This is a genomic window from Amycolatopsis sp. NPDC049868, assembly GCF_044461365.1.
In the GTDB taxonomy this organism is placed as follows: Bacteria; Actinomycetota; Actinomycetes; order Mycobacteriales; family Pseudonocardiaceae; genus Amycolatopsis.
Genome location: NZ_JBITKV010000018.1, coordinates 57,672 through 115,342 on the forward strand (window position 1 = coordinate 57,672; position 57,671 = coordinate 115,342).

The 57,671-nt window shown below is 65.9% G+C and carries 32 protein-coding genes and 1 pseudogene (1 of these 33 only partly in view); 6 read left to right on the plus strand and 27 right to left on the minus strand.

Annotated elements, in window-relative coordinates; all coding sequences use genetic code 11:
• Together ACIBTM_RS41680 and ACIBTM_RS41685 are read left to right on the plus strand one after the other, a co-directional pair.
• A protein-coding gene (locus tag ACIBTM_RS41680; protein WP_395882653.1) for a condensation domain-containing protein crosses the window boundary here: on the plus strand, positions 1 to 1,727 show its 3' portion. Its footprint begins 214 nt before the window's first position; 1,727 of the gene's 1,941 nt are visible here — the last part of the coding sequence; the start codon falls outside the window, past its left edge; it ends in the stop codon at positions 1,725 to 1,727.
• Complete coding sequence (locus ACIBTM_RS41685; protein WP_395882654.1) at positions 1,724 to 2,662, plus strand: ketoacyl-ACP synthase III family protein; 939 nt, start codon at positions 1,724 to 1,726, stop codon at positions 2,660 to 2,662. The genes ACIBTM_RS41680 and ACIBTM_RS41685 overlap by 4 nt, the downstream gene beginning before the upstream one ends.
• Here ACIBTM_RS41685 and ACIBTM_RS41690 read toward each other — a convergent pair.
• From ACIBTM_RS41690 to ACIBTM_RS41710, 5 genes are read right to left on the minus strand one after another with little or no spacing between them, the layout of a single operon-like run.
• Positions 2,646 to 3,791: a class I SAM-dependent methyltransferase gene (locus ACIBTM_RS41690; RefSeq protein ID WP_395882655.1), complete on the minus strand. Its 1,146-nt coding sequence runs from the start codon at positions 3,789 to 3,791 to the stop codon at positions 2,646 to 2,648. The two genes, ACIBTM_RS41685 and ACIBTM_RS41690, sit on opposite strands and share 17 nt — an antisense overlap.
• Entirely contained in the window at positions 3,788 to 5,071 is a 1,284-nt protein-coding gene (locus ACIBTM_RS41695; RefSeq protein WP_395882656.1) for a class I SAM-dependent methyltransferase, read from the minus strand. Before ACIBTM_RS41695 ends, ACIBTM_RS41690 begins: the two co-directional genes overlap by 4 nt.
• Positions 5,064 to 8,258 (minus strand): SDR family NAD(P)-dependent oxidoreductase, encoded by a 3,195-nt coding sequence (locus tag ACIBTM_RS41700; protein WP_395882725.1) that lies wholly within the window; start codon positions 8,256 to 8,258, stop codon positions 5,064 to 5,066. Before ACIBTM_RS41700 ends, ACIBTM_RS41695 begins: the two co-directional genes overlap by 8 nt.
• The gene (locus ACIBTM_RS41705; RefSeq protein WP_395882657.1) at positions 8,185 to 11,460 is read right to left on the minus strand and encodes a type I polyketide synthase; all 3,276 of its coding nucleotides are present in this window, start codon (positions 11,458 to 11,460) and stop codon (positions 8,185 to 8,187) included. The genes ACIBTM_RS41700 and ACIBTM_RS41705 overlap by 74 nt, the downstream gene beginning before the upstream one ends.
• On the minus strand, positions 11,457 to 15,257 hold the full coding sequence (locus ACIBTM_RS41710; protein ID WP_395882658.1) for an amino acid adenylation domain-containing protein: 3,801 nt from the start codon (positions 15,255 to 15,257) through the stop codon (positions 11,457 to 11,459). Before ACIBTM_RS41710 ends, ACIBTM_RS41705 begins: the two co-directional genes overlap by 4 nt.
• 122 nt (positions 15,258 to 15,379) lie before the next feature.
• Here ACIBTM_RS41710 and ACIBTM_RS41715 point away from each other — a divergent pair, with 122 nt between their 5' ends.
• Entirely contained in the window at positions 15,380 to 16,105 is a 726-nt protein-coding gene (locus ACIBTM_RS41715) for a class I SAM-dependent methyltransferase (RefSeq protein WP_395882659.1), read from the plus strand.
• Positions 16,106 to 16,285: 180 nt separating this feature from the next.
• On the opposite strand, the gene ACIBTM_RS41720 is transcribed toward ACIBTM_RS41715, so the two are convergent.
• The 6 genes from ACIBTM_RS41720 to ACIBTM_RS41745 all read right to left on the minus strand — a co-directional run bounded on the left by ACIBTM_RS41720 (position 16,286) and on the right by ACIBTM_RS41745 (position 23,938).
• Positions 16,286 to 16,594, minus strand: a complete 309-nt coding sequence (locus ACIBTM_RS41720; protein ID WP_395882660.1) for a hypothetical protein — start codon at positions 16,592 to 16,594, stop codon at positions 16,286 to 16,288.
• Positions 16,558 to 17,568 carry a Gfo/Idh/MocA family protein gene (locus tag ACIBTM_RS41725; protein WP_395882661.1) on the minus strand — a complete coding sequence of 337 codons (1,011 nt, stop codon included), beginning with the start codon at positions 17,566 to 17,568 and terminating at the stop codon, positions 16,558 to 16,560. Before ACIBTM_RS41725 ends, ACIBTM_RS41720 begins: the two co-directional genes overlap by 37 nt.
• Positions 17,559 to 18,755: an aspartate aminotransferase family protein gene (locus tag ACIBTM_RS41730; protein ID WP_395882662.1), complete on the minus strand. Its 1,197-nt coding sequence runs from the start codon at positions 18,753 to 18,755 to the stop codon at positions 17,559 to 17,561. Before ACIBTM_RS41730 ends, ACIBTM_RS41725 begins: the two co-directional genes overlap by 10 nt.
• An 83-nt stretch (positions 18,756 to 18,838) precedes the next feature.
• Positions 18,839 to 20,164, minus strand: coding sequence for a formylglycine-generating enzyme family protein (locus ACIBTM_RS41735; RefSeq protein ID WP_395882663.1), 1,326 nt, complete (start codon positions 20,162 to 20,164; stop codon positions 18,839 to 18,841).
• A gap of 441 nt (positions 20,165 to 20,605) precedes the next feature.
• Positions 20,606 to 22,711, minus strand: coding sequence for a hypothetical protein (locus ACIBTM_RS41740; RefSeq protein WP_395882664.1), 2,106 nt, complete (start codon positions 22,709 to 22,711; stop codon positions 20,606 to 20,608).
• Positions 22,712 to 23,458: 747 nt separating this feature from the next.
• On the minus strand, positions 23,459 to 23,938 hold the full coding sequence (locus ACIBTM_RS41745; RefSeq protein WP_395882726.1) for a transposase: 480 nt from the start codon (positions 23,936 to 23,938) through the stop codon (positions 23,459 to 23,461).
• 494 nt (positions 23,939 to 24,432) lie between these two features.
• Here ACIBTM_RS41745 and ACIBTM_RS41750 point away from each other — a divergent pair, with 494 nt between their 5' ends.
• On the plus strand, positions 24,433 to 25,179 hold the full coding sequence (locus ACIBTM_RS41750) for a BTAD domain-containing putative transcriptional regulator (RefSeq protein ID WP_395882665.1): 747 nt from the start codon (positions 24,433 to 24,435) through the stop codon (positions 25,177 to 25,179).
• A 343-nt stretch (positions 25,180 to 25,522) separates the two neighbouring features.
• Here ACIBTM_RS41750 and ACIBTM_RS41755 read toward each other — a convergent pair whose 3' ends face one another.
• From ACIBTM_RS41755 to ACIBTM_RS41785, 7 genes and pseudogenes are all read right to left on the minus strand, one after another.
• Positions 25,523 to 27,766, minus strand: a complete 2,244-nt coding sequence (locus ACIBTM_RS41755; protein WP_395882666.1) for an FAD-dependent oxidoreductase — start codon at positions 27,764 to 27,766, stop codon at positions 25,523 to 25,525.
• Positions 27,767 to 27,936: 170 nt separating this feature from the next.
• Complete coding sequence (ispG, locus tag ACIBTM_RS41760; RefSeq protein WP_395882667.1) at positions 27,937 to 29,070, minus strand: flavodoxin-dependent (E)-4-hydroxy-3-methylbut-2-enyl-diphosphate synthase; 1,134 nt, start codon at positions 29,068 to 29,070, stop codon at positions 27,937 to 27,939.
• A complete protein-coding gene (locus ACIBTM_RS41765; RefSeq protein WP_395882668.1) occupies positions 29,067 to 30,878 on the minus strand; it encodes a 1-deoxy-D-xylulose-5-phosphate synthase in 1,812 nt (603 codons plus the stop codon). The genes ispG and ACIBTM_RS41765 overlap by 4 nt, the downstream gene beginning before the upstream one ends.
• A gap of 4 nt (positions 30,879 to 30,882) precedes the next feature.
• A complete protein-coding gene (locus ACIBTM_RS41770) occupies positions 30,883 to 31,824 on the minus strand; it encodes a 4-hydroxy-3-methylbut-2-enyl diphosphate reductase (RefSeq protein ID WP_395882669.1) in 942 nt (313 codons plus the stop codon).
• A 74-nt stretch (positions 31,825 to 31,898) separates the two neighbouring features.
• Positions 31,899 to 32,381: a hypothetical protein gene (locus ACIBTM_RS41775; protein ID WP_395882670.1), complete on the minus strand. Its 483-nt coding sequence runs from the start codon at positions 32,379 to 32,381 to the stop codon at positions 31,899 to 31,901.
• Between the two features lie 705 nt (positions 32,382 to 33,086).
• A pseudogene (locus ACIBTM_RS41780) lies at positions 33,087 to 33,296 on the minus strand (DDE-type integrase/transposase/recombinase); the annotation flags it as partial.
• Positions 33,209 to 33,466, minus strand: a complete 258-nt coding sequence (locus ACIBTM_RS41785) for an IS3 family transposase (RefSeq protein WP_395882727.1) — start codon at positions 33,464 to 33,466, stop codon at positions 33,209 to 33,211. The gene ACIBTM_RS41785 and the pseudogene ACIBTM_RS41780, both read right to left, overlap by 88 nt.
• A 333-nt stretch (positions 33,467 to 33,799) precedes the next feature.
• On the opposite strand from ACIBTM_RS41785, the gene ACIBTM_RS41790 reads away from it, so the two are divergent.
• Together ACIBTM_RS41790 and ACIBTM_RS41795 are read left to right on the plus strand one after the other, a co-directional pair.
• Positions 33,800 to 34,672 carry a hypothetical protein gene (locus tag ACIBTM_RS41790; RefSeq protein WP_395882671.1) on the plus strand — a complete coding sequence of 291 codons (873 nt, stop codon included), beginning with the start codon at positions 33,800 to 33,802 and terminating at the stop codon, positions 34,670 to 34,672.
• A complete protein-coding gene (locus ACIBTM_RS41795; protein WP_395882672.1) occupies positions 34,672 to 35,370 on the plus strand; it encodes an SDR family oxidoreductase in 699 nt (232 codons plus the stop codon). Before ACIBTM_RS41790 ends, ACIBTM_RS41795 begins: the two co-directional genes overlap by 1 nt.
• Before the next feature lie 477 nt (positions 35,371 to 35,847).
• On the opposite strand, the gene ACIBTM_RS41800 is transcribed toward ACIBTM_RS41795, so the two are convergent.
• The 9 genes from ACIBTM_RS41800 to ACIBTM_RS41840 form a co-directional block, all read right to left on the minus strand.
• The gene (locus ACIBTM_RS41800; protein WP_395882673.1) at positions 35,848 to 36,426 is read right to left on the minus strand and encodes a carboxymuconolactone decarboxylase family protein; all 579 of its coding nucleotides are present in this window, start codon (positions 36,424 to 36,426) and stop codon (positions 35,848 to 35,850) included.
• Positions 36,423 to 41,237 (minus strand): alpha/beta fold hydrolase, encoded by a 4,815-nt coding sequence (locus tag ACIBTM_RS41805; protein ID WP_395882674.1) that lies wholly within the window; start codon positions 41,235 to 41,237, stop codon positions 36,423 to 36,425. Before ACIBTM_RS41805 ends, ACIBTM_RS41800 begins: the two co-directional genes overlap by 4 nt.
• On the minus strand, positions 41,234 to 48,838 hold the full coding sequence (locus ACIBTM_RS41810) for an SDR family NAD(P)-dependent oxidoreductase (RefSeq protein ID WP_395882675.1): 7,605 nt from the start codon (positions 48,836 to 48,838) through the stop codon (positions 41,234 to 41,236). Before ACIBTM_RS41810 ends, ACIBTM_RS41805 begins: the two co-directional genes overlap by 4 nt.
• The gene (locus tag ACIBTM_RS41815; RefSeq protein ID WP_395882676.1) at positions 48,825 to 49,892 is read right to left on the minus strand and encodes a prenyltransferase/squalene oxidase repeat-containing protein; all 1,068 of its coding nucleotides are present in this window, start codon (positions 49,890 to 49,892) and stop codon (positions 48,825 to 48,827) included. Before ACIBTM_RS41815 ends, ACIBTM_RS41810 begins: the two co-directional genes overlap by 14 nt.
• Positions 49,889 to 51,172: a cytochrome P450 gene (locus ACIBTM_RS41820; RefSeq protein ID WP_395882677.1), complete on the minus strand. Its 1,284-nt coding sequence runs from the start codon at positions 51,170 to 51,172 to the stop codon at positions 49,889 to 49,891. The genes ACIBTM_RS41815 and ACIBTM_RS41820 overlap by 4 nt, the downstream gene beginning before the upstream one ends.
• 957 nt (positions 51,173 to 52,129) lie before the next feature.
• Positions 52,130 to 52,867, minus strand: coding sequence for a hypothetical protein (locus tag ACIBTM_RS41825; protein ID WP_395882678.1), 738 nt, complete (start codon positions 52,865 to 52,867; stop codon positions 52,130 to 52,132).
• A 612-nt stretch (positions 52,868 to 53,479) separates the two neighbouring features.
• Positions 53,480 to 54,415, minus strand: coding sequence for a hypothetical protein (locus tag ACIBTM_RS41830; RefSeq protein WP_395882679.1), 936 nt, complete (start codon positions 54,413 to 54,415; stop codon positions 53,480 to 53,482).
• Between the two features lie 446 nt (positions 54,416 to 54,861).
• Entirely contained in the window at positions 54,862 to 56,304 is a 1,443-nt protein-coding gene (locus tag ACIBTM_RS41835) for a cytochrome P450 (protein ID WP_395882680.1), read from the minus strand.
• Positions 56,305 to 56,467: 163 nt separating this feature from the next.
• Positions 56,468 to 57,037, minus strand: coding sequence for a hypothetical protein (locus ACIBTM_RS41840; RefSeq protein WP_395882681.1), 570 nt, complete (start codon positions 57,035 to 57,037; stop codon positions 56,468 to 56,470).
• Between the last annotated feature and the right edge of the window lie 634 nt (positions 57,038 to 57,671).

A 57,671-nucleotide genomic window follows, 5' to 3' on the forward strand; every position in this document is an offset into this window, starting at 1 on the left:
TCCGCCGCAGCGGGGCGACCGGATCGGTGAGGCAGTCGCCGCAGATCCGCTTGAGCCGCCGCCAGGACCCTGCCGCGCCCTTCGAGCTGCTTCCGTTGCAGCAGGCCTATTTCGTCGGGCAGCAGGGCGCGTGGGAGCTTTCCCACGACTCGGCGCACTACTACATCGACTTCGCGTTGTCCGAGGTAGACGATGAGTTCGCGGCTGAAGCACTCGAAGACGGCCTCCGGCAGTTGATGGTCCATCAGCCCATGCTGCGGGCGCGCATCTCCGCCGACGGGCGGCAGTACGTCCTGTCCATCGACGACCCGTCAGTGGACAGCCCGCCACTTCAGGTACACGACCTGCGCACGGCGAGCGCGGTGGAGGCCGACGCGGCGGTCGAGAGCATCCGGGACGAGATGAGTAGCGTCGGTCCGGATCCCCGGCATGGCCCCGGTTTTGCCGTGCGGCTTTCGCTGCTGCCTGGCGCTCGAGCGCGGGTGCACATCGCGTTGAACCTTGCGCTCGCGGACGGCTGGTCCGCCCGGATCTTCATGCGTGACCTGCTCACCCTGTCCGCCGATGCGAACGCGATGCTGCCGCCGATGCTGACCGACTTCCGCGACTACGTCGATGCGATGCACCGCCTGCGAGCGACACCGGAGTGGCAACAGGACTTCGACTGGTGGCGGCAGCGGCTCGACACCATGCCGGTCGCTCCGGCGCTGCCGCTGGTCGCCGATCCCGGCGAGGTCATGGCGAAGGGGATGGGCTTGCGGGAACGCAGGTTCGAGCCAGCCCAGTGGACTGCGCTGAAAGAGACGTGCGCTCGACAGGGGGTCACCCCGTCCGCGGCGTTCACCGCCGTCTACGCCATAACGCTGGCGAAGCTGACGGGCAGTCGGCGACTGCTCATCAACACACTTCAGGCCAACCGCCACCCGCTTCATCCGGATGTCGACCGCATGATCGGCGCGTTCTCCTCCACCGCGCTTATCCCGATCGAGCTGCCGGAGCGCGCCGAGGTCGCTCAGACAGCGAAGGCGGTGGCCGAGCAGATGACCGAGGCGCTGTCCCACAACCTGGTCAGCGGGGTCGAGGTGGCCCGCGAGCTGGCGCGGCGTCGGGGCACCCGGCGACCGATCGGCCCCGTCGTCATGCAGAGCGCGGTGGGCGGCATGATGGCTGTCCTCGACGAGGGCATGCAGGCCGACTACGGTCCGTTGGGGGTACTGGACGAGCAGGACCATCACAATCGTATTCGTACTCCCCAGGTGATGCTGGAACTGCGCGCGTACGAGGCCTCGGGAGGTCTTGTGCTGTCGCTGGCGAGTATCGACGAGCTGTTCGACGAGGAAGTCCTCGACGAGCTGTTCGGCGAGCTGTCCGGTGGCGTCACCGGCCTCGTACAGGAGGTGGCCTGGTCCCGGCTCGTCGTGCTTCCCCATGACGACGACCTTGCCGAATCGCCGCGGGAAGCCGTGGCAGATGTGCGGCCCGGCTCTCCGCAGGGTGGCGTGGAGCAAGAGGTCGCCGCTGTCTGGGCCGAGATCTTCACACTGTCCTCTGTGGACCGTGCTGCGGACTTCTTCCAGCTGGGCGGGGATTCATTGATGGCGATCAGGATGTTGCGACGGCTGGGCCGGGATCGGGACGTCGCGATTTCGCCGTCGGCGTTCCTGCGTTCCCCTGTGCTCGCCGACCTTGCCGCGCTACTCGACGCGGCGGGTGCGGCCCGGCCATGAGGTTCGCTGATCTGTGGGTCCAGGGAACGGGAAGCACACTGGGGGAGTTGACCCCGGTCGCCGACGGCCGCTGCCCATCACATCGCGCGGAGAAGACCGGGATCGTGTCGGTCTCGGAATCGTCACGCACCCCGCCGGAGATGTCGGTGGACGCCGCGCGGACGGCCCTGGCGCAGGCCGGGAATCCCATTCCTGGCTTGCATCTGCACGCGGGTGCCTACATTCAGGGCCCCGACCTGTCGTCGGCGGCGTGCAAGATCGCCGGTGAGGTGATCGGGCCTGAGCTGGCGGGGTTGACGATGGAGATATCGGCGCTGTCCAACGGATCGGTCGCCGGTCTGGAGCTGGCGGCGAGCGTGCTGTCCGGCCGTCCGGACGTGAGTTGCGCACTGGTGACCGTGGCCGACCAGTTCCCGGCGAGCAGCATCGATCGATGGAATGTCGACGCCGGGATCGTCGTCGGCGACGGTGCCGCGGCGGCCGTGCTCGGTCGCGGGCAGGGGCATCTGCAGCTGCTGTCCGCCGTCTCGTTCTCCGCCCCCAGGCTGGAGGCCGACCGCTCGGCGGGTCATGACCGCGGTTCCGTGCTGGACAAAACGGCCGGCGGCACTCGGCGGGTGCTGGAGCACGCCTTGGCCGACGCGGAGTGCGAGCTGGCAGACGCCCGATGGATCCTGCCGCCGTTCTTCGGCCGCGACCTGGCCACCAAGTCCTACCTGGCTCCCCTCGGCCTCGATCCCCGGCGCACTCTTCTGGAATACGGGCTGCGCACCGGTCATGTCGGGGCGGTGGACCAATTGCTGGGACTCGATCACGTCGTCCGCGCCGGCCGTCTCCGGACCGGCGACGTGATCGTGCTGCTCGGTGTCGGGAACGGATTCACGTTCTCCTGCGCCGTGCTGAGGGTAGGAGAACGGCTCAAGAACGCGCGGTGAAGACGTGCTGTGCCAGTGAAGCCAGCGCTCCGCCGGTCCCCGGCAACACCGGGCCGCACCGGAAACCGCGGGATCGTAGGCGGTCCAGCCACTCCGGCTCGGTGAGGAAGATCCGGTCGGTTCCGGCGCGGAAGTCGGCGAAGTCCCACTCGGGCTCCCCAACTCGTCCGGACATGAGGAACTGCATCGACGTCATCACCTGGTAGTGCTCCCGGCAGGACTCGATGATCACCAGATGACCGCCGGGGGCCAGCAGGCGCCGCAAGCGTGCGAGCACGGCATCGATGTCGTGGGCGTTGTGCAGTACGTTCGCCGCGACGATGATGTCCACCGAGTGCGTCGGCCGGTCCGGCTCGTCGTTGATGTCCAGCAGCCCGAACCGGACCCATGGCCGGTCGGCGAAGCGTTCGGCGGCCGAGGAGAGGAAGAACCGGCTCAGGTCGGTGAACTCGTAGCCGATTCCGGATATGCCGGCGGCGTCGAGTTCGCCGACGATACCCGCCGTGGTGCCGCCGACCCCCGCACCGACCTCGAGTATCCGCGAGCCACGGGGATACGACTCGGCGATCCGCCGCACCAGCACGGCCACCGCCCTGTTGGTGAAGATACTGATGATGTTGTCCGCGTACGTGCCCATCGCGGTGCTGAAGTCCCCGTCGGGGAACATGAGGCTCTGCACCGATACCTCGTCGCGGACAAGCTGGGGCAGCCACGAAATGGCGTCGAGGAAGAACCGGGTCAGTTCCTGCGGACAGCCCAGCGCTTGCCGCGAACCGTCGAGCGCGGCGGCCGAAGCGGCGAACTCGTCGTCTCCGGCCACCACCAGGTCGCGGTAACGACCGCGGCCCGACTCGGTGAGACCACCTTCGTCGGACAGCACCTTCAGCCAACGGCGGACGATCCAGCGGTGTCGTGGCACCACGCCGAGCGTGTCCATCACCTCGTCGGCCGACCGGATCGTGCCCGAGGTGAGCGCCTGGTCGTTGCGCAGCACACGGGCCATCCCCAGGAGGGCGGTTTCGTCCAGCCGCCGCATATGCCCGGCGAGACCTGTCAAATCGTATCCGCGCAACGCCGCCATGCCCGCTTCGGCCGCTTCGGCGAACCACGAGTCAGGGAGGGCCGTCATCGTGCGTTCCGTCCATAGGCGACGGTCAAAGCAGGTGGAGTCACACCGGGCAGCATCCGGTGGAGGTGATCACGGACGACCTCGGGGAGGCGATGGGCGACGAACCGGGTGAGCGGCTCCTGGGTCGTGGCGTCAGAAGGCGGCAGGATCTCCCCTGCGGGGGTTCCTGTGGGAGGGCAGACCTGCAGCCGGGTGGGGTGGTCGAGGTCGAGTCCGACGATCGCGCCGGTGCCCGCGAGGCACGCACGAAGTACGTGCGGCCGGACACCTTCCGGGTCGTCCTCCAGCAGCGCGTGCGGAATCCCCGACACCACCACCGGGCCTGCTTCGACCAAGGCGCGTGCGGCGGTCAGCCGGTCACCGGTGAGCGTGTGCCATGCGACGACAGCGGGCCGCGGCGCCGGTTCGGCCGACACGTGCAGCACGACGTCGCAGCGATAGCGGGTGAGTTCCGTGTCGGCGGCCATGGTCTTGGCCCGCACCGAAACGGACACGGGACGAGTGGCGCGGGCCGCGATGCGGGCGAGGAGCCTCGGGTCGAACACGAACTCCTCATCGGCGGCCGCGCGCAGGGCGGCCGCTTCGTCGTCGGGTTCCAGCCACCGGTAGTAGCGGTCGGCGAGCCCGGCGTGCCGGAAGTCTCCGACGATCACCCGGCCTCCGTCGGAGACGAGCTCCAGCGCGGCACCGACTACCGCGTCGAGGTAGTCCCCGCCGGGGAAACATTGCGTCACCGAATTGAGCAGCACACAGTCGGGGCGTCGCCCCGACAGCGCCTCCACGACTTGCGGCGAGCCGAGCTCGTGAGCTGCCGCGATGACCGGCCGGACGCCAGAGAGTGCCGCCGCGCGCAGCCGTTCCACGACCACTTCGGACACGTCCGTTCCGACGTAGCGCTCGACGTCAGCGTGGAGGTGGCGAAGCAGCAAGCCGCTGCCACACCCCAGTTCGAGGACACAGCGGGGTTTCGCTTCACGGACCAGCTCCACGGTCCGGTCGATCCAGTCGACCATGTGTTCCCTGGGCAGCGGCTCACCGGTGTCGGACGCCCGCCAGCCGGAGAGGTCCAGGTCTGCGGGTTGGGCGGTGTCGGATGTCCGGTAGATCCATTCGTAGACCTCTGACCAGTGCTCGAGATGTTCCCGCACGAGCGGGCCGAGTACCGGGTGCACCGCGAGCGCCTCGGCACGAGGCTGGATGACGACCTCGTCGGCACCGGTGTGCCAGGCTCGCTCGACCCAGGGATGGGACGAAATCGCGTCGATGTGTGGTTCAGGCATCATGCTCCCGGAGTTCGGCGCGGATGCGGGCGGCGATGACGCCGAGCGCGGGTTCACGCAGGACGGAGTAGTGGTGGGCGTCGACATCGACGACATCTAGGTGCCCGCCGACGTAAGGTGCCCAGCCGAGATCGGTCGCTCCTGTCACGTCGTCGACGCCCATGCCGATGCCGGAATTGCGGGGCGAAGAGTCAAGTGCCCGGAAGAGCAGGACCGTCGCGGGGCTCGCCAGACGGTGCGCGTCATGCTGAGCCAGCATATCCAGATGACGTCCGAACACCGAGAGCCGAAGGTCCACAGTGGACCTGCCTCCCCGGTCGCCGACCAAGCCGTGCGCCCGCATTCGCCGGATGACCTCCGCTCTCCTGGCGGCAGGGCCGAGCGCGGCGAGATCGGCGTTCGCGCCGAGGTCGATCTCGAGTGCCGCCTCCAAGGAACGCAGTAACCGCAGGCATACCTCTGCGTCTCTGCCCTCCGGCTCGATGGCGGTGATGTACTGCGGCAGGTTCGAGTCGATCATGACTACTAGGTCGACCTCGTGGCCGGCCCCGGCCAGTTCGATGGCCACCTGGTGCGCCACCGTCCCGCCCATCGACCAGCCTCCAAGCCGGTAGGGGCCGCTAGGCTGGCACGCGCGGATCGCGTTCGCGTAGTGCCGTACGAGCGACGGCATGTCCTCGGGCGCGGCGAGGCCGGCCAACTCCGGATCGGTCAGCGCGATCACCGTCTGGTCCGGGCCTAGCAGGCGGGTCAGTTCCGCATAGCAGAGCACATCGCCGCCCGACGGATGCAGAAGGAACAACGGAGGTGTCGTGCCCTGTTGGAAAACGACGGCACTGTCCGGCACCGAGACGATTGCGGACGTCACCGCCAGTTCCCTGAGCCGTCGCACGTAGCGGCCGAAGACCCGTTCGGCCTCGACTGGCTCCACTTCGGATCCGAGAACATCCCACTGCACGAGCAGCGCGCCCCGTTGCACGTACACCTGATGATCCAGCACCACTTGCGGCGTCTGGCTGACCGCGTGCACCTGCTCGCCCACCCAGTCCAGGTCGTGCGGCCGTCCCAGCATGTCCTCTACTCCGACAGCTCCGGTGAACACCACGGGAACCAGATAGGGGCGCCCGTCCATAACGGACTTTTCGGCGAGCACGTCGAGCCCGGAAAACGCACTGTGGTCCAGGTCCGCGAACAGGCGCTGCTGCGTGGCGCGGGCCCGACCGGCGAAATCACCGGTGGTGGCGTGGTCGACCTCGTGGATCTGCAGTGTCGTGAAGTCACCGACCACACGGTTGACGTCCGGGTGCACCTGCTGCCGCTCGTAACGGGTCAGGGTCAGGGTGAATCGCTCTGTTCCGGACCATTCACCGAGGACTTCGGCATACGCGGTCAGCAAGACTGCCGTCGAGGTGACGCCGAGGTCGCCCGCGCGCCGTTTCAGCGCCTCCCACTGCTCGGGTTCCAGGCGTGCCGCGAGGCGATGGAACTTCGCCGCGCCGGAACGCCCCTGGGGCAGAGCGGGTGCCTTCGGCAGGTCTGCCAGGCGTGTGCGCCAGTAACGCCTCGCTCGCTCCACATCGGCCGAGGCGCGGTCTGCTTGGGCGACGTAGTCGGCGAAGGTGAGTTCCGGTTCGGGAAGCCGCTGCTCGGGGTTCGTGTAGAACTGTTGTACCTCGCGGTCGACGATCAGGTAGCTCGCCACGTCGCAGACGAGGACGTCGACCCCGATGAACAAGCGGATGACATCGCCCGGCAGCAGAGCGGCCTGGATCTCGATCAAGGGCCAGCGATCGTGGCGCGGCACCTTGTGCGCGGTCCGTTCACGTAGGAGTGTGAGCTTGCGTTGTCGTTCCGGCGCATCGAGATTCCGCAAGTCGTGATGCCGGATCCGGTACGGCGGCACACGATCGAAGGTGAGGTTGTGGCCATCGGGCGTGACGACGGTACGCAGCATCGGGTGCCGGTCGATCACCGCGCGCCACGCGGCCTGGTAACGGCCGAGATCGAGATCCTGGCAGGCGTACTCCAGAGCGAAGTGACACGCCACGCCGCCCAGTCGTGCGTTGGTCCGGCCCGCCCAATACGCCCGCTGCACGGGAGTGAGCGGGAAGGTGCCTTCTTGCCGCTGTGACGTTCTCGGCGTCACCAGGGCCTGGCGTGCGGATACCGGCCGCAAGGCGATCAGCGGCGCCAGTGCGGCGACCGTGGAGTGCGCGAGCAGATCACTCAGCCTCAGGTCGGCACCGTAATCGTCACGCAGGCGAGCCAGCATCGCGGTCGCCACCAATGAGTGCCCACCCAGGGCGAAGAAGTCGGCGTCCCGGTCCCGGACCTCGAATCCCAGAATCTCCGACCACAGAGTGAGCAACTCGCGCTCGGCGTCGTCCGGCGTGTCCATGGCGGCGGGCTGCGGCTCGGCGACCATGGCCGGGGTGGACATCCGCTCGCTCAGGTAACTGGGCGAAACCCCGACGACACCCGGCACGCCCTGCCGGAACGCCGCGGCCATTAACCGGTCCAGCGAACGCATTCCGTCCTGTGCGCCGAGCGAATGCCAGATCGCGACCGTGCGTTCACCGCCGTCCGGACCGACCCGCCAGCCGTCCCAGGCGACGCTGAGCCACGTCGTGCCAGGTTCCCTTCGCTGTTCTCCCAGCGCGTCGAGGAAACGGTTCGCCGTCGCGTACGGCCCCAGGCCGAGACCACCGACGAGCGTTGTCGCCGACGACATCAGCAACACCACTCCGGGCCTTGCGGAAACGGGCACCGTGGCCAAGGCGTCCTCCAGCACCAAGGCACTGCGGACCTTTGCCCGGATATGGGCCTCGGCCACGTCCGTGGTGAGCGATCTCAGCGGGCCGACATCGGTCGATGCGGCCACACCTGCGGCGTGGACGACGAGATCAACGCGCCCGTGCCGCTCCACGAGTTCGCTCAGCATCCGCTCGGTCGCCCGAGGGTCGGAAGCGTCCACCTTGCGCAGGGAGACCGACAGACCTCGTGCTGCCAGTTCCTCGACCCGCCGGGCCCGCTCGCCCGACGCGGTACGCGAGGTCAATACGACGGTCGCGCCATGAACCGACGCGAGATGTTCGGCCATCACCAGCCCGACGTCACCACCACCGCCGATGACGAGCGCGACTTCGAGCCCGGTCACGAGTTCGGGGGCCGGCTGCCACGGCATCATCCCGCGCTGCCACCGGGCACCTCCGCGCAAGGCGATTTCCCCGGCGTGCCGACTGTTTCGCAGCATGTCGGCGACCTCGTCGGCGACCGGTTCCGCATGGCCCTCGCCGAAGTGGTCGAGATCGATTGCTTGCCAGAGCAACCCTGGCATCTCCTGGGCGAGCACCCTCGGCAGTGCCAGTACGGCGGCGACCGCTGGGTCCGGGTTGTCGGTGCTCTCGACCTGCTGAGCGCCTGCTGTCACCTGCACCCAAATATCGGGGCGGCCGCGGCAGTCCGGCCACCACCTCGGCCACCCGCCCGGTCTCGAGAAGTGTCTCCTTGACGTGCTCGGCCGCGTCACCTTCCCGCCTCGCGCCGATCAGCGACACCACGCCGTCACAAGGACGATCGCCGACGTCGGACAGGCCCAAGGTGCCGGCGCCCCGCGCAGCCAAAGCCGCACGCGCCGTGTCGGCGCCGTCGCCGACGACCAGCCAGCACCCCTCCAACGGCAGCTTGGGGTTCAGCGGTTCGACACGACGCCACGTCGGAACCTGGAGCGGCTCCTCGACGGTCGGGCCGTCCGCGTCCACGCCGGTGGCTGCGCGTTCCGGCGGATCGATCCAGCACCGGCGCCGGTCGAACGGGTAGTCGGGGAGCGCGACTCGCGTTCGTTTCCGGTTGTCGACCGCGGCGAGATCCACCGAGCCTCCGTGTGCCCACAACTTGGCCACTGCGTCCAGCAGCGCTTTACGCTCGGTGCCCGGTTCTCCCTGGATGGGAAAACCGGCCACCGTAGCGACCAGGCCCGGCAACGCGTGCCTCCTGGCGAGGGTGGCGAGGCCGGTCCCGGGCCCCACCTGGACCAGCACGGCAGGCCCGTCGGCCACCGCCGCGCGCAACGCACCGGGAAAGTCCACCGTGGACCTCAGGTGGGCGACCCAGTGGTCGGGATCGGTGAGTTCCGTGCCGGCGAGCCGTCCGGTGAGGGTGCTGGCGACAGGCATCGCGGGCGGCTTCGGGCGCGTCCCCGCCAGTGCCGTGCGCAGCAGCGGGATGACAGGCTCGACCAGCCGGGAGTGTGCGGCCACGTCGAGCGCCAGCGGTTCGGTACTGATTCTCCGGTCGGCCAGGTCCGACGCGAGCGCACCGACGTCCTCCCGCGTGCCGGCCACGACACAGGCGTCATCGGTGTTGACCACAGCCAGATCGACTGAAGGGTGCGCGGACAGCACAGCACGCATCTGTGAAACGTCCGCGGTGACGGCGAGCATCGCGCCGTCACTGGCGGCCCTGGCCATCCCGAGGGAGCGAGCGGCTACGATTTCGGCGGCTTCGGCCGGGCTGAACACGCCCGCCACCGCGGCGGCCGTGTACTCCCCGAGGCTGTGCCCGAGCAGGACGCCCGGCGTGATTCCCCACGAGCGCAGCAGCGTGGCCTCGGCCAAGCACACCACGAACAGCGCAGGCAATCCGACCGCAGGATTCCTGGCCAGTTCGACCGCGGCCGGATCGGCCGCCGAACCGAGCACGACCCGGCGGATGTCCACACCGAGCAAGGGGGCCAACAGTTCCGCCTGCTCATCGACCACCGCGGCGAACACCTGTTCCGCCCGGTAGGTCTGGGCTCCCATGCCCGGATACTGGCTGCCGCCACCGGGAAACGCGAAGATCACCCGCGGTGTGGAGTCCGTGGCCACGCTGCCCGGCACGGCGGTGAGGCGGCTGAGACCCTCGGCGCCGTCGATCACGGTCGCCAGCCGATGCCGCTGCGCTTTGCGGCCGACCCGCAGAGTGTACGAGACGTCACCTGGGGCCACAGAGTCCACATCGGACAGTGCGGCGGCCGCAGCGGCCAGAGCCCGCTCGCTGTGAGCCGCCACCGCGATCAGCTGAGGCCCGTCGTCCGGTACTGCCTCCAGCCGAGCCGGCGGAGCCGAGCCGAGTACCACGTGTGCGTTCGTCCCGCCGATGCCGAAGGAGCTCACCCCGGCTCGCCGAATCCCCGACCATGGGCGTGCCTCGGTGATCAGCTCGAAGGGAGAACCGTCAAGGCCCAGGTCAGGATTCTCCGGTTTCGCGTGCAGCGTCGGCGGGATCAGCTCGTGCTGGAGCGCGAGCACGGCCTTGATGAAGCCGGCGATCCCGGCTGCCGAGTTGGCGTGTCCGATGTTGCTCTTGACCGAACCCAATCCACACCACGCGGGCCCACGGCCGAACACCTTCCGCAATGCCGCGACCTCGATCGGGTCGCCGAGCCGTGTTCCCGTGCCGTGCGCCTCGACGTAGCCGACGTCGTGCGGATCCACGGCGGCGACGCCGAGGGCCTCGGCGATCACCCTCACCTGTCCGGTCACCGAAGGGGCGGTGAACCCGACCTTCGAGGCGCCGTCGTTGTTGACCGCGCTGCCGAGCAACACGGCCAGCACAGGGTCACCGTCCGCGAGAGCGTCGTCCAGCCTGCGCAGCACCGCCACGCCGACTCCCTGGCTGAACACGATGCCGGTGCCATCCGCGGAAAACGCCCGGACCTTGCCGTCAGAGGAGAACATGGCGTCGGGCACGTACAGATAGCCGTGCCCCTGGGGAACAGTCAGGGACACCCCGCCGGCCAACGCGGTGTCGCACTCGCCGTTCAGCAGGGACTGCGCCGCGAGGTGTACCGCGACCAGCGAGGTCGAACAGGTCGAGTTGACCGCCACCGCCGGCCCGCGCAGGTCGAGCCGGTGCGCGACCTGCAGCGGGAGGTAATCGGTGATCGTGGCCATCGCCGTCTGGAGACTGCCGACCGGGTCCGCGCCACCGCCGACGGCGCTGTAGCGATGGGCGAGATTGCTCATGAGATACGAGCTGTGTGCGGCGCCGGCGAAGACTCCCACTGCGCCAGCACCGATGCCATGCCCGTGCCCCGCGGACTCAAGCGCGTGCCAGCAACACTCCAGGAAGAGCCGCTGCTGCGGATCGAGTAGTCCTGCCTCGTGCGCGGTCAAGCCGAAGGCCTCGGGGTCGAACAGGTCTTGTCCGTCGATGAGCCCGCCGACCGGAACGTACGCGGGATGATCGCGCAGTGAAGCCGTGACACCGGCTCGATCCAGGTCGGCATCGGTGAATCGAGTGAGGCCCTCACGCCCCTCGGCGAGCAACCGCCAAAACCCGGACGTGTCCTTCGCCCCGGGGAACCGGCAACTCACCCCGGTGACCGCGAGCACCGGCTGGTTCATCGGACCAGCTCCGTGGCCATCGCCCTGACCTGTCGCCGGTCGGTCGTTCGTGAGGGGCCCGGCGATCTTGCCGCGGATTTCCGGCCCTGCTGACCGGTGATATGAGCCGCGAGAGCACGAACCGTGTTGTGCGCGAACAAATCGACGACCACCAGTTCGGTATGCAGCGCACGCAGCTTCCGGTGTGCCACGACGAGGTTCAACGAAGTCGCTCCCAGCTCGAAGAACGCGGTATCGGGATCGATCTTCCGGTCGAGCAGCTCCGCGAACACCGTGCGGACCGACTCGAGCACATCGGGGTCGGTCGCGATCGGACCCGGCTCGTCCAGGGTGACAGCGGGGTGGGCCTCGGCAGGAACCAAGCGGGGAGTGAGCACCGAAACCCCAGCCGTGGCGGGTGCCGGTGTCAGTTCGATCAGTCCCTCTGCCGGCAGGCGTTCATCGACTGTCACGCCCAGATGCGACGCGATGCCGGACATCGACCGTGCCCATTCACCCGCCTCCGCGAGTGCCCGCGCCGGGGGCAAGCCGCCGGCCCGTGCGATCACGGAGAGGACCAGCCCACGCTTCGCTGCCTCGTCCCGCATCGCCGTCCACAAATCCGTCGGCTCGGCCTTCGGGGCGGAGCATTGCACCTGCTCGACAGGGATTTCGCCACTCGAATAGGGATTGGGCAGAGCCGCGTAGTCGACTTTGCCGTTCGCGGTGACGGGAAGTTCCTCGAGCACGACGAACCGCGCGGGGATCATGTAGTCAGGCAGGCGTTCTGCCAAACCTGCGATCGCCCGGCGCTCGTTCCACTCGTCTTCCGAGACGACATGAGCAACCAGCCGAGGGCGATGGTCGGGGCCGGGTAACGCCGACACGACGCACCGGCGCACGCCTTCGACGCGGGCGAGCACGGCTTCGATCTCGCCGAGCTCGATCCGGTGGCCGCGCACCTTGACCTGCCGGTCCACCCGGCCGAGGAACTCGATCGTGTCGTCGGGCCGCCAGCGTCCGAGGTCGCCGGTGCGGTAGAGCCGCTGTCCGAGCAGTTCGTGCGTGATGAACCGCTCGGCGGTCTGCGATGCGTCACCGATGTACCCGCGGGCCACCCCGTCGCCCCCGATGTTCAGCTCGCCCGGGGTGCCGACCGGCGCCGGGCGGCCGTCTTCGGTGAGGATGTGGAAACACTGGCCCCGCAAGGCTTTGCCGTAGGGGATGCTCGGCCATGCCGGATCCACCACGTCCACTGGGTGACAGATGGACCAGATGGACGCTTCGGTCGCGCCGCCGAGACTCATGAACCGGATGTCCGGAACGAGTGCGCGCAGCCGATCGGGCAGGGACACCGGGATCCAGTCGCCGGACAGCATGACCAGACGCAGCGAACCCAGGTCCCGCACCGCCGTCTCCGGATCGGCTTCCGCGTAGTCCACCAGCATTTCCAGCAGGGCGGGTGCGGTGTTCCACACGGTGACGCGATGCGCCGCGATCAGTTCCTGCCAGTGCTGGGGGTCACGCTGCCGTTCGGGATCCGGCAGTACGAGTGCGCCACCCGCGCCGAGCACGCCGTGCACGTCGAACACGGACAGATCGAAGCTCAACGCGGACAACGCCAGCACACGGTCATCGGCACTGACGTCGAACCGGTCGACGATGTCGTCGATGGTGCACCGCGCCATCCGATGCTCGATCGCGACACCCTTCGGCAATCCGGTCGAGCCCGACGTGAAGATCACATACGCCAACTCGTCCGGGAGAGGCTCAACCGGCGATTCGCCGACTCGCGTCGGCTCGCCGATGCGGTGCACCCCGATTCCCGTCGGGGCCTCGACGTCCACGTTGGTGATGAGATGGCGCACACCGGCCCGCGTGCAGATCGCCTCAAGCCTGGCTGCCGGCCACGACGGTTCCACGGGAACGTAACCCGCACCGGACAGTCCGACGCCCAGTACAGCGGCGATCTGATCGACTGACTTGGCGCATACCACGGCGACGAGGTCGCCAGGTCCCACGCCGTGCGACACCAAGTGGTCCGCGATGCTCCTCGCGGTCTCGGCCAGTTCCCCGTGTGAGACGGTCACGCCGCCCTGTACCACTGCAGTCGACGCCGGTGCCCGTCGGGCCGCGACCGACCACGGGTCGTGCAACAGTTCGCCCACGCCCGCGAAGGGCGCACAGTTCAACGGTTCCAACGGCAGGAAGCGGGGATCCCAACCGAGAGCGGGATCGTTCCATGCACCGGGATCGGCTGTGAGACAGGCGAGGAGCCGACGGTATGCCGCCGTCATGCCGTCCACATATCCGGGCGGGAGTGCCTCGTCGACGGCGTCCCACGCGACGCGGAGGGCCCCGGCTTCCTCCCAGACGATGTGGTCCAGAAGCACCTGCGGGGTCTGTGAGAGGCTGAACACCTCTTCGCCCAGCCACCCGGCCGGAGCGGTCTTGCCTGTGTCGAGCCCGATCCCGCTGGTGAAAACCACCGGATAGGGTGGAGTTCCGTCCATCGCCCGACGGTCGCCGTGCTCCCGCGCGACCTCGACACCGGAAACCGACCGATGCTCGAGGTCAGTCCAGAATCGGTGATTGACCCTTCGCGCGTATTCCGCGAAACCTTGCCAGCCAGAGAGAACCAGTTCGGGCAGCGCGATCAGGGCAGTGGTGGTGAAGTCGCCGACGAGCTGTTCGAGACCGGGTTCGTCGGGCCGGTCGAACAGGGTCGCGTTGAGGCAGAAAGGCTGCTGCGCTCCCCACCTGTTCAACACCAGAGCGAAGGCGCCGAGCAGCATCGCCGTGGGACTGATCCCCTCCTGTGCCGCTCGGTTGCGCAGGCGCGCCCATTCGTCGCGGCCTACCCGGACCTCATGCCGGGAGAACCGCGGAACACCGATTTCTCGTGGGGACTTCACCCATGGCAGCTCGGGGCCCTCTGGCAACTCGGCGGTCCTCGACCGCCAGTACTCCAAATCCCGATCGAGCAGCGCCTTGCGTTCCGGATCCGCGTCCCGGCGGCACGCCAGTTCCTGGAAGGTCGTCGGTGCGTCGGCCAGGAGCGCGTCGGGATCGGCGGTCACCGTCTCCCACTGCCGCATGAGAATCACCCAGCTGGCCAAGTCCAGGGCGAGCACGTCGACACCGAAGCAGATGCGGGTTCGTCCGTTCGGCAGGAACACCGCGTGCACGTCGAAGAGCGGTCCGGAGTCGGCAGGCAGCAGTTGATGCGACTTCCGCGCCCTGAGCTCCGCGAGTACCCGCTCCTCCTCTCGCTCATCGGCGGCGCGCAGATCAGTGACACCGAATCGGTAGCGCTCACCGGCCGGCAGGATGCGCTGTCGCCCGTCGTCTCCGATCACCATGCGCAGCATCGGGTGCTGTTCGACCAGCCTGTTCCAGGAGACCTCCAGTCCCGCCAGGTCGTCTTCCTGTCCGTCCGGGCCCGGATCTCGATCGTATTCGTGGTAGTAGAACGTGGCCACGCCGCCCAAAGGAAAAGCTGGATCGCGACCCACCCAGTACGCCGCCTGCACCGGGGTCAGCGCGAACGGCTCGTCGTCGGACTTCCGCCCCATGGCCGACGACACCAATGATCGCAACGATGCCTGGCCGAGGAAGGCGGTGAGCGGGAAGTCGAGCCCGAGCCGCTCCCGCAGTCGCCGCCGCAGCCGGACGGCCAGAAAGGACTCCAGGCCGAGGCTGGTCAACGACGCGCAAGGGTCGAGCTCGGCTTGATCGACGCCGAGTACTTCGGCGACGCAGTCGCGGATACCACTCGCGCCTGATGCGGCCGCACCGATCCGACGGGGGGAAGACATGCAACCTCCGGCAACGAGATACCTCGACACTCACCCGTTGGGTCAGGTGACGGACGCTCCAGGTATACGGTAATGATTGTCATTTTCGATACGTAATCAGGATCACCTGGCAGGAGCACTTGATGATCGACCTCTACACCTCGGCAGCCGAACACTTCGACCTGATCACCAAGCCGGTCTGGCTGGGTATCGGCCCCGCGCTGAGCACAGCACTCGAGCAAGCCGGTGAAGGCCCTGTACTGGACATCGGCGCAGGCACCGGACTCGGCCTCAAAGCCATCGCGTGCGCCTTGCCCGAACACGAGATCATCGCGATCGAGCCGTCACCGTCACTGCGGATCGGCCTGTACACGCGCCTGGCGGACAACCCGGCGCTCGCCGAGCGGGTCACCGTTCTCACCGCAACCGTGGAAGAAGCCGTTCTGCCGTCACGCTTTGGCGCTGCGGTAGGGATCAACATGCTCGGTCACCTGAACCCGGCTGCGCGCATCGCGCTGTGGTCCTGCCTGGCCGAGCGGCTGAGCCCCGGCGCCCCGGCCGTATTCACACTCCAGCCGCCGAGCCGTCCTGAGCACATCCCGGAGACCTCGTTCGGTGAGACCACCGTCGGCCGCCTGCGCTACAGCGCCTCCGGCGCTGCTAACCCGGTGGGGGAGGACCAGGTCGCCTGGAGAGTCACCTATCGCGTCCACGACGGAGAGACCTTGCTCTCGGAGCAGACGATGGTTCACCAGTGGTGGACGCTGACCGAAAGCCAACTCGACGGCGAACTGCGTCAAGCCGAGCTCCACGCACAATTCCGCGAAGGTCTCGTCGTGATCCACAAATCACGTCGCCTGCCGCGCTGAACGCGCAGGCGACACGGTCCGCTGGGACTGAGTCGGCGTAAATGGCCTGGCAGGTCCAGTGTTCAGGTGACTGCCCGGTTGAGGCGCTCGATGAGGCTGGGTGGCGCGCATGTGTTCGGCGAATGCTCGGAGATCGGCGCAGCGTGACGGCGTCGTACTCGGCCGGTTTCCGGGTGGCGATCATCGCCTCGATTGCGACCACGCCGCATCTTCCTTACCAGCCAGCCGGTTCGCCGAGTCTTCGTGCGCTGGCCAAGGCGCGAGCTCGCCTCGCCGCGTCGTCGAGCAGGTCGGCCACGGCCCGCTGTGGAAACGACGCATCACCTCCATCTGCACCCGCGCGGCCTTGCCCCGCACAACCTGCGCCAGGATCCGTTCCTTCTCGGCGGTCGGCAGGCGAGTCACCCAGGTGACGAGTTGCCGGTCTTTGGCGCTTGACTTGTGATCTTGCTCTATGTGGTCCGGTGTGCGTGGCTGAGTGAGATCCATCGCCGACCCGTTGCGGCGGAGGCTCGAGCCGCAGCAAGGATCTCCGCGACATGTACCGCGTCCTTCCAGTGCTCGTTGCGAGGGTGAGTCCCGGTCGTGTGTTCGAGAAATGTCTGATGAACCCCTGCGATCCACCTGTCGTGGGTGTGACCGCCGATCGAGTGGTCTTCCGTTCTCGCTCTGTAGGTGCCCGTCGGAGTCGTCAGCTCAAGTTGCCCATTGCGGAGTCGTACGGTGCCGTGCTCGCCGGACAGTTGGTAGGAGTTTTCACGGGTGGAACCGTGCCAGCTCAGCTTGATCGCGACACTGGAGCCGTTCGCGAGTCGCACGTCCAGATGAGCGGAGTGGTCGGCGCCGTGCTCACCGGCTGTCGTCGCGCAGCGGACCGAGATCGCCGACTGGTCGGTCAAGTGACAAGCCAGATAGCAGGCGTGGGGACCGTGATCGTAGAGAATGCCGCCGCCGACCGCTGGGTCCGTTCGCCAGCCGGGTTGCCAGGCCGCATGGCCGGTCGCAGGTTCGGTTCGGTTGATCGTGATCGTCACCCGGTTGACCCGGCCGATTGATCGGGCGGCGACCTGCTGTAGTTCGGTGATGGCGGGGGATTGGAGGTAGTTGTGCACCGGCTGCAGCACCAGGCCGGCCTCAGCGGCGGCCCGGGTCAGTTGGCGTCCAACGCGGGCGTCCAGCACGGCCGGCTTTTCGCACAGTACGTGCGCGCGGTATCGGGTCAGCGCGATTCGCGTGTCTGCTTCGTGATGCGCGGGCGGTGTGCAGGCGACCACGGCATCTGCTCGTACGTTCAGCTCGTCGAGTCGGGCCGCGGTCGCGGCAAGGGGGAAACGGGCCGCCGCGGCGGCGCGGCGGGCGGTGGTCTGGTCGGTGACACCGACGATTCTGAGTCCATGCCTGGCAGCCAGGAGCCTCGCGTGCATTTCGCCCGCGCGACCGTAGCCGGCGATCACTACGTCCATGTGTTCAGCACCGATGCGATGACTTGTGCGGCTTTGGTCAGGTCGGCATTGTCGATGGTCAGCGGCGGGTACAGCCGCAACGACCCGCCGCCGATCATGACCAACACGCCCTCTCCCAGCAACCGGGCGAATACCGCACGCAGCTCCTTCTTGCCCAGCGGAGTGCGGGTCCGGGTATCAGCGACCAGTTCGATGCCCACGGCCAGCCCGAGACCGCGAATCTGACCGACGATTCCCTGCTCGGGGATCAGTTCTCGCAGCAAGGCCAGGAATTCGGCCCCGGCGACCCTGGTGCGGTCGGCAAGCTGCTGTTCGCCGACGATCCGAGCCACCACCGCGACCGCGGCACAAGCAAGGGGGAACCCGCCGTAGCTGGATGAACTGGCGCTGGGCGCGCTGAACGGGCCGGTTTTCATGACCGCGGATGACGCGGCGATTGCTGACACCGGGTAGCCGTTTCCCATACCTTTGCCGAGGACGGCGATATCAGGTTTTACCTGTTCGCTGGCCAGGATCGTGCCGGTACGACCGAGGCCGGTCATCGATTCGTCGGCGATCAGCAGCGCGTCGTGTTCGTTGGCCAGTTCTCGCAGAGCGGGCAGATAGTCCGGCGGTGGGACTACATTGCCGGACCGGCCCTGGACCGGCTCGACCAGGATCGCGGCCAGCGATCCGCTGGACTGCTCGCGCAGGGCTTCCCGCGCGAGGTCGACGCAAGCCAGTCCACAGGCTGGGTAAGTGGTCTTCAGCGGGCACCGGTAGCAGTTCGCGTATGGCGTGCTGTGCACCCCGGTCAATGCCGGGCCGAGACCCGCGCGTGCTCCACCGGTCGCCGCCAGCGCGCCGGCCGTGCGGCCATGGAAACCACGCCAGAACGAGAGGACCTCGAACTTGCCGGTGGCGGACTTGGCCAAGCGGATGGCCGCCTCGACCGCTTCCGCGCCACCGCTGTAGAACTGGACGCGGTCCAGCTCGGATGGCAGGAGTGCGGTGAGGCCCCGCAGCGCTTCCAGCCGAGCAGCCGACGCGTGCGCTCCGATCATCCACGCGTCGAGTTGCCGCCGCAGCGCGTCGAGGTAGTCGGGATGGCTGTGGCCGATGAGGTTCACACCGGCTCCACCCATCAGATCGAGGTATTCGCGTCCGTCCGAGTCATACAGCCGGGCGTCGTCGGCCCGCTCGACCACAAGACCAGCCCAGGCGACCGCCTCGGACACGCCGGGGCCAAGCATCGCCAACTCCGCAGACCAGTGCTGGGTTTGACGCTCTGTCATCGCGGCGCCACCGTCGTGACAGCTACTCGGAAACCGCCACCGGGGTGGCGTTCCTCAGCGAGGACCCGGTTGCGGGTGTGGGTGTTCGCGCACTCCGTTGCGTAGTAGAACGCGCCGCCGCGGATCACGCGTCGGACACCGGGCAGATCGGGGTTCTCCCGACCGTCATCGGCCACGTAGGGATAGCCGTGTGCCGGAGTGCGGTAGAAAGGCCCCCAGGCACTGCGAGTCCACTCCCATACGTTTCCGATCAGGTCGACGCAGCCTGTCGCGTTGTCACCGGCGGGTGAGAACGTCCCCACGGGGGTGAGTCGGCCGAGGCCGCTGGCACGGATGTTGCACCGTGCGGGATCGGCGCGCTCACCCCACGGGTGGCGCTCCCCGCAGCCGTTGCCGGCGGCGGATTCCCACTCGACTTCACTGGGCAGCGTGACCTGCTCCGTCTCCGTCAACAGCTTTCGGTCGTGCAGTAACCGATCCAGCCAAGCACAGTAACGGCGAGCGTCATGAAAGGACACGTTCACCACCGGCCGGTCGACGTCGCGCTCCCATAGGTCGGTGTCGGTCGCCCAGTGGTCTGGACATGGTCCACCCTTCCGGATCAGGAACGTGAGGTACTGCCGGTCGGTGACAGGTGTCCGGGACAACCGAAAAGGCAGCAGGTCGATGTGGTGTCGGGGTGCCTCTGCGGGGTCGGCGCCGTCGAAGCCGATCGGCACGACACCACCTGGCTGGTGGAGTAGTTCCGGCAGGAACAGGTCGTGCCTCGCCATGTCGAAGATATGTCGTGGCACGCGGCCGTTCCAACGCAGCATCGCGAGGACTGGTTGGGTCGATCGCCTGGCAAGTCGCTCAGCGTAATTCCTGACCTGAACGGATGGGTCCCGGGTTGCCAGGTCGTCGAGTTCGTGGCGTGCTTGTTCGTGGCCGGCGTCCGCTAGACCGGCGAGCTCCAGGGCAGCGTCAAGCCGGGACCCTTCGTCCACCGCGAACAGATCGTCGCGGACGTTCTCGGGCAGGGGCGAGAAGTGTCGCAGGGGGGCAATGAGGCCGACTCGGCCTGAACGGAGCACACTGGCGTCCGCGCCGAGTTGGCGGGCGACATCAGCCGCACGGGTGACAACCGTGTCCAGATCGGTGTCCTGACCGGCGGCAGCGCTGACCGCCAGCGCGCGGTCGAGGAGATGCTCGATGCTCGATGCTCGATGCTCGATGCTCGATGCTCGATGCTCGATGCTCGATGCTCGATGCTCGATGCTCGATGCTCGATGCTCGATGCTCGAACAATAATACTTGGTGACCAGCGAAAACGTGTTTGACACGCCGCCGATATCTGCTCGGCGAGGTCGGCGGCGGAGATTCCCGGAACGCCGTGCCCCGCGCGTTCTTCGACGCACATGTCCAGGCCGATCAACAGTGAACGCTCCTTGGCGACGCGCGCGGCGGTCTCCACCAAATTCTCCAACCGCAGCGCGCTCTTCGGCCGGCCCGGAATGCTGTTCGGCAGGACGAGCGCCCGCACGTCGCCCGCTTTGCGCGCGAAATGGGTCAGGCGGCCGGTCACGACGAGTATCAGGGGTTCTCCGGGGCGAATGAGTTCTTTCTCAACGGCGGCCAGGAGGGTTGCGGGTGAGGTCAGCTGGCTTGGTCCCAGGACGCTCACGTCGGCGCCGTACCGGAGTCGCAGGCCGTCTGACATGTCGTGCCACTGTTGCGGCCTTCCTGGGGCGCAGCGGATGATCACTGCGCGTGTTGTCGGACGATCAGTCACCGCCGATCGTCCAGTCCGTGAACCGCAGCTGCGGTTTGCCGACGACTCGCCAGCGGAGCCAGGGCATCCACAGGCACCGCGTCGCCTCACGATTGACGGCGAGCGCCTCGGCCTGTTCGCCGTACAGCTGCAGGTCTCCAGCAGCCCGCGCAGCCTCCATCGCGGAGTCTTGAGCGCGGCGCATACGGCCGGTGAACAGGTGCAGGCGAGCTTTGCTGAGGTTAATTCTGGCCAGCTGACGCGTGTCGTGGTACTCGGTCGCGATCACCTCGGCCTGCGCCACCAGGTCCTTGGCAGCGCGCTGGTCGCCACGGATGAGCCGCACTTCCGCGAGGTCTCGCAGCGCGTACGCCTTACCTCGCTCCCATGGCAGCCTGTCGCACTCGTCGCGGAATCGCAGCACAGTCGTCTCGCAGGCGTCCAACTCGCCGTTGTGGAAGTGGGCCGCGCCGATCAAGGACAGGATGTCGATCATGTTGTTCGGGTCGTCGGCCTCCCTGGCCATGCCTTCAGCGTCCTCCGACAACACGACGTCCAGCGCGTCTCGGACGCGTTTGCCACGATACAGGCGAAATCCTTCGCAACGCAGTTGGCGGGCGATCTCGCGTGCGGAGCCGGCTGCGCGAGCGATCTCCAATCCGATCCGCACAGCCTTGGCAGCCTCGGTGTCCTCACCTCGAATGGCGTGGGTAGAGGAAACCACGGACAGCACGAGAGACTGTTCCTCGGCAAGGCCGAGTGCGCCGGCTGCGTCGAAAGCAATCCAGCCCAGAGTGATCCGGTCGTCGAACAGGCCGAGCGTGAACAGCAGGTCGTATACGGCCGCGAACAAGTCCAGACACAGCCGGTGCTGGCCGTTGTCGGCCAGCTCACGGATGAGGATGCGGATCGCCTCGACCTGAGTGGCCGCGCCGGCGGCGTCTTCCCACTCTCTGCTGAATCGCGCGGTCAGTGCCGTGGCCAATCGAGTGCGGGCTGTCGCCAGCCGTTCGGCGTCGGTGTGATCGAGGACGAACCTGCGCAGAGCCGGTGGGCATCGATAGATCGTTCGGCCCAGCGCTTGGCCGGACTCGAGCAGCCCGTCCGTCCACAGCCGCCGCAGTGTCTCGCGCGTGTCCTGCTCAGGCAGGTCCAACGCGATGGACACCTGCCCCAGGTCGGCGCCCGCGATCAGGAGCGCGCAGCTCGCCAAGGCGGCCCGCGCGGGTTCGCCCAGTTCGGTCCATACGACGCCATAGAGAGTGTCCAGGTCACGTGTGCCGGATTCGATCTCGTCGAGTACTTCGGTGACGGTGCCCGGCCGACCGGCACATGCCGTGACGAATAGCCTGATCGCGCGCGGGTTGCCGCCGACCAGCCGGTGCACCCGCGTCATGAGGGATTCGTCCGCGGTGACCAGCCCAGGCACGTCCGACCGTTTGGCCTCCCGCACGATCAGCGTCCACGCGTCGTCGCGGGCGAGTTCAGGCACCGTCACCCGTGGGCTGCCCAGAATGCCGACCGTGTTGGAGCTGATGATCGCGCGCGTGCCGGATGGCAGTACACCCAACAGGTCACGCAGCGGAGCCGGTTCTCCCGACGTCAAGCGCAGGTTGTCCACGACCAGCACAGTGGGGTTGGCGGCGAGGTACGACCGGAGCGCGTCGGCCTTCTCCGCCGTCGGCGCTGCGCTCAGGGAGCGTTGTCCGCTGTGCAGGCTGAGCTTGCGGGCCAGGTCGACCAGATCCGGGCTACTGTTCTGGGCGTCGAGCCAGAACAGTGCCGTCGCCGGTTTGCCGCGACGACCACGGCCGGCCGCGACCTCATGTGCGGCATCCAGCACGAGCGCGCACTTGCCCACTCCTCGAGGACCCTCGACGGTGACGATCTGTTCGCCGGCTGCCAGGTACCGCCGAATCTGCGCGCGCTGGGGCACCCGGTCCACCAGCGGGACCGGTGCCGGCAACAGACTGGTAGGCCCGTGACCCCCGGCGGCCTTCGTTTTCCGCTCCCGCCGGTCGGCGATGATCTTCGGCAGACCGATAGCCCCGGCAATCGCCGTGATCGCACCCGCGATGGCAACGATCCAGGTGGTCAGGTCGGTTGAGCCGCTCGCCATCGGACCCCCTCTACCATGTCAGACTGGCAAGTCGACAGAAGACTACCGGCAGCGACGTTGCCGGCCATACTGGACGTGGTGATCTGCTCACGCATAGGGACACGTCGACGACCTGCGGAGGTCAGAATGCCGGGACGGCGAACCGATCGGCATCGGCTCGTCGCTGTGCACGCCTTCCTGGTCGATCGGCGAGACGATGACGCCGATTCGATCACCTTTCGGATTGTCGCGTCAGCCGGCTATCGCAGGGGACTGGTACCCGACGATCCGGAACTGCAGGCGGCGGCGAAGTTCGCCACAGGCCAGGGCACACAGCCAGGCGTGTACATCACCGGCGGTCGACACAGTCCGGCGCGTTGGATCCGGTTCGACACAGTCGTGCCGTTGCCTGCCTCGGATGGCTCACCGGTGCTGCGGTTCACAGCCTTGGGCGGCAGCGTGTTGCCTGCTGAGTTCCGGTATGCAGCCGCACACGTTCGCCGTGTGGTTCTGGTGGACGTAGTCACCGATTCAAGTGAAGGGCGACGGGTTGTCCCTCCTCTTTGTGCACCGATGATCGCTTGTGCGGCAGATCATCTCGCACGGCGAGGCCACGCAGGTTCCAGAAGCCTTGGTCGGGTCGGCGAAGCTGGTTCGGTCCACGGTTTCGCCATCGACTTCGAGCACCTTCGACTCAGCGCGTTCGGTCTTGACTTGCTGTTCACCGTCACGGCGGGTGGCCTGAGAAGTTCGCTTTGTCGACAAAGATCACCGCGTTGACTGCGTTCGTAGCTTTCTTGATCCGGTCAGCGCGATGGGGCAAATCACACTTCTGCGAAGCGTTGGCCAGCTCGCGATCGAAGCCGGGCTGAACGTCGCCTTGTGTCCATCGAAGTCCTTGGCGCGCTGGTTCGCTGACACCGCATCGACGACTCCATCACTGCGGCCCGGCTCCAGCTCCGCCACCCGCGTGCGCAGTTCCCGAAGCTCGCGTTCCTGCTCTTCGCCGCTGACACTGGCCCCGGCCTCCGGCGCGCACTCGGCGCGTTCGGTGTTGCGGATCCAGGTGCGCAGGGATTCATGATCGACCCCCAACTCGCCGGCTACCTGAGTCAACGGACGAGCCGTCGAGTGCACCAACGCGATCGCGTCCTGACGGAACCGCCCAGGATACCTCGACGAACGAGACGCGACGACATCCTTGTCAGGTCGAAGCCAAGGATCAGAATGTCCGGCGCACAGAGGAATCTCAGCTGTTTCGCGTCCCTTCGATCACCGATGCACTACAGTCGGAAGTCGCAGGCAACTATCCTGTCGTTAGGTCCACTTTTATGGTCGTGAGATTGTGTACGTCATGCTAACTCGCTGCTCGTGACAGGCGGCCCGTCCCCTTGGTGAAAGGGTGATTCCTGGCGAAGACTTCCCGAAAGTACCTCTGTGGGAACTTTAAGCCGCGGCACCCTAGCCGAAAGTCCTCGGTGATGGCGAGTGCGCGCAAGCCTATGGATTGATTGCCCTTGAATTGCTTGTTAATCTTGTTGTCGAAGATTCATTCTTTCAGAGGCGTCATTACTGTCTCCGATTTTACGGCGGAAGGGCCAGGCGACGGGACATGCTCCTCGGTGCTCACCCTGGAGGTCCCCTTGCCGAATAGAGGTGATCGAGCGATGCTACATTTCAGGATCCTGGGTGCACTGCAGGTTGAAACATCGTCAGGCGTCGTCCCGGTGGCTTCGTCTCGCATGAAGAGCGTGCTCGCTGCACTCCTGCTGTACCCGTTCAGGCCCGTGAGCGTCGAGTCTCTCGTCACGGAAGTCTGGTGGACTGATCCGCCGCGTACCGCGAACGCGACCATCCGAACCTATATTTACCAGCTCAGGAAGCTGCTGACCGACTGCGGCGGCAAGGAGACGGCAGGGCTGCTGATCACCGAGGGTGCGGCTTACCGGCTCGATGTGGATGAAGATCAGCTGGACTACACGAAGTTCATGAAGCTATATGAACAAGGGAAAGAACTTCTGCGTGCCGGGCAGCCCGGTAGGGCGTCGGAGGTACTGGCCGACGCGTTGCTGTTGTGGCATGGCAAGCCGTTCGCCGACGTCGAACTCGGCCCGTTGCTCGATGTCGAAGTGGTCCGAATGGAGGAGCAGCGGCGGGCGGCGCTCCGCTTCCGGATCGATGCAGACCTGCAGAACGGCCGACATCTCGAACTGGTCCCCGAGTTGCAGTATCTGGTCCGCGCCGAACCTTTCGACGAATGGCTCCACGGTCGCCTCCTTGTCGCGCTGACGGGGTCCGGACGGCGCGCCGATGCGCTCCGCGCTTACCAGAACGCACGTCGAACCCTCCGGGAACTTGGGCTCACCCCCTCGGTGGAACTCGAAGATTTCCACACGCAAGCCCTCAAAGGCGAATCCTCGAAGGTGTGCAGCATGGCCGGCCGAACTGCATTCACGCCGACCCTCGTTCACTCGGAACATGCAGGTTGACGATTCGGGCGAGTGGGAAGGGGTATCGGCGTCAACAGAGGGTGGCGGTCCGGCATGGAAGGGTGACCATGGCAAACATGCCTGTGCTACCGGCTGGGACTGGTTCCGAAATCAGTGTTTCCTGCTCTACGCTCCGGGCCTGACACCCGGTGATGGGCACTGTGAGTGATGGTGCCGGAGTGGGCGAATCCAAGTCGGCGCGGCAGTTGCCGCCGGAACAGGCCGCCGCGACGGCGATAGTGGCAGACTGGACCGAACCGCCAGCCATGTCCTCGCCGCATGCAGCACGCGACTCAGTACCTTGGCTTACGGAGAGCGATGTCCCATGGTGTTCGACACCCGCTTACGATCCTGCTGTGGATTCGTTGAGGGCTTTCATCAATGCCTGGGCGGCTCGTTCGCCGCTGGCGACTGCCGAATTTGTGGCGCTGGACGAAAGATAGTCTCCGGCAAGTTGAATCCGGCTTTGTGGATCCATGTCGGCGGCGAAGTCGCGCAGCGCCTGGTAAGTTCCGGGCAGATGAGAGGTCAAGGCGTGCTCGCGTCGCTGAACTGCACTCCATCGTAGGTGCTTGCGTGCAGTCGCGCCGATGTCGGGCAATAGTATGGTCAAGGCATTGAGTGCAGCTGTCACGGTGGCGTCATCTGTGAGAGTGTAGTGGTTCGCCGACCATTGTCCTGTCATGTTGATCCGGATCATGCTGCAGCCATCGGGAACGTGCCCCTTGGCCACTGCGGGGTAGATCACGATATAACCGAAATCGTTACTCTCGCAACTGGGCGCGAGGATAAAAGCGGCCGATTCCTCCAAGTGGCAGTCCAGCGTCAGGGTCACAGCTACATCTGGCTGGTAATTCAAAAGGTTGAAGAAATGGCGACCTTGGGGTGATAGTTGGGGGACTAGGTCAGGAACCAGGGCGCCGGGTACTGCTATCACACACGCGTCGCCATGTTCCACACGCTGCGTGTCGCCGAATCGTCGCCAATTGACGTCGATGCCTTCTTCCCGTTCGATCACCCGGGTGACCTGGGTGCCGGTAATGACGCGCAGGCGAGCCGCCAGTGTTTCCGGTAACGCGCCGACGCCGCCGTCGAAGGTGAACGCTCCGGCGCCGTTGAAGACCTGGAATTGGAAGAACGCACTGAGAGCGGAGACGGCATGAGGTAAGCTGTTCATACTTGCACATACCGGGTTGATCAGATAGTCGAGCAGTTCCCCGTCCAGTCTGCGGAGTGCGTAGGCGTGTGCGCTTTCGACATCAAGCTCCGCCATCGGCGACAAGTCATCCCACGGTAGTCCACCGGGAATTGAGCCGAAGTCCTCTGCGAGTCTGCCCATGGCTTCCTTGGCCTGCTCGCCGACCAGATCGCCGGCCAACAAGTCCGCCACCAGGTGAGAGCAGCGAAAGCGATGAACCTTCCCATTCCGAACGACCCCGAACACGTCCGAGGACGGTCTCATGCGGTCATCCAGCCCGGCATCCTCGGCGAGCCGGCGAAGGGCTGAGTAATTGTCGGAGAGCCAAACCGCACACCTGTCTACGCTGAAGCCGTCGCGCTGCACCGTCGACATCCGGCCGCCCACGCGCTCGTCGCACTCCAGAACCGTGACGTCGTGCCCTGCCTGCTGCAGCCTGAAGCCCGCGGTCAACCCTGCGATGCCGGCACCGACCACGAGGATCCGCCGGGCGGAGGCGCCCGGCGCCACCGCTGACCGTCCGTCCGTGGCCGAAGGGGAGTCTGCGTACCGGCCGCTGGTGTAGTGCCACTGCAGGTTGCCCGCCATCCAGGCGCGAAGAGCTGGCAGATATCGGTCGGAGAGGCTGGGATACTTTTGCGTCGCCACAGCTTCTGCTGTCAGATAGGCGAGAACCACATCGTCGTGTATTGACGTGGCGATACGGATCGCGTCTGCTCGATTCACGCCGCGTTCGTGGGCCACTGCCGACACTATGTCGTAATCGCCGACAGCCGGGACTGCCTCCTTCCTTGCCGAGTAGAGGTCGTTGGCCAACATGGCCTGATTGGATGCGAGCAGTGCCAATTTGCGAGCTTCCGGCGCGTACAGCACATCTTCGGTGAGGTGATGGCCGCCGACGATGTCGATCAACGCGATCTGTACAAGCATGCCATTGAATTGTCGGTTCTCCAGATATTCCGCGACTCCAGGACGATGTCCGGTCAAGCGCCAGCTCGATTCACCGGCCATCGCAAGGAACAGGGTCGTCAACTCGCTCCGGATTCGCCGACCCTGAGTTTTGTTGGCGAATCGGTCCAAGCAGTTGAGGACGTCGTCCAATGCGCGCAGGCACGGGTCGGACAATGCTGCTGCTTCCGTCGCGGCGTCGGTCTCGGGAAGTGCAGGTGTCTCCAAAATCGCGAGCGTGCGCTCCAGTCGAGCTGCTGCCAGATTCGGTTCTGCTCCAGTCGTGTCGTCGTCGCACCAGGTGTCGTCGATGGAGAACAGTGCTGTCGCCATCTGTGCGGCCAGCAGCGCGTGATCAGGGCTCGCCGCGCCAGGGTTGGTCAGGACGCCGAACGAGCCGAAGCGGGAACGAACCAGGGTCTCCCGACGGTCGGCGAACAAGCCGACTCCTGATGCCCATTGAACAAGGCGCGCGTCGACGGCTGACGTCGACGCCTCTGTGCGAGGTGTAGGGAAGGGAAGATAAAGGGCAGGTGTACCATGCACGGGTAAGCTCCATCACTGTTTGTTCTACAGCTGCGGCCTGCGGATGAGGCTACGTCAAGACCAGTTCACGGAGTCGTTTTCTGGTCAGTGCCGGCGAGTTTCACGGCTTCATCGAGTAGTGTGTCGACAATTTTGGACTCGGGGACGGTCCGCACTACCTTTCCCTTGACGAAGACTTGGCCTTTACCATTTCCGCAGGACACGCCGAGGTCTGCTTCACGGGCCTCTCCGGGCCCATTGACCACACAGCCCATGACCGCGACACGCAGGGGCTCAGGGAAGCCGTCGAAGGCGGCTTGTACCTGCGCTGTGAGCCGGTAGAGGTCGACCTGCAGGCGTCCGCATCCGGGACAGGAGACGATCTCGAGCCGACGGGGGCGCAGGCCAAGGCTGGCGAGGATCTGGTCTCCGGCTTTGACCTCCTCAACGGGAGGTGCGGACAAAGAGACGCGGATCGTGTCGCCGATGCCTTCTGTGAGCAGAACACCGAACGCGACGGCGGACTTGACCGTTCCTTGAGGAGGTGGGCCGGCCTCGGTGACGCCCAGGTGCAAGGGATAGTCGCACTGGGCGGCCAGCAGCCGATACGCCCTGATCATGACCAGGGGATCGTGGTGCTTGACTGAGATCTTGATGTCACGGAAGCCGTGCTCCTCGAACAGCGAGCACTCCCACAGAGCGGATTCCACCAGTGCCTCGGGTGTGGCTCGGCCTCCGTACTTGGTCAACAGCCGGGGGTCCAGCGAGCCGGCATTGACGCCGATGCGGATCGGGATGCCGGCTTCACCGGCGACTCGGGCGATCTCACGGACCTGGTCGTCGAAACGCTTGATATTACCGGGGTTGACCCGGACGCCGGCGCAACCGGCGTCGATGGCGGCGAACACGTACCTGGGCTGGAAGTGGATGTCGGCGACAACGGGGATCGGCGATCTCTTGACAATGGCAGGCAGCGCCTCGGCGTCGTCGGCCGAGGGCACAGCTACCCGGACGATGTCACAGCCGGCTGCAGTCAACTCGGCGATCTGCCGCAGGGTGGCGTCGACGTCGACGGTAGGGCTGGTGGTCATCGACTGCACCGAGACAGGTGCGCCATCCCCCACTGGCACGGTCTTGTCTGCCGTGCCAAGGACGACACGCCGACTAGGTCTGCGGCGAGATGCGGGAAGGATAAGCATAGGCAGATCGACTGGAGTCATGATGCCTGCTCGCGGGTAGTACGGCGCACATGTAGGAGTCGCTTGAGTACGGTGGTGGTGATACCTGTCGCGTCCAGACCCGCCGCGTGCAAAATCTCGCTGCGGCTGGCGTGCGGTAGGAAGCGATCGGGAAGCGCGAAGGAAGCCGCCTGGGTGATGGAGCCTGCGACGGCAAGAGCTTGGGCCAGCCGGGAGCCCAGCGAACCAGTGGTGGCCGTGTCCTCGACGGCCAAGACCAGGCTGTGCGCCTCGGCAAGTTTGACCAATTCCGGATCCAGTGGGTTGATCCAGCGCGGGTCGACGACCGTAGTCGGCACGCCGTGGACCTCGGCCAGTTCCGCGGCAGCTGCCAGGCACGGCGCAGCCAGCGGCCCGACTGACAACAGCAGAACCTGCGCGTGCGCCTCAGTGCGCAGAATGTCGTAGCCGCCAACGTGCCGCTGCGCGGGAATATCAGCGCCGACGCTGGCCTTCGGGTAGCGCACCACGGCGGGGCCATCATAGGCGAAGGCTTCGCGCAGCAACAGGCGCAGTGTTGCCGAGTCTCGGGGACAGGCCAACCTCAACCCTGGAACCACCGGCAGCACCGAGGCGTCCCACATGCCGTGGTGACTGGGCCCGTCTGGACCGGTGACCCCGGCCCGATCCAGCACGAATACGACCGGTAGACGGTGCAGGGCGACGTCCATGAGTACTTGATCGAACGCGCGGTTGAGAAACGTCGAGTAGATCGCCACCACCGGGTGCAACCCTCCCATCGCGAGGCCTGCCGCTGAGCAGACAGCGTGCTGCTCGGCGATACCCACGTCGAACACTCTGCCGGGGAACCGCTCGGCCATCCGTGACAGACCTGTGGGGTGAAGCATCGCCGCGGTCACGCCGACCACATCTTCGCGCTCGGCGGCGATGTGCGTGATCTCCTTGGCGAACACGTGAGTCCAGGTCTGACCGGCAGGTTCGGCCGGCCTGCCGATCGCAGGATCGGTCACACCGACGGTGTGCAGGCAGTCCTCCACATCCAGCTCCGCTGGGGAGTGGCCTCTACCTTTCACCGTGACCGCATGCACGATCACTGGCCGGTTCAGGCCTGCGGCGAAGCGGAGTGTGCTTTCCAGCGCGGCGATGTCGTGGCCGTCGACCGGCCCGACATACGTGAGACCCAAGTCGGTGAACAGGTTGCGATCGCCGGGGCGGCTCTGGCTGCGCAGCTCGGCCAGATGGGTGGCCAGGCCGCCGACGGTTGGCGAGTAGGAGCGGCCGTTGTCGTTGAGCAACACGACAACCGGTCGGTCCGGAGCGCCGCCTATGTTGTTCAGCGCTTCCCAGCACATCCCACCGGTCAGCGCTCCATCCCCTACCACCGCAACTACCCTCTTGTCGCGCTCCCCTCTCAGGGGCAAGGCCTTGGCGAGGCCGTCAGCGTAGGAGAGCGCTGTCGAAGCGTGCGAGTTCTCGATTACGTCGTGCGGCGATTCCATCCGGCAGGGGTATCCGGCCAGGCCGTTCGCCTGCCGTAAAGCGTCGAATTCGTCGGCCCGGCCAGTGAGAATCTTGTGGGTGTAGGCCTGGTGTCCGGTATCGAACACAATCATGTCGCGGGGCGAGTCGAACACGCGGTGTAGCGCGATCGACAACTCCACCGTGCCGAGGTTCGGTCCCAAGTGGCCGCCCGTAGCGCACACCTTCGCCACAAGGAAGTGGCGGATCTGGCGTGCCAAGGTGGGTAGCTGGGCGGGCGCCAGCCCGCGCAGCGCTTGAGGGCACAGCGCTTCCAGCGGGATGACAGGGTCGGGCAGAGTCGCGGTCATCAGATCACCTCACCTGAGGAGGAAGGCCGAAAATGACGTTCTCACTCGTGGTCTCGTGCTCAGCGACTTCGATCGGACCAAGCCTGCGGATGGCGTCGATGACCTCAGCGACCAGTGATTGCGGGGCCGAAGCCCCTGCGGTCACACCAATCGTGCTCACGCCGTCCAGCCACTCCGGCCGAATGTGCGTGGCGTCGTCCACTAAATATGCTTGGGTGCCCGCGCGTTGTGCCACCTCGACCAGTCGCACGGAATTGGAAGAGTTCGCCGACCCTACTACCAACACCACGTCGGACTCGGCGGCCACGGCCCTGATGGCCTGCTGTCGGTTGGTGGTGGCGTAGCAGATGTCGTCCGACGGCGGATCAACCAGATGGGGATATTTCGCGCGCAGAACGTCGACCACGTCGGCTGCCTCGTCGACGGCAAGGGTGGTCTGAGTCAGATAGGCCACCTTTCCGGGCGGCCTGATCACGATGTCTGCGACGTCCTCCGGCGTCTCCGCGAGTTGCATCTGTCCCGGCGCGGCATGGCCGAGTGTGCCCTCGACCTCCTCGTGCCCGGCGTGCCCGATCAGCACCACTTGGTAGCCGTCGCGGACAAGGCGGTGAGCCTCAGCGTGGACCTTGCTTACAAGTGGGCAGGTGGCATCGACGACCTCTAGGGCACGGCGGGCCGCTTCGTCACGCACGGCAGGAGACACCCCATGCGCGGAAAACACCACGGTGGCTCCATCGGGGATGTCGTCCAGTTCGTGGACGAATACCGCCCCCTTGGCCTCCAGCGCGGCCACCACATGAGTGTTGTGCACGATCTGCTTGCGCACGAAGACCGGCCCCTTCCTTTTCTCCAGAAGGCGTTCGACGATCTCGATCGCCCGCTCCACTCCTGCACAGAATGCGCGGGGCGAGGCAGCCAGTAACCGCCGTGGTTCGACTGTGGCCATCGGACACACTCCTGGTGATTGATTGCGGTTGACGACGAGAACTGTCGGGGGCGGCGGGCTCGGTCGTACTCGCTTTACACCGCGGCAGGCCTATTGCCCCGGAGGTCCGCCAACCATTGCCGCCGCTCCGGCAAGACCGCGGCTTCGAGGACTCCGGTCGCGTAGCGACGCGGAAGTGCCGCTAGGTTCATGGCTGCCGCCGAACGCGGCAACGGCTCGAGTGCGGCCTCGGCCTGCAGGACGTGATTTTCGATCATGTCGAGTGCAGCTTTCGCGCCGTCGGCGGCAGCGCGCTCATTAGCGCGGATGACCGTCTCCGTCTCCATGTGTTCGGACAGCAGTCCTGATCGCCCGGATCGGGGGACGCGGAGAGCGTGGAGCACACATGCTGTGTAGACACCGTTGGCCAAGTCTCGCCACAGTTGCTGGGTGGAGACGATGTCCATTAGGTCGTCAACCAGTTGCCCGCAGTCGCCGGTAGTGGCGATCGTGACCTCGACGCGGCGACGGATAATGCCGTCGCCGACGTCGATACCAAGGTCTTCGAGGGTCAACATCGCAGGCGTCGCTCATGACCAAGTTCGGCTGAATCCTCAACGCTGCTCAGCAGGTTGTCTGCTTCTCTCAGCGCGTGACTGGGTGTAGCCCTCAGAATGTCAAGATTGTTCAACCCCGGAAATATGCGCGTCGTCGGCCTCAAGAGAACCCCTTCAGCTCTGTTGAACCGAAATTAGTACGAGTTCAGGAGGCTAGAGTACGACCTGCTCGCAGCATGTTTCGTCGCGTCAATTCTGGTCGAAAGGTTAGCCCGAGGATCTCAGGATGTAGCCGACCTGCTGCCGCCGACTGCTGAAACTGTTGCTGGCACGGGGGTTTCCGTTGTGCTACGAGGAAGTGACGTGTCGGATGGAAGTGGAAGACCTTCCAGTATCGGGCGCCGTGGCGCCCGGGTGCGACTGGATCCTGATTCGGGGGCCTCGACGGAGTCGTGTCGGTCCAAGGCCGCCGGACGGGCTGGTATGTGGTGCGCACCCGAACTGTTCCTCATTTCCCTTTAATCACAAGGTAAGGGGCGACAAGCTTGAGCACATGGGAAGGGTGGCAGTGCTTCAGTCAAGGAGAGACCGCGATTTCCAGGTCGTCGAGGCCGCGCCAGGGGCCTTTGTTGCGGACGAGTTCGGCCTTGTAGAGCGAGTTGAACGCCTCGGCCATGGCGCTGGGTGTAGCGCACCGCTCGGTACTGGGCAGTCCCTGTCGGAGTGGGAGATCGCTCCTGGCTCGGGGCGGCGCTGGGTGACTGCGTTGCGCAGTGCCTGCTCGACCAGATCGGTGCGCAGGTGATCCGCGGTGGCCCAGCTGACGACTCGGCGGGAGCCGAGGTCGATCACGGTCGCGAGGTAAAGCCAGCCTTCCCAGGTGTTGATGTAGGTGATGTTCCCGCACCACCTCCTGTTGATATTCCTGCGTCGCAAGAGAAATCCCGCTTGATCAGGTCGGCTGGCGTGATCGCGGCCTGGCGCAGGAGCCGGGCGACGCGCTTGCGGGAAAGCCGATGCCCCTGGTCGGCGAGCTCGGCGTGGATGCGCGGTGCCCCGTAGGTGCCGTTCGACTCGTCGTGCACTTCGATAATCTTCTCGGTCAGTACGGCGTCGACGCGTGCGCGCTCGGACGGACCCGCGGTGCGGTGGGCGTACTATATCAGGTCTTCGGTCCAGGTGTAGTACTGTGTCCGCGACCGCCATATTCAACCCGGGCGTTCCTTCCGACAGGTCGACATAGTCAGGACTCCCTTACTGGGCCGCCAGTCGCCGTCGCGGCGAGCACTTCGACTATATGTAGCTCAGGGTGCGTCACCCCGCTTGGTCGCGATCTTCTTCTGTCAGCCGGCCTCCGAATCAGTGAGGACATTCGAGCATTCCGGAACCGGGAAGAGTACGAGGCTTTGCTGCGGCAATGTGCCGCCAACGGTGAACGGGTGGCATTCCAGCACGTGCACACCGAAAGTAAAGCCGCTGCCGCAACCGGCTGGCTTAGCCCATCTCTGATGAGTTTTCTCAACAACAAGAGCAATCTCCCGGTACTGGCGGACGAATCCTATATTCCTGAACGGATCTTGCTTACCGCCCAGGAGAGTGTCAACTGGCTCGCCCGAAACCCTGGCCCCTGGGTGTTGAAAGCCGCGACTGATTATTCCAATGGAGGTGGATATGGCGTTGCTTTCTGTTGGGATCAGAAGGCCGGCATGGCGACCGATGTTCTGGATCTCATAAAGTCGTGCGACTTGCTGGTCATTGAGCGGAAGCTGGCAATCAAAACGAATTGGTGCTTTCATTTCTCCGTTGACAGCAAGGTCAAGGTGTCGCTGATCGGTGTCACTGAACAAGTCGTCACACCTGGCGGGCGTTTCCTTGGCGGCTGGCTGGGGGAAGCGGTACCAAAACCACCTCTGGACCTTGTTGTCGCCTGCACGCGGCTTGTGGAACGCGCCGCCGGTATGGGATTCCGCGGGTGTTGTGGCGTGGATGCCGCGCTCCTATGCTCGGGTGAAACAAAGATTTTCGATCTCAATTTCCGGATCAATGGCACCACGCCCGCCTTGCTCGCTTTCGGAGCACTCGAATTCAGCTGTGGAATGTGGCGGTCCTGGAACTTGGAGATGACCTTGAAGGAAGCGGCCCACAGTATTCTATCCGCAGTGCAGAGTCGACGATTCCTTCCGATCGCGATCTATGACCCGGCGGCCACTGATAACGGTCCGGGTAACGTCCAAATCTCAGGCATTGTTCTTGGTGGTGACCGGAAAGCCGTCGCAGAAGCGGCCAAGAAGTATGAAACGGGGTTCTGCTGATGGCGGCCAAGCCTGCACATCTGATCACCGGTGCAGCGTCCGGTATCGGAGCCATCGTCGCCGAGCGACTTGCGAAGCGCGGCGACCAGTTGTGGCTGCTCGCGCGCAATGAGGTGCGTGCCAAAGAATTGGAAGACCGTTTCCCGGATAGTCGAACGCTCGTCGCTGACCTTTCTGAACCTCGGCGGTTAGCTGAAGTGCTGGAGAATCAGGACATGCCCACTCGGCTCGATTCCCTCCTGCATATCGCGGGCGTCGTTGACGTCGGTGCGGTGGCTGAGCTCGATTCCAAGGTGTGGAACGTCACCCTCGCGGTCAACCTTGCCGCCCCTGCCGAGTTGACCCGGCTGTTGCTTCCTCAGGTACGTACAGCTCAAGGTCACATTATCTTTCTCAACTCACGGCAGGGACTCCGAGCCAATGCGACATGGAGCGCCTACGCCGCCAGCAAACATGGGCTACGAGCGCTGGCCGATGCACTGCGAGAAGAAGAGCACGACAGCGGGGTGCGAGTGACGAGCATACACCCCAGTCGCACAGCGACACCGATGTTGCAAAAAGTCCACAGGCAGGAAGAGAAGGAGTACGACGCGACTCGTTGGATCAGACCCGAGTCAGTCGCCACCACAGTACTGACGGCGCTTGACCAGTCCAGGGACGCCGAGATCACTGATCTCACGATCGGCCCGGGCCGGTAGTCTCCCATCATTGACGATGGACGGTCCCTCCGATATCGCCGAAGCGGGCCAGGCGGGCCGCCTCGGTCGACGATCGCACCACGAGAATTCCAGCACCCGATCGCGCACGGCTGGCTGCAGCGAGATGATCTGGGGCCTGTCCTGTGGATCTTCGTCGGAGTGGGGGGGGCGATGCAGGCGAGGATGATCTCGGCTCGGTGGTAGGCGGCTCGTTTCGCGAACCTGGTGGCCAGGCCGCGGAATTGGTCGGGTAGCCGGGTCACGTTGCCGTGACCCGGCCCCTCAGAACCGGGGCGGGCTCACTGCATCGGCGACTTCGGCCATGCCGACCGGAGCGGGGAAGGCTGGTCGATACTTGGCCGAGGCGCTGTCGCGGCTGCGCGAAGCCGATCTGTCGCCCGGGTCGGTGACCGATCGGAAAGGGCTGGCCGGCCTCATCGTCCACCGCGACCGCTGGCCGGATGCCCGCCGTGCCCTTCATCTCTCGGACGTAGAAGCCGTCCCGGGCGCCGGAATACCCTGGTGACCGGGCTCGAGGGGAAGCCGGACGCCGTTGATGACATAAGCGAGTGTGTGGTAATGCCCGATGAGGAAGAGCAGTTCGATGAGCTGACGTTCGCTGTAGTGGCCTGCCAGGACGCGCCAAGTAGCGTCGTTGATTCTGTGGCTACGGTGAAGTTCGTCGGTGGCTTGCAGTATGGCGGAGTCGAGAGGTGACCAGGCGGGGTGCTCTGGACCATGGATGATTTGGTCGAACTCGGCGGCCGTCAGGCCGGCGTTACGTCCGAGTCGTGCGTGGTGGCCCCATTCGTAATCGCACCTGGTGAGTGCCGCGGTACGCAGGATGGCGAGTTCACGGTCGCGCGGGGGTAGCTGACCGCGAAACAGGAGGTGCAGGGCCAGAGGATTGGAGGCGTCGGCGAGTTCCGGGTGGTGGGCCAGGGTGCCGACGAGGTTGGCGTTGCCGATGCCGGGATCCGGGATTTCGGAAAGTGTCGCCTGGAACGACGCCGAGATGCGGTCGAGAGGCAGCGGAATCATGCGGGGTGTCGTCACGGCAGTACCCTTCGTGGTTCGCTCCGAGTCTCGTCCAGCCACCTCGCCACCGGCTCGGCGGCCGAGTCGACCATCGTGAAATGGTTTCCGGTCACGGTGACCGCGGTATGCGGCAAATGCCACACCGCGCCGTTGTCGGCGGCGGCGACGTGCAAAACCGGGACAGCGATCGGCGCGGGTTCCCAATCGTCCATCATGCGCAGGTATGCGCCCATCGCGCTCAACCGGGTCATGCCCACCTCGGTCACGCCCAAGGCTTTCTCACGTTCGATGAAAGCGGTGAGGAGCAGCGGCACGTCCTGGCGGACGAATCCGTTCCCCGGCCACGGGGAATCCAGTAAGACCAGCCCGGCCGGTGGCTTGCCGATGAACAGTTCCGTGACGAGGTGTGCGATCCAGCCACCGGAAGAGTGGCCGCACAGCACGTAATCGCGGTCGGCGACCAGGTTCTTGACAGCGGCCGCATGGGCGGCCGCCAGCGCCGCGCGATCGGCGGGCAGCGATTCTCCCTCGACGAAACCCGGCTGGGACAACGCGTAGACGTCGCGGCGACCGTCGAACGAGGCGGCGAAACCTGCGTACTCGCTGGGCGCGCTCAGCGGGAGCACAGAAGGAAAACAGATCACCACCGGTCCCGCCGCGCCGCTCGCGAGCCGTACCGCCGGCCGCGGCTCGGGATCGGTGAACACGGTTCGCAGCCGCGAAACCTCACGTATCATCTCCGCCGCCGTTTCCGAGGCCCCTGACGAGCACAACCGCCGGTAGATCTGCTCGAACCCCGACGGCAGAGCGGTGTGGTCCTGTGCGGTGAGATGGTCGGCGAGTGACCGCGGCGTATCGTGGTCCAGCACGATCGCCGCGGGCAGCGGGCGATCCAGTTCCCGCTCCAGCCGGTTCCGCAGTTCCACCGCCAGTAACGACGTATACCCCAGTGATCTGAAACTGGCGTCCGCGGGCAAGGGATCCGGTTCCCCGGTCACCGCGGCGGCCGCCGATCGGACGGTTGCCAATACGTCGGTTTTCACCGGTTTGTCACCGGGTACCGGTTCGGCCGACTGGCGGACCGGTTCGACGGCATCGCCGATCCAGTGGCGTTTTCGCTGGAACGGGTACGTCGGCAGCGTCGCGTACGCACCGGCGCCGAGATACCACTTCACCGGAAATCCTCGCGTCTGAGCGTCAGCTACCGCACGTTCGAACCGGCACAGATTCCCCTCGCCGGAGCGAAGGCTGGCGATCGTGACGACATCGGCGATCTGCTCGACGGAGGAAGTCAGCACCGGGTGCGGGCCGACCTCCACGAACCTGCGGTGCCCTCCGTCGGTCAACGCCCGGATCGTTCGTTCGAACGCGACAGGCTCCCGGAGATTGAGGTACCAGTACTCAGGTGTGAGCGTTCCGGTATCGACCAGCGTTCCGGTCACCGTCGAGTAGTAGGGAATCGAGCCCGACCGGGGAGCGATCCCGTCCAACTGGGCGAGCAGTTCGTTCCGGATCTCGGCGATCCCCGCCGAATGCCCCCGGAAATCGGCCGGAATCCTGCGCGCGCCCGGAATCCGCGCCACGGCAGCCTCGATCACTGCCACATCTCCCGATACGACCACCGATCGTGGATCGTTGACCGCCGCGACCGTGAGCCCGTCTCCCCAGGCTTCGCTGTCCGCGTTCAGCGGAAGCCACGCCATCGCGCCGGGGACCCGGCGGAGCAGCTTGCTCCGCACCGCCACGATCCGGGCCGCATCCGGCAACGACAGTCCGCCCGCGACGTGAGCCGCCGCGATCTCGCCTTGGCTGTGCCCCACCACGGCGTCCGGCTCGATGCCGTACGACTGCCACAGCCGGCTCAGCGCCACCATGACCGCGAACAACGCCGGCTGCACGACATCCGCGGTCTCTTGCTCGACCGCACCGGTCAGAACCTCGGACAGCTTCCAGTCGACATAGGGCCTCAGTTCCTGCTCACAGTGGGCAATGGATTCCGCGAATACGGCGGATTCCCGGAGAAGTTCACCGGCCATTCCCGGCCATTGCGCACCTTGCCCGGAGAACATGAACACAGCAGGCCCTGGGGCACTGGCCGTGCCTACCACGAGGCTGGGGCTCTCTCCGCCGTTGACGAGCGCCTCGAGCGTCGCCTGATGGTCTCGGAGCACGACCGCTCGATGCTTCAAACTCGTCCTGGTCGCGAGCGCTCGTGCGACCGAGCCCGTAGTCCATTGTGGATTCCGCCGCACCGCTCCGAGCAGCTTCGTGGCGGTGGCACGTAGCGCCGGTGCGGTTCGGGCGGTGAGTACCCACGGCGCCGTGTCCGCTTCGGTGCAAGGCGTCGCCCGCTCCGGCGGGGCTTGTTCGAGGATCACATGGGCGTTGGTACCGCTGAGACCGAACGCCGACACTCCGGCGCGGCGTGGCCGGTCCGTGTCCGGCCAGGGAATGGGCTCGAGCAGCAGGCGTAGGGCGCCGGCTGACCAGTCCACGTGCGGATTCGGCGCCTCCACGTGCATCGTCCTCGGCAGCGTGCCCTGCCGCATGGCCAGCACCATCTTGATCACCGAGACGAGCCCCGATGCGGCTTGCGTATGGCCGATGTTGGACTTGACCGAACCCAGCCACACGGGCTCGTCGCGCGCCACGCCGTAAGTGACCGACAACGCTTGCGCCTCCACCAGATCACCGAGCGGGGTGCCGGTACCGTGCGCCTCCACCACGTCGACATCGGCCGCCGTCAACCCGGCGTTGCGCAGTGCCTGCCTGATGAGCCGTTGCTGAGCGGGACCGCTCGGCGCTGTCAAGCCATCGGAGGCACCGTCCTGGTTGACCGCGATCCCGCGGACGACAGCGAGCACACGGTGGCCTAGTCGCCGCGCCTCCGACAAACGCTCGACGACGATCGCGGCGGCGCCCTCCGACCAGCTGACGCCATCCGCGTCCGCGGCGAACGCCTTGCACCGGCCGTCCGGCGCCATCGCCCGCAGCCGGCTGAACTCGACGAAGCCGGCCGGCGTGCAGATGGCGGTCACGCCTCCGACCAGCGCGCTCGAGCACTCGCCACGCTCGATCGCGCCGACGGCCAGATGCAACGCCGTGAGCGAGGACGAGCAGGCGGTGTCGATGGTGATCGCTGGACCCCGCAACCCGAGGAAATAGGCCAACCGGCCGGCCGCGAAGTGTCCCGCGATCCCGTTCAGCAGAGTGCCGTCGAAACTGTCCGGTGATTCGGACCATCGCGGCCCGTAGTCCGTGGGCATCATGCCGACGAACACACCCACATCCGTGTCTCGCAAGGGCTCCGTCGCGATCCCCGCTTGTTCCAGGGTCTCCCAGGTGACCTCGAGCAGCAGTCGCTGCTGGGGATCCATGGTTCTCGCGTCCCTCGGCTTGACGCCGAAGAACTCGTGATCGAAGTCGGCGATGCCATCGATGAACCCGCCCACGTCGGTCATGGACTTGTTCGGTGTGCTCGGGTCCGGGTCGTACAGGTCGGTCGGCCAGCCTCGATCCGTGGGGAACCGGCTGCGGACGTCACGGCCGTCGATCAGCGCCTGCCACAGCTCGTCCGGTGACCCGATGCCACCGGGTAGCCGGCACCCCATTCCCACGATCACCACGGGATCGTCCGGTTCTTGTGTCCGCGCGACGTGACTCGCGCTCTCGCCCTGACCGGTTTCCGGCGCTTCGGCCACCTCCGCGGAACGGCCTCGGTGCACGACTCGTCCATGGGCGTCGACCGCAGCGAGGTCGCCGGTCCTGAACCAGCCGTCGGGGGTCATCGCGGCGCCGCTCGCGCCGGGTTCGTGTAGGTAACCACGGAAGAGGGACGGGCCGCGGAACTGCAGCTCCCCATCGACCACCCGGACCCGGGCCCCGGAGACGGGTGAACCGACCGTGCCGGCGACGACGTCGTCCGAATCGCCGGGACGGGTGAACGTTCCGGCTCCCACTTCAGCCGTACCCCACTGCGTGACCAGCCGGGCACCGAGTTTTCGCCGGATCCCTTCGACCAGCGCCGGCGATGTGGCCGCGCCTCCGGTGCGCACCTCACGCAGGGCCAGGTTCCGGGCAGCGCCGAACCTGCCGGCGATGTCGTCGAGCTGCCCAGGTGCCGCGTATAGGACGGTGGCGCCGACAGCGGCCGCCAAGCCGAAGAACCGGTTCACGTCCCACTCCGGGAGCAGCACCTGCCGCCCCCGCGCGAACAGGCTCACATGGATGGACTGCAGGCCGAACGGGTGGGTGAAGGGGGCAGCACTGACCACCACATCGGTCTCCGCGGCAGCGCCGCTCGCGGCCACCGCGGCCGCATTGGACAGCAATCCGTCATGACTGTGGATACAGATCTTCGCTCCTGAAGAAGGCACCAGCACGAACGGCGCATCGGGAGTCACCTGGACCGGTCCGGGCCGATGACCGGACCACTCGTCCAGGTGGACCCGCCAGGTCGCCGGGTCCACGACCACGGCAGGGGCCACTCGCTCCAGCAAGGTCTGTGCCGCGGCTGGATCATGCCCGGGCAGCGGAACCATGACTGCACCGATCGAGGCGACGGCCAGGTGCAGGGTCAGGAATTCCCAGCCATTGGGCAGCCGTGCCGCGACCACCTCGCCCGGTTCGATTCCTCGCTCCTGCAAGCCTCGTGCCAACGCGTCGGCGTCCGCCTGCCATTGCCGCCAGGTCCAAGACCGTTCGCCGTCCGTCGCCGCGATGTCTTCCGGTGCCGCGGCGACTGCGGCCGAGAACACCGCCGGAAGCGTGTACCCCGCCAAGCCTGCCGACGGTGGATCGACATGGTAGTCAGCGGTGGTGATCCTCATGCAACGTTCCCAGGGACGAATTCCTGGTGGTCATCGCCGGAGTGCGCGCCCTGCGCCGAGAGGCCGGCCTGGTTCAGGATCTGGGCGGCCAGCTGAGTGATGCTCATGCCCTTCATGATGTCCATGACCCGCAGCCGGACACCCAGTTCGCGTTCGATCCAGGAGTTGATCTCCACGGTGAGAAGGGAGTCGAGGAGGTTCGCCAAGGAGGTGTCCTCCTCCAGCTCATCGCTCGGTACGCCCAGGACCGTGGCGATCCGTGCCCTGAGTTGCGATGTGAGAAGGGCCAGACCTTCCGCCTCGGGCCGGGTTTGCAGCTGACGGCGCAGCGAGGTTCCCGATGCGGTACCGGCATCGAACTCGGCCGGCGCGAGGCTCGTGGTGGTCAACTCCTGGTAGCGCGGTTGCGTATCGACGGTGATTCCGTGGCGACGGAAGAACTGGGGCCAGTCCATCCGTACCATCCCGACTTGCGAGGCCGTGGCCGTCAGCAGGGCCATCAGGGTGCCGAACGTTTCCTGTGCGGTGGTGCCGCGCATTCCTCGCGCCGCGACCGCCCGTGCCACGTCCTTGTGCCGCGCGACATATCCCACGTCGGTGATCGCCCCCAAGTTCACCGACAGGGCGTGTCGGCCGCTCGCGCGGCGCACCTGCGCGAGGTGGTCGAGGAAAGCGTTGGCCGCGGCGTAGTTCGCCTGTCCGCGGTTGCCGATCAGGGACGTCGCGGAGGAGAAGAGCACGAACGCCTCGAGCTCACGATCAGCCGTGAGTTCGTGCAGGTTCCAGGCACCCTGCACCTTCGGCCCGAGCACCCTATCCAGGCGTGACTCGTCCAGATCGGCCAGTAGAGCATCGTCGAGAACCATCGCGCAGTGCAGGACACCCCGTAGTGGCGGCAACTCCCGATCGATGCGGACGAGCAGGTCCGCCATGGCGGACCTTGACGTGACATCCACCGCCGCATCGAGAACATGGACGCCCCGGTCCCGGAGATCGGTGATCCGGTCCTGCTGGTCGCGGTCCTGGGCGCCAGTCCGGCCGACGAGCACCAGGTGCTGCACACCGGCGTCGGCCAGCGCGTCGGCCATGGCCGATCCGACCCCACCCAAGCCGCCGGTGACCAGCCAGGTCCCGGCCTGTGCCGCCGCCGACAGGTTCGACGACCGCGGCGGCCGGGCCGCGATCCCCTGTTGGTCCATGGCGACGATGAGCTTGCCGACATGCTGGGCGGTGGACAACTGCCGGAGCGCGGATCCCGCCTCGGAGGGGTGGAAGACGCGGTGTGGCACCGGCCGGAGGGTGCAGTCCGTCATCAGGTCGAAGATCTTGCCCAGCTCGTCGCGGACCGCTCGAGGGCGTTCGGAGAGCAGGTGCCGAAGGTCGAAACCGATGTAGGTCAGGTTCCGGGTGAACGACCGCAAGCCGAGTTTTCGATCGGTCAGCGAATCGTGTTTGCCGATCTCGACGAACCGTCCGAACGGTGCCAGGCAGGACATGTTGCGGGCCAGCGCCTCACCGGAGCTCGCGCTCAGGACGACGTCCACCCCGGCCCCGCCGGTGATCGCCATGATCTCGTCCGCGAAGGCCGGAGTCCTGGAATCCATGACATGCGGGACTCCCAGCGACCGAAGCAGTTCTCGCCTGGCCGGGCTGCCCGCCGTCGCGAAGACCTCGGCGCCGCACAGCCGGGCGACCTGGATCGCGGCCAGCCCCGTTCCACCGGTGGCCGAATGGATCAAGATCCGCTCGCCGGGCTGGAGCCGCGTCAGCGTACGCAAGGTGTGCCAGGCAGTGAGGAACACGACGGGGACCGACGCCGCCTCGTCGAAACTCAGCCCCTCCGGTTTGGCGACGACGTTGACGGCATCCAGGGTGATGTGCGAGGCAAGGGTGCCTTGGGCGCTGCTGATCGCGACCACGGGATCACCGATCCGCAGGCCGTAAGCCTGGGCAGCCTGGTCTCCGACCCGTGTGACGACTCCGGCGCACTCGGTCCCGAAGCGGTAGCTCCGGCTGGACTCCAGCTGCGGGACCTGCCCCAGCGCCGTCATCACATCGATGAAGTTCAGGCCTGCGCTCAAGACCTCGATCTCGACCTCGCCCGATCCGGGCGCCGGCCGTTTCGTCACCTGGTAGGTCAGATTGTCCAGTGCGCCCGCGACTGGCGTCTGGAGCGCGAAGCCCGAGCCGGCGGGCAACTGGGACGAGGCGGTCGGGGCATGGGCCTCGGCGGCTGTGGTCGTCACGAGCCGGCGAACGAAGCGTTCGCCACCTCGCAGAGCGATTTCATGTTCGTGGCCGCTGCGCCAGAGCTCGGCCCAGACTGCGTCTCCTTCACCTGCTGCGGGTTCTCCGTCCAGGTCGATCATGGTGCATCGCGACTCGGGTATTTCGAGGCCGGCGACCAAGCCGAGCCCCCAGGTAGGAGCGCTTTCCAGGTGAACTGTGTCCGTGCGGAAGGGATGCGCTCCCCGCGTGATCAGAACCAGCCTCGGCACGTCTTCGTGCGCGGCACGGGAAAGGGCCTGCGTGAGATCCACGATCTCGAGGCAGGTGTCCCTGATCGCCGGGTAGAGCATGTCCGGGGCGGCTGTCGCCGATGCGGTGTTCCCGAGATGCAGGACACCTTCCAGCTTGATGGCCTCGAACACCGGAGCGTAGTCCTCGGGATGGCCACGGCGTACGGTCGCCGAATCACCGGTCCACTCGGCGGAGTCGCCGTGCCGGACGAAGATCGGGCGCCCGCCGCGTTCGGTGATGCGTCGGCCGAGATCGGCGCCGAGCCCGGTCGATTCCCCGGCGATGAGCCAGGCGCCACACCGCTCCGGTCCCGTACCGCCGGGTGCGGCCGCGCGGGTCGCTTCCGGCTGTACCGGCGTGCGGGCGAGCAGGACTGCCTGCGCGCCCGCCCCGATGTGACCGGGATCCCCTAGCGCGGTCGCCTGGTCGTAGCCTGCCGCGCGCAGCCGTTCCTGCCACGCGGTGGACGGCAGCAGCGGCCCATCCTCGCGAAGTTCGGTGTCCTGGAACAGCCACCACCCGGAGGTGAGCCCGAAGGACAGATCCAGCCAGCGGTTTCCGGGAGTGGCCTCGATCATCGCCAGCACACCACCCGGGGCGACGACCTGGCGGATCCGGCGCAGGGTGGCGGTGACATCGGTCGTGGCGTGGACGACGTCCGAGGCCACGACCAGGTCGAAGGAGCCCGCCTCGAGGCCCTGGCCGGTCAGGTCTCGCTCGAGGTCGAGCGTCCGGCATTCGACGACGGGCTCGTCCCGGTAGCGTTCACGCGCGCTCTGGACGAGCGTTTCCGACAAGTCGGTGAACAGGTACTCGTACCGGTCGGTGGGCAGCGCCGGCAGCACGCCGGCGGTGAGGCCGCCGGTTCCGCCGCCCACCTCCAGCACACGGAGGGTGCGACGGCTGTCTGCGGTGTCCGCCAGCAGGCGCACCGCGTGGGTCACGAGCTGGTTGTAGAACCGGGCGACCGGGGAATTCCGGTAGATCGGTTCGATGAGCGACGCCGACCCGGCGGGGAACAGCAGTTCCAGCGGATCGATCCGGCCGGACAGGATGTCGCCGAGCCGTCCGCCGGTTTCCCGGATCACCTGGAGCTCCGAAAGGCAGGACGGATAGCGGTCCACCATGTCGGCCCACTGCCGGCGCGGGTCGAGGTCGAAGTCGCGCTCGACCCGGAAGCGCGCGTCGTGCTCGCTCAGGAAACCGTCTTCGACCAGGAAGCGCAGGAATCCGGCGAAAGCCCGTTCGTATCGTGGCAGGACGTCCGGGTAGTCCTGCACTGAGAAAACGGTTCCCTCGACCGGCTGATGGCCCAGCGCGGTAAGGCACTCGGCGACGTAGGCCGCGCAAAGCGCGCGCATGTCGGTCTGGTACACGCTTCCGTACGTTCGGCGCCGCAGCCTGTCGGCCAGTGCGCCGCACATCGGTTCCAGCGCGGCTTGTAACTCGTCGGGCCCCAAGGTGACCGCGCTGTTCCGCACTTCGGAGCTCGTCCGCCCCCTGGATCGCCACACGAGTTGCTGGAGCTCCGCACCGGTATCGGTCGTGGCGGATTCACGCACCAGCTTGCCGCGAATCGGCATCAGCTCCGCGAGCAGTTGCCCGTCGCCGTCGAAGACCTGCACGTCGACGGAGAATCCCGTGGTGTCGAGTTTGCGGACCCGAGAGTGACACCACACCGGCATGGTGATTTCGCCGTAGACCCGAACCCGGTCGATACCGGTCGGCAGGACGGAGTAAGGGATGAGCTCGCCCGGGCGGTCTTCCGAAGGATTCAGGATCGCGACCTGCAGGCAGGCGTCCAGCAACGCGGGGTGGAACAGGTATCCGGTCAGCCGGTCGGTCAGCACATGCGGGGTTTCCACCAGCGCCAGTGACTCACCCGTGCCGATGTGCAGCCTGCTGATGCCGGTGAAAGCGGGACCGTATGCATATCCGGCACGGCGCAGAGCACCGGATACGTCCGCGCCGTCCCGGGTCACCCGGCAGCGGGCGCGAATGGCGTCCAGGTCGACCTTCTGTGCGGAGAGGTCCGGGGCGGCTATCCGGCGGAACCGGCCACGTGCGTTCCGGATCCAGGTGTCCTCGCGCACCGACCGGGAGTGGACGTCGAAGGTGCCCTCGTCGGGATCGAGTTCGATGCGCGTGATCTGGGGTTGCCCCTCGGTGAGCACGCAGGGGCGCTCGTACTCCACGAACTCCAGGCCACACAGGTCGCCGGTCAGCGAACGGGCGCTGACCAGCGCCCCTTCCAGATAGGAAGCACCCGGTACGACGATGTTGTCGAACACCTCATGGCCCAGGACCCAGGACAGCCGATGATCTCCCCACTTCACCTCCCAGGTTGGCCTCGGCGCGTCGATCGGCCGGAGCATGGGGTGGCTCTGCACGGCGATGCGCCGCTTGCGCGACAGTTCACTCTCGTGCCAGAACCGTTCCCGGATCCAGGGGTTGGTGGGCAGCTCCATTGCCGGGGCGCCCGCTGGATAGCGACGGTTCCACCGGATGTCCCGCCCGGTGACGTACAGCTTTCCCAAGGTCTTGGAGATGCTGTCCCAGTCGTTCGCGCCACGTTTGAGCGACGAGAGCACGAGCACGTGGGGATGCGTGTCACGGAGGCTCTCGTTGATCGCATTACCGAGTACAGGATGCGGGCTCAGCTCGATGAAGGTATCGAATCCGTCGTCCGCCATCTCCTGGATCGCCGACGAGAACAGCACTGGCTGCCGGAAGTTCTCCCACCAGTACGGTGCCGACAACACCGCACCCGACACCCGGCGGCCCGAGACCGTCGAGTACATCGGAATGGTCGTGTCCCCGCCTTTGACGCCGTCCAGCTCCTCCAGCAGCTTTTCGCACAACGGATCCATGTCGGGGCTGTGACAGGCGCAGTTCACCCGCAGCAGCCGGGTGAACACACCCCGTCCCTCGAGCTCGTCGGCCACCGCCTTCAGCACTTCCCGGCGACCGGAGAGGGTCGAGGAATCCGGGCTGTTCACCGCCGACAACCACAGCGCGCCGGGATGCTGTTCGCACAGTGTCAGCGCTTCTGCCCGGTCCACCGCGGCGAACAGCATTCCGCCGGTCGGGTCGGCGAGTTCCTGGATCGCGGCGCGACGGCAGATCACCTTCAGCGCCGTTTCCAGGTCGAGGGCTCCGCTGACGTAGGCGGCGGTGATCTCACCCATGCTGTGGCCCGTCACCCCGTCGGGTTCGAGCCCCGTCGACTTCAGCAGCTCCACCAGCGCCACCTGCAACGCGAACATCGTCGGCTGGAGACAGTGGGTGTGGTTGATGGGGGAGGACTGTTCGTCCGCGGCGGTCAGTGCTTCGTGGATCGACCAGTCGAGATATTGGCGGGCGACCCTGTCACACTCCATGATCGTCGCTCGGAAGACCTGGCTGGTCTCCAGCAGCTCGCGGCCCATGGCGAACCACTGTGGGCCCTGGCCGTTGAAGACGAAGGCAAGCTTGCCGGCATTCCCGGCTTCGCCGGAAATCGCACCGGAGGACTCCTTCCCTTCGGCGTACGCGCGCAGCTCCGCGGCGACCGCCTCCGGAGTGGTGGCCGTGACAGCGAGGCGATGACGGTGGTGGCTCCGGCGCAGAGCCAGGTTCGCGCCGAGCCGGTGAAGGTCCGGCCGGCCCGATGCCACCCGGTCCGCATGAGCGGCGGCCAGGAGCCGCAAGGCCGGCTCGCTGCGGGCGCTCAGCGTGAGCAGCGCCGGTGCCGCTTCGTCCTCCGGCGTAACCGGCGCGGACGTGGGCTCGGGCGGATCCATGAGGATCGCGTTGGCGTTCGTGCCACCGAAGCCGAACGAATTGACGGCGGCCACCGGCCGCTCGTAGTACGACGGCCAGTCGAGACCGGCCTGCGGTACCCGCATCCGCCACCGCTCGAAGTCGATCTCCGGGTGCGGCTCGGCGAAGTGCAGGCTCGGCGGGATCCGGCGGTGGTGTACGGACAACGCGGCTTTGATCAACCCCGCGATACCGGCGCCGCCCTCCAAATGCCCGATGTTGGTCTTGATCGAGCCGACGAATGCGATGCGCTCCGGTTCCCGCCCGACGGCCAACGTGCGGCCGAGCGCCGCGGCCTCGAGGGGATCACCCACCGGAGTGCCTGTGCCGTGGGCCTCGACATAGCCGATATCACGTTCGGCCACACCTGCGTCGGCGAGCGCCGCCCGGAAGTTGGCTTCCTGTTCGACGTCATTGGGCACGGTGATTCCCTGGGTGCTGCCGTCCTGGTTGACGGCGGTGCCGGCGATCACCGCGTAAATCCGGTCACCGTCGGCCTGTGCCAGCCGCAAAGGTTTGAGAACGACGACGCCGGCACCCTCACCGCGGACGTAGCCGTCGGCCGTCGCGTCGAACGCCTTGGACCTGCCTTCCGGCGAGAGCATGGCGGCTTGACTCAAGGCGATGGTGCCCTGCGGCGCCAGCATCACGTTGACCCCACCGACGATGGCCAGGGTGCTCTCGCCCCGGCGCAGGCTCTGGCACGCCTGATGCACAGCCACCAGCGAGGACGAGCAGGCCGTATCGATCGTCATGCTCGGGCCTCGCAGATCCAAGGTGTACGACAGCCGGTTCGACAGGATACTCATGTACATGCCGGTGGCCGAGTGCGTGCCGAGCCCTTCGATCTCCTGCGGGGCGACCTGCAGCCAGCTGTAATCCTGGCTGCAGGCACCGACGAACACCCCGGTCCGGCTTCGCGCCAGGCCGTCCGGGGCGATGCCGGCGTCCTCCAGTCCTTCCCAGCAGACCTCGAGCAGGAGACGTTGCTGGGGATCCATTTGCTCCGCGACGCGCCCCGGAATATCGAAGAATGCCGCGTCGAAATGGTCGACCTGGTCCAGGAAACCGCCGAACCGGGAATTCATCCGCCCGGCCTGCTGGTAGCTGTCGGCGAAGTAGTGATCGATGTCCCACCGTTCTCGTGGAACCTCACGGATCGCGTCCGTGCCGTCCGCCAGCACCTTCCACAACGAAGCAGGCCCGGTGGCGCCGCCGGGAAACCGGCAGCCGATACCGATGATCGCGACCCGGTCGCCGTCGTCTTCAGCGTATGCCATGAGATTCCTCCACGTTCGTGATGTGGAAAAGCACCGTCAGTACTTGTGAGGTCGCGCAAACGTCCTGAGGTGCTCGCACATCGGGATACCCAGGTGCGGCAGGAAAGGGGTAACGGCCGCCATACCATGAGCCATTCGGCCTGCGACGGCCCAGCAACCAGGACAAACCACGGCGCACGCTGCTGTCCGCGGCGGTCAGCCCGGCGTGCACGAGTGTCTCCAGCGCCCATGCGGTCTCCAGCTCCGCCGAGACGGTGACCGCCATGCTGTCGGACTCCGCCCCGGACCAGCTGCCGTCCGGCTGCTGGCGGCGCCGCACGAGATCACGCACAGCCGCGACCTGGGGGTGGTATCCGAACCGGGCCAGCACGATGGTCACCGGCCGGACCACGTACCAGATGGAGTTGTAGTAAAAGCGGTTGGCGCCGAAGTCCCCGGCAGGCTTCTGGGATCGTGTAAGAAACGTCAGCGCATCGTCGAGAGAATCTGGCTTGGCTTCGCTGGCCAGCAGTGCGATCAGCGCGAAAGCGGTGACGGAGGGCATCGACTGAAATCCAGGGGGAACGCGTGGATCGACCAGATCCCAATTTCCCTTGCGGTGCTGCTGGCTCCTCAAGAAATCTGCTCGTTGCCATGCTGCTTCGCGAAGTCCAAGCCGTGCCAGCGTGTCGATGTACTCGCCACTGGTTTCCGTGCAGTAAGACGCCGGCCCGATATCCGGGATTCCGGAGTGAATCATCCCGTTCGGCGCTTCGCAGGAATGAAGAAACCGCAGTATTCCGCTGACGACCGCCTCGTCCTTGAATCCGACCGTGTCCTGCCACAGGGCGAACGCCTTGAGAGCGTTGACCGAATCCCAGTTGTGAAATACCAGCGAGGCGGGATCCTCGGCGATGGAGCCATCGGGTAGTCGGCAGCTTCGAAGATACTCCAGCGCGTCGATGACCAACTCGGGAAGGGTCATCTGATTGCGGTCGAGTAGGCGTGCTAGCTGTCGCTCGGCCCCGATGGAAGAGCGTTTCCCTGCGCGATTCGGCGTGTACGTCGTACTCATGACTGATCACCGGTACTCGGCGAGTCGAATATGACCGGCAATTCACGAAGACCATTGAGGGTAAAGGTAGGCCGAAGCACCAAGGCCTCGGGTGGCACCGCCAGGCGGAGGTCGGACATGCGCCCGATGATGACGTCAAGTGCTGTCTGAGCCCCGACGCGCCCCAGCGCCGCTCCGGTGCAGTAATGTTTGCCGCCACCGAAGCCCAGGTGTGCCGTCTTCTCGCGGTCGAGGGAGAACCGGTCCGGCTCGGCGAAATGATCGGGGTCGCGGTTGGCCGAACCGAGCGCGACGATCACCAGTTCGCCGGCGGGGATACGTTGACCGCCCACAGTGACCTCCTCGCTGGAGAAGCGCCACTGGCCGAGCCGTGCCGGTCCGTCGAACCTCAGAAACTCTTCTACCACGGCCGGGATGGACGACCGTTCGGATTGTACGGCCGCCGCCAGTTCTGGCCTTAGAAGCAGTCCGAGGACGGCGGTGCCGGTCAAGGTCGCCGTCGTGTCGGTCCCGGCGATGAACGCATGTATGAGCAGGGTGACGATGTCCTCGGTGAGCCCGCCGTCCCTCTTTAAAATCTCGGAGACGGACGTGATCAGTCCGTCCTCTTGTGTCGGAATTCGGCGATTCACATACGCGGTCAGTAGTTCCGCGCAGTTGTGTGCGGCGGCGCGAAGTAAAGTCTCGTCCTGTTTGGCATCGAGAGACACTGCGCGTCTCATGAATTCCAGAAACGTCCCGCGGTCACATTCCGGAATTCCGTATGTCTCACACATGACCGTCACGGCGACGGGAACGGTGTACTCTGCTATCAGGTCAATTCGTTCACCGCTCGGTATCGCGCCGAGGAACAGTTCGGCGACTTCCCGGATCCGAGGGGCGCGGGCCTTGGCTCGTGCCGGCGTGAAGAAGGCCGCTATCGGGGCCTTGAGCCAGCCGTGTTCGGGAGGGTCCGAGCTGGAGAGATTGCGACCGAACGCGGCCAGCATGTCCGTGGAAGCCGATCTCCAGTCGACCTGCTCCCAGGCCTGTGGATACTGACGTGTGTCACTGGCGAATCGTGGATCGGCCAGAACCAGCCGCACGTCGTCGTACCGGGTCACCAGCCAGCAGGACAGCCCGTTCGGCAGCCGCACCCGGGGTACTGGTCGATACTTTCGAAACCAGGCCAGTACGGCGTTGGGGTCGGTGTAGAACGCGTCATCGAACGGTTCGTCAATATTTCGCGGCCGAACCGGGCGGCATTCATCGACAGAGTGAGATTCAGCTGCGTTGATCATAAGTACGCTACCTCGGTTCCGCGTCGAAGGCACAAAGCGCCGGTTCCCCGCACACCCTTCCTGAACTCGCACGGTTGGCATGCCTGGCTCGCCAAGACTGCCCTGGAACGTCTTCGGAGCTAACTTTCTCCAGGTCTGCCGACAGATGAAGCAGGCTGCTCTCAGGTGAGACCGACCATAGTCGTGATCGCTCACGGTCTCCGACTTCATTGGCTGGTGGCCAGACTATGTCGGGATCCCGGCAGAGGGGAACTGTCAATCGGGCACTGATCATTTACGAAAGGCCACCTGCCGGTAATTCCGGCAACGCGTCCGGTGGGCCTGCGGCTCCTCGGTCGATCCGACACGACGGTTCTCCCCAGTAGCCCATTTGTCCCGGATCAGGTGCCTCCTCGACGAGCGCCTCTAGCTGCCAGGCACGAGAGACCCCGTCGTCAGCGGTCCTGGCGGCCATACGTGAACCGCCAGGACCAGGCGTGAGCCTGGCATTACTGACCACCTTGAGCGTCTTGCCCGCCGCTGAGGCCGCGATCGGCCGTGTCCCTCGGCCGCAGCGAGATGGTCGCTGGACACACCCGCTTCCTCTGGTCATCGTCGAGCGTCGAGTAGGCCGGTCGAACGGATGGCGTGTCATTCGCTTCACCGGCGCGCTCAGCGAGGGACGGTCGTTTGCGAGCATCGCAAACTGCGACTGGAGTGCTAGCTCCGGGTCTTGGGGGGCTAGCAGGCTGGCCTGAACGGGTTCGATTGGTTTCGATCGCTTTTCAGGTCGCGGGGTGTGGTTGATGGCCCGTTCAGCGGGCTGGTGCCGGTTCCGCGCTCGACTCGGACCGCGACGGCCTGACCGAGGGCTTGGGGCCGCCGCGAAGCACGGCAGGTCTGCGCTGGTGGAGATATACTAGAATAACAACGACGAAGCCTGAGAGTGCGACATTGCCGATTCTTGTGCACCTGCTCTTAAGTTGGAAGCTCTCCCTTTTTCGGCGGTTCATTGTCGTCTCCACGCTCCATGAGTCTCATGATCTCTTCTCCGATGGTGGACTCTGCTGTATCCTGGTGGTCTTCCTGTCGTTGCTTGTTGAGTAGTTCTCGGATTCGCTTCAACTCTGTTGCGATTTCCTTCAGCTTTGCTTCTGGGGCCGCAGACGACGTTGCTTCGGTCATTGAACGAATGAGCATCATGTCTAGTGGAAACTCGTCCTCATATGGTTCGCCATTGTTGTCGGTGTAGGAAATCTTCACGACCACCTGATCTGGCGTCGGCTCAAAATTGACGAACTGGCCACCAACAGAACGGCCGGAGTAGTAGATGTTTTCGAGCGACAACCCAGGAGGCATGACCGGTATGGGCACTGCATAGCGTCGCTTCAAGAATGGCGTGACGCTCTGCCTGGCTTTTTCGGGCTCAGGATCCGGGATGGGCGGATCGAACGACACCCTGACGTTGCGGGCCATGCTGGGGCCATGGTTCTTGATGACGAGCTTCTGGCTCCCGCGGACGTACGGCACGTTTTCGAGCCCGGCGGTGACCATCGGCCGGCTGCGGTTCTTACTGTCGCGACGAGCTTGCCTGAGCGTGCGTACACCGTTGAAGGCGGCTACGGCTGCTGAAGCCCCTCCAACTCCTGCGGCACTTGCGGCAAACCAGGCCGGTTCTAGCCAGCTCACGTTGATGGCTCCTTTGACTTCTGTCATCTGGCACGAGTGGAGGTTAACCTGTCCACTCCTCATTCTGCCCTACGGTGATTGGATCAAAGTCGCAGCTCGTGGATGTAGATCGATCACCGTCGGGCGAGCGAGCGGGGTGTCAGGGTGCTACGAAGACAAGAGGTCGACGAGGGAGTCGAGTATGCGTTGTCATTTGTGGATGCGGGAGGTGTTGGTCGACCGCGGCGCGGTTCTGGCCGCGACGGACTGGGAACGGGAATTGCAGGTGTATCCGGCTCTCCGCCCCTCCCGAAAGCCATGCGTGAGGCCTATACTGCCCCCGTCCTCGAAGCCGCCGAACTCGCCCGCGACGAACTCGTGCTCGGTGCGTCATCGAGTCTTCGTTAGCTGCAACGGATCCCGCAAACGGGCGTGGGCGGGCAGAGTGGAGAGCCCGCTGGCCGTCACGGCGAACGGCTCGACGTCTGGATCAAGCAGATCGATGCCGCCGACGCTGCCGCATAGCGCCGGCGCTGTCGAAGGCAACGTCAACTTTTGGATGATCAAAAGAAAGAAGGTATGGCCTGGTCTCCTTCAACCTGCTCGGCAAGCTCGCCGTCGCTTGCGTGCGGTGTCTCGGTGTCTGTCCGAAACGCGCTCTCAGCCACCGAGCGGGCGCCCGGTCTCGACGAGATGACTCACTTCGGGCGTGAGCTGGTTGCCCGCCCCGAGTTTCTTGATCAGCTCGGCTACGCCGGCTGTCCGCAAGCCCGCTGTTGTCAGCTCGCCGTTGAAGCGCATGCAGTACGTGCGGGATGCGTGAAAGGCATGTGCCCTGCGGAGCATCTCCTGCTGGCCGGCGATCGTGCTTCGCCAGGCGTCACCCACCGGCAACCGGGTCAGTGCCAGGCGATCGGGCAGAACGACCTCGAGCGCTGCGTGGTACTGGTGCTCGGGCGCCTTGCGATGCGATAGTGACCGGGCGCTGTGGTCCGCTACCTCGCCGGGGTCCTCGTAGGGCTCGAAGAGATGTCGACGGACCTTGAGGATGCTCGGGTCAAACGCCAGACCCGGCGCGAACTCGTCCGCAACCCAGGAGTGGAACCTGTCCGGCGCCACGTTGTCAGAGCGTTGAAGGAAAACCATCAGCCTTAACACGCCCTGGTCGCCGCACGGTGCAGGGTCGGCGAGGCGGTCGACGACGGTGCTCGAGCCGTCGCCGAGGGAGCTGTAGCCGACGGTCTCCTCGAAGATCACCGGATCGTCCTGGATGAGCGGCCCGACGTTGGCGATGAAGCGGCCGACGTCCTCGTCGGTGAGGAACGTCGGTTCAGGGATGCCGTCGAAGCGCAACTCCTCCGGCAGCCACCAATCGACACCCGGAACCCGCGGCCAGAGGTCACCTTCGTCGTAGGAGACCCAATGGGTCCACAGGGAATGGATGCCAGGAAGCCGGCATGCGACCTGCACGTGGACGTCGCGCCAGTAGGCGTAGAAGTGGTCGACCGGGACCGACCGGCGACGACGCAACGTGTAGAACAGGGTCAGCGCGGTGTGCGGGTCGCGGCCGTCGGCCTGGTGCAGCACGGTTGCCATCGATCCATCCGGGCCATGTGTAACGCAGGGGGTCCGGTGCGACGCCATAGCTCCATCCTCCTCGACAAGGTGGCGACGCAAAGCTAAACCTGCGCCGTATGCGAGGGCAAGCACCAAGCCCAGATGGTTTATCCCGGAGGGTGAGCGCGCTGAAGTCGGTAGAGACCAAAGACTATTCTCGCGGCCTGTCGACTGGCCGGCACAAAACGCTGGAACAGTTCCTGCCCGAAACCGGGTGAATATCGTCCACGAGCGACGAACTAGGATCGGACGCCGCGTTGAAGCGGCTCGGTGATCGCCGTAACGTCGCGCTGATCGCGTCGGCCGTCAACCCGTTGTCCCAGCTGTAGGTGCTGGGCAGGGTGCTCCAGGACCTGATGCCACTGCCATGGCGGTCTCCAGGGGCCTGCCGTCAGAACGCCCGGCAAGACCGGTATCGGGTGGGGCTAGATGAGCCAGTGCTTTCGCCGGGTCGGTCTGCGGATTCGGGCAGATGCTCGAACCGTCGGATCCGCGCGCTGGACGTACCTCAAGTACCGGTTCTCGTCAGACGGTCCGCGAAGAATGGTGCGCAGGCGCAATCCGCGCGCCGTCAGGTTGACCGATGCGCGGGTGGGGAGCGGGCTGCCGGCCACCGGTTCCAGACGCCAGCGCGACGTGATGGTGGCAAGAGCGAGGACCATTTCGGTGAAGGCGAAGTCCATGCCGATGCACTGGCGGGCACCTGAGCCGAACGGGATGAATGCGTTGCGGGACGGCGCGGGTAGTTCGGTGTCTTTCCACCGATCGGGATCGAAACGCTCCGGGTTTTCGTGCAGGTCGCTTCGATGGTGGACGAGCCACGGGCTGAAGGCGAGGACCGTGCCTGCCGGGAGGTGATGTCGCCCGAGGTAGGTGTCGGTGGTGACGATGCGCAGTGGTGCGAACCACAGGGACGGGTACATCCGGAGGGACTCGGTGACGACGCGTCGTGTCAGTTCGAGCTTGGCCAGCTGGCTGCGGTCGGCGGGCTTGCCGGCCAGCACCGCGTCACTCTCAGCGCGTAGCCGGTCCTGCATGTCGGGATGCTCGGCCAGCATGTGTAACGCCCATCCCAGCACGCTTGCGATCGTCGCCGTGGGTGCGATGAGGAAGGTCATGGCGTGGTCGAGTATCGCGCTGTCGTCGAGGACAGGTTCGCCACCGGCCTCCATGGTGAGCAGCCGAGCCAACACGTCGTCCTCGTCGGTCCCGCCGGCCCGGCGACTTTCGACGGTGTCACGGACGGTCTGCCGGACATGCTTGAGCGCCGCGCGGTAGTGGCGATTGGTCGGGGTTGGGAACATGTCGAAGAAGGGCGGCCTTGCCAGGCGCTGGGCGAATCCGACGAGCACCGCGGTGAAGTCGTCCGCGGTTCGATCGGCTACGGCGGGGGGCAGGGCGCCGGAGAACAGCGCCTCCACGGCCACACGGATGGAGAGCCTGCGCAGCTCGGCTGGTATGTCGAGCTCGTGACCGTCGCGCCAGTCGCTGAGGACGGCGTCGATCGCGGCTGTCATGCTCGTGACGTAGCCGTCCAAACGGTCGGGCCGGAACATCGGCTGGAGCAGTCGGCGCGGGTGTCTATGCCGGTTTCGCGGACAGGTCGCGAGGCCGTTGCCGACCAGGGGCTTGACCAAAGCGACCAGCGGCCCGCCTTTGTCGAAAGTGTGGTCGTCCGCGAGCACCTGGTGGGTGAGTTCGGGATCGCAGATTAAGACGAGAGGGTTGGGGCCGAGCCGGAGCCCGACCAAGTCGGCATCTTTCGGTAGGGAGGCCAGAAAACGCATGGGGTCACGTGCCAGCGCCCAGGCGTGGCCAAGAAGTGGGACGGCTCCCCGTGCTACGGGGATCGCGCGGTCGGTCTTCATGAATCGATCCTTGTCCGAGGACGCAGCTTACGATTCTCGGTTCGGTGGATATCCGCTGCGGCGAGCGCGACAGCGGGACGACGAACACTCACCTGACCCCGCGCCGAGCCATTCGGATCCATAGCGCTCCGCCAATTACAGGTCCAGGCTGGTGTCCAATGGCCTACTGGAATTCTAACCTAGAGGAGCGGTAGTTCAGAAGGGGAAATCTGCCAACCAAAGTGACCAGTTTGTCAGGCGTCGATAGGCGATGGAGGCGACAGTCTGCGGCTAAATCGATCGGGAAGAGCATCTCCAGGAGGTCCGGCGTCTTGCCGGTCGGGTATGGGCAAGTCAGCGTTTTTGCGTCAGCGTGGAGCCTTTGTTCGACTTCGGCCTGCGCGCGAACATAGACATGCGTCGACATGCCGAAACTGTGGATATGGACGAAGGCTGAGAGTGGTGCCGCGACATTGGAGGCAAAGCCGGTCGCAGGGCGAAGCCCGCGTGGCGCGAGCTGCGCGCCACGACCGAAACCGCAGCGAGTTGCGCTGCCGCGTCCTATGGCCAGGTGTGGGACTTCTTCTTCAAACATCCGTCCAAGAGCCTCCGGCGGCTGACTGTAGCGGTGGCCGACGGAACTGGTGGCACGGTCGTGGTTGTCGATCACGTGGGTCGGCATGTACAGGTCAACACCGCAGGACGGTTGAAGGTTCTGCGTTGCCGAAGTTGCGATCGAGTCGTGAAATTGCAAAATAGAAGCGTCGGTGAAACACCGGTGAGACTGGCGGACATGAATGGGCAACGCTCTGGGAGTGCTGATGTAAATCCCATCGTCACAGTTCTGTCCTCCTACGCTGGCGGGACCCGTGGGCCCTTTGGCTTTTCAGTCAAGCGTATGCCCGCCTGGACGCGTACCGGCGGCTTCTCGTGTTCAGTAGATGGCGTTGAGGTGGTTGTCCGAGGAAGGGCACGCTGATACCTCTCGGTAGGCATCCTTGTCTGTCGGGATTCAAGGGATCACCACGTGGACACGAAGTCAGCGGTCCGCTTCTCCGTGGAATTTCTGCTGCGGTGGAGCAGGCCACTGTTCGAACACGGCAGGCAATTTCGAGTGTATTCGGAGCGAGAGCGTCGCCGGTTCCTACATGGTCAGGTGCTCGACCAGTTCGGTTCGTGGTCTGCAGGTCCGCGGCGCCGAGCAGGAAGCTGAAGCGGCGCAAGTCCTGGCGTAGCTGGGTGAGGCCGTCGGCGCGGTTCCCGGTGGACTGCGTCAGCGACGTGTCGAGCTCGTCGTGTTGGCCCTCGAGCCACTCCTCGGCGAACTGGAGCAGCTCAGCGGCGTCAGCAGGGTGCAGGTGCACATCGGGCGTAGTCCGCGCTGATGC

What these genes read in the sequence shown, in the direction of transcription:
- ACIBTM_RS41685 (WP_395882654.1), top strand. Translation starts at nt 1,724, where the DNA reads ATGAGGTTCGCTGATCTGTGGGTCCAGGGAACGGGAAGCACACTGGGG.
- ACIBTM_RS41690 (WP_395882655.1), bottom strand. Translation starts at nt 3,791, where the DNA reads ATGACGGCCCTCCCTGACTCGTGGTTCGCCGAAGCGGCCGAAGCGGGC.
- ACIBTM_RS41695 (WP_395882656.1), bottom strand. Translation starts at nt 5,071, where the DNA reads ATGCCTGAACCACACATCGACGCGATTTCGTCCCATCCCTGGGTCGAG.
- ACIBTM_RS41700 (WP_395882725.1), bottom strand. Translation starts at nt 8,258, where the DNA reads ATGATGCCGTGGCAGCCGGCCCCCGAACTCGTGACCGGGCTCGAAGTC.
- ACIBTM_RS41705 (WP_395882657.1), bottom strand. Translation starts at nt 11,460, where the DNA reads ATGAACCAGCCGGTGCTCGCGGTCACCGGGGTGAGTTGCCGGTTCCCC.
- ACIBTM_RS41710 (WP_395882658.1), bottom strand. Translation starts at nt 15,257, where the DNA reads ATGTCTTCCCCCCGTCGGATCGGTGCGGCCGCATCAGGCGCGAGTGGT.
- ACIBTM_RS41715 (WP_395882659.1), top strand. Translation starts at nt 15,380, where the DNA reads ATGATCGACCTCTACACCTCGGCAGCCGAACACTTCGACCTGATCACC.
- ACIBTM_RS41720 (WP_395882660.1), bottom strand. Translation starts at nt 16,594, where the DNA reads ATGGATCTCACTCAGCCACGCACACCGGACCACATAGAGCAAGATCAC.
- ACIBTM_RS41725 (WP_395882661.1), bottom strand. Translation starts at nt 17,568, where the DNA reads ATGGACGTAGTGATCGCCGGCTACGGTCGCGCGGGCGAAATGCACGCG.
- ACIBTM_RS41740 (WP_395882664.1), bottom strand. Translation starts at nt 22,711, where the DNA reads ATGGCGAGCGGCTCAACCGACCTGACCACCTGGATCGTTGCCATCGCG.
- ACIBTM_RS41750 (WP_395882665.1), top strand. Translation starts at nt 24,433, where the DNA reads ATGAAGAGCGTGCTCGCTGCACTCCTGCTGTACCCGTTCAGGCCCGTG.
- ispG (WP_395882667.1), bottom strand. Translation starts at nt 29,070, where the DNA reads ATGACTCCAGTCGATCTGCCTATGCTTATCCTTCCCGCATCTCGCCGC.
- ACIBTM_RS41765 (WP_395882668.1), bottom strand. Translation starts at nt 30,878, where the DNA reads ATGACCGCGACTCTGCCCGACCCTGTCATCCCGCTGGAAGCGCTGTGC.
- ACIBTM_RS41770 (WP_395882669.1), bottom strand. Translation starts at nt 31,824, where the DNA reads ATGGCCACAGTCGAACCACGGCGGTTACTGGCTGCCTCGCCCCGCGCA.
- ACIBTM_RS41775 (WP_395882670.1), bottom strand. Translation starts at nt 32,381, where the DNA reads ATGTTGACCCTCGAAGACCTTGGTATCGACGTCGGCGACGGCATTATC.
- ACIBTM_RS41795 (WP_395882672.1), top strand. Translation starts at nt 34,672, where the DNA reads ATGGCGGCCAAGCCTGCACATCTGATCACCGGTGCAGCGTCCGGTATC.
- ACIBTM_RS41805 (WP_395882674.1), bottom strand. Translation starts at nt 41,237, where the DNA reads ATGAGGATCACCACCGCTGACTACCATGTCGATCCACCGTCGGCAGGC.
- ACIBTM_RS41810 (WP_395882675.1), bottom strand. Translation starts at nt 48,838, where the DNA reads ATGGCATACGCTGAAGACGACGGCGACCGGGTCGCGATCATCGGTATC.
- ACIBTM_RS41815 (WP_395882676.1), bottom strand. Translation starts at nt 49,892, where the DNA reads ATGAGTACGACGTACACGCCGAATCGCGCAGGGAAACGCTCTTCCATC.
- ACIBTM_RS41820 (WP_395882677.1), bottom strand. Translation starts at nt 51,172, where the DNA reads ATGATCAACGCAGCTGAATCTCACTCTGTCGATGAATGCCGCCCGGTT.
- ACIBTM_RS41825 (WP_395882678.1), bottom strand. Translation starts at nt 52,867, where the DNA reads ATGACAGAAGTCAAAGGAGCCATCAACGTGAGCTGGCTAGAACCGGCC.
- ACIBTM_RS41830 (WP_395882679.1), bottom strand. Translation starts at nt 54,415, where the DNA reads ATGGCAACCGTGCTGCACCAGGCCGACGGCCGCGACCCGCACACCGCG.
- ACIBTM_RS41835 (WP_395882680.1), bottom strand. Translation starts at nt 56,304, where the DNA reads ATGAAGACCGACCGCGCGATCCCCGTAGCACGGGGAGCCGTCCCACTT.